Below are 55,132 nucleotides of genomic sequence, written 5' to 3'. Positions count from 1 at the left end.
AATGGCCTGCGCACCCCCTTCGGGCGCGGTGGCTTTGAAACCGCGGCCCTGTCGGAAGGGCTGGCCAAGGCGGCCTTGTTCGCGGTGCTGCGCGCAGAACTGACCAACGCCTACGCCCTGTCGCGCCCACCCGGCCACCACTGCCTGCCGGATTTCCCCAACGGTTTCTGCCTGCTGGCCAATATCGCCATCGCGGTAGAAGCTGCGCTGGCCGAGGGGTTGGCCGGGCGCGTCGCGATCCTCGACTGGGACGTGCATCACGGCAACGGGACCGAGGCGATCTTTTATGACCGCCCGGATGTCCTGACAATCTCGCTCCATCAGGAGCGTAATTATCCGATGGATACCGGGGATTTTTCGGATCGTGGTCAGGGCAAAGGCACCGGCGCAAACCTCAACATTCCGCTGCCGCCGGGGACGGGGCATGCAGGCTTTATCGAAGCGATGGAGCGCCTGGTGCTGCCAGCACTGACCAGGTTTCGCCCCGACGTTATTGTGGTGGCCTGCGGCTTTGATGCCTCGCTCATCGACCCGCTGGGGAGGATGCTGGCAACCTCGGACACCTTTGGTGCCCTGACCGCAATGACTATGCAGGCGGCGGATGAGCTGTGCAGCGGGCGATTGGTGCTGGTACATGAGGGCGGCTATTCCGAGGCCCACGTGCCGTTCTGCGGCCATCGGGTGATCCAGACGCTGAGCGGACTGGACATACACGCGCCGGATCCCTTCGCCGAAACCTTCACCGCACGCCAACCGGGGCCGGGATTTGACGCATATGTCTCTGGCTTGATTTCCGAAATGTCCGACGCGCTGGCCTGATCAGACCGGGGCGATGGCTGGAGCCAGTGGCCCGGCGAGAGATAACTGAAGGCTGGCCCCCAGACACGAGATAGCTGGGGGCCAGCCCCCAGACCCCCGGGATATTTTTGGGTCAATGATGGGCAGGAAGGGGCTTTTAGATTTCGCAGGGTGCCTCGGGGGTGTGGGCACGGGCTTTTGGATTTGTTGGCGCAGCTAGGGTTGACCCTGTGCGTTGCAGGCCCGACATGAACGGGACGTGATCACAAGGACGCCCCATGCCTGCACCAAACCCAGACGCGCTCGACTTTCTGCTGACCCGCCGCTCGCGGCCTGCGAAAACCCTTATCGGGCCGGCGCCAGACCGCGCCGCGTTGGAGCCGATCCTGACGGCCGCGCTGCGTTCGCCCGATCACGGCAAACTGGAACCCTGGCGATTGATCGTGCTGGAGCGCCCCGCGCTGCAGCGCCTGTCCGAAGCCGTCACCGACCTTGGCGCCGATCAGGAGCGCCCGGCCGAGGCTGTTGCCAAGATGGCCGCGCAGTTCGCCATGGCCGAGCTTGCCGTGGCGGTTGTCGCCGCGCCCGTCCCTTCCCCCAAAGTGCCCGAAGTTGAACAGTTGCATTCCGCCGGGGCTGTGTGCCTGTCATTGCTCAACGCCGCACTTGCGGCGGGCTGGGGCGCGAACTGGCTGACGGGTTGGGCCGCGCATGAGCGTGGTTTTGTCGAACCGCATCTTGGGCTGGCCGCGCAGGAAACCATAGCCGGGTTCATTCACATCGGCACCGAGACCAACGCGCCCCCGGAACGCCCGCGCCCTGATCCGGCGGCAAAGGTGTCCTGGGTGTCGCAATGATCCTCGACGATATTCGGCTGGCAATCGGCCAGCTTGGGGATCCGCGATTTCGCCGGGTTCTGGGTTTGGGGATTGGTCTGACCATCGCATTGCTGGTGGCGGTCTATGCGGTGTTTCTGGGCGGGCTGAACTGGCTGCTGCCTGACAGCATCTCGATCCCGTGGTTTGGCGAGGTAACCTGGATCGACGATCTGCTGACCGGCGGGTCAGTCCTGTTGCTGCTGGTGTTGAGTGTCTTTCTGATGATCCCGGTGGCCAGCGCCTTTACCGGATTGTTCCTCGACGATGTCACTGACGCGGTCGAGGCGCGCCATTATCCCAACCTGGCCCCTGCCCCGCGTATCGGTCTTGTCGACGGGCTGGTCGATGGGTTGAACTATCTGGGCGTGCTGATCTTTGCGAACCTTGCAGCACTGATCCTGTATCTGATCTTCCTGCCCGCTGCGCCGTTCATCTTTCTGGCGCTGAACGGGTATTTGCTTAGCCGGGAATATTTTCACCTGATCGCGGCACGCAGGCTGGGCCGTGACGCGGCGAAAGCGCTGCGACGGCGGCACGCGGGGCAAATCTGGCTGGCCGGGGTCATTATGGCGCTGCCGCTGACAATTCCACTGCTCAACCTGCTGGTACCAATCGTCGGCGCTGCGGCATTTACGCATCTGTTCCACCGGGTGGACGGCGCGCGGCCGGGGTAGTTTTTTCCCTCGCAGGTGATGGCGGCAACTGGCCGATTCTGTGGAAAAACAACGTGTTGCGGGCGCAGAAAGTAGCGATTTGAACATAGCGCGAGCGCCTTTCTGATCAGGCTTTGCGCGTTTGCTGCGGTGCAGGAAAGATCTTTGCCAGTTTGCGAAGGTTTTGGGCAGTGGCGGCGAGCAGGAATTCGTCATTTGCGCCGCATGGTCCACGTAATCGGAGCCGTCCCAGGCCGAGAATGCGCTTGAGGTGGGCAAAGAGCATTTCGACCTTCTTCCGGAGCTTCACCGAGATCTTGTATTGCGGCGTTTTGGCGATTGCGCGGGCGATGTCGCGAGCGTCCTCATGTTCCTCACGGGTGATCTTACGGGCGTCGGCATTCGGGCAGCACTTCGGCTTGGAAGGACAGGATTGGCAGGTGTGCTTCAGCGCTTGGTACTTGGCCACGCCCTTGCCGGTTGGGCCGCGATTGGGGTCGGAGTAGTTTCGGCGGAACTGCTTCAGAGCCTCGCCTTCCGGGCAGATGTATTGATTGTTCTCGGCATCCCATTCGAAGTCAGCTCGGGACCAGGTGCCATCGGTGCGCCCGGCTTTGTCGAAGACCGGGATGTGCGGTGCGATCTTTTCACCCACCAGCCATCCGAGCATGGGTCCCGATCCGTAGGCGGTGTCGGCGATCAGCCGTTCGGGATGAAGATCGAAGCGCTCTTTGGCCCGCTTCAGCATCGTCTTGGTTGACCCCACCTCGGCTTGACGGATCGACCGTGTCGCTTCCACGTCGACGATGACACCATGATCGGTATCGATGAGATAGTTGTCGGAGTAGGCAAAAAATGCGGGACCCTTACGCGCCGCCGTCCACTGGCTGGCTGGGTCGGAATAGGACGTGAACTTTGGCTCGACCGGTGTCGCTGCTCCGAATGCGGCCTCATCCAGAGTGTCGAGATACTCGCGGACCGCGCGGGGTGCAGCGTCTGCATCGATCCGCGCAATGTCCCATTCTTCCTTTGGCGCAGAGTACTGCTTGTTGGCATCCGCCTCGATCAAGCTGGCATCGACGGCCAGGCGCTGACCGCTGACGAGACCTTCGGCGATGCATCGCGCGACCGTGGTCTCGAAGAGATGGCGCAGCAGCTCACTCTCGCGGAACCGACCATGCCGGTTCTTTGAAAAGGTCGAGTGATCCGGCACCCGATCGGCCAGGTCGAGCCGACAAAACCACCTGTACGCGAGGTTCAAGTGTACCTCTTCACAGAGCCGCCGCTCGGACCGGATGCCGAAGCAGTAACCGACGATCAGCATCCGGATCAGCAGTTCAGGATCGATCGAAGGACGACCGGTGTGGCTGTAGAAATCGGCAAGATGGGCGCGGATGCTGCTCAGATCGACGAAACGATCAATCGATCGCAGCAGGTGATCTTGCGGGACATGGTCTTCCAGCGAGAACTCATAGAACAGCGCCGCCTGTGCTTCCTGCCTCGGTCCCATCATGGCTGATCCTCCCGCTTGTTGAGAGGATTGAATCAGCGCCATAGCCCTCGATCAAGCAGGAGTTTTTCAACAAAATTGGCCGGAAGCAGCCATTTGCCCTGCGCATTCCAGGCCCAGCTGATAGGCAGATTTCATCCCTTGGACGGCACACAGGCCAGCAGCGCCGCCTTCACATCCTCGGGCCAGGGGATCGAGCAGTGCTTGTCCAGATAGGACGCCGCCAGCACCTGCGTGCTGGACCATCTCTTCTGTCCCTTGCAACTGATATCATGGTGAAACGTGGCCGAGCTTCGCCCGACTTTCAGCACCGTCACCTCGAACTCCAGCTCCTCTCCGAAAAACGACGGGCTGGAAAAATCTGATGAGATATGCACCGTCGGCGTGCCCCAGCGTTCTTCCCAGATGATCTTGTGCCAGGGCCAGCCGAGGTGCAGCCAGAATTCCTCGTTCACGCCATTCAGGATGTTGAGGTACGCCGGGTAATAGGCGGTGCCCGAGATATCGCAATCGCCGAAATTCAGCATACGGGTGGTCTTGAAGGGAATGTCCAAGGGGCGGCTCCTGTTGGTTGGCGGCTGTCGCTGTACTGGTCGTTGATAACAGCGATATTTCGCGATGCACACAAGGGTCTGGCGTCGGCGGGGCGGATTTGCCGCCTGAGTTCGCCACCGCCTGTAATGAAACCCTGCGCTTCCGGGTGCCGCGGGCCATGCACAAACGCGCGCGCGGGCATTGATACATGTCAACTCCCGCGGAACGCACCGCCGCTAGCCTTGGGTCACATGATCAGGGGAAGGACACAGCATGTTCAAGAATGTCGTTGTTGGCATCGACGGATCCGAATCTTCAGAAAACGGCCTGCGCCTGGCCTTTGATCTGGCCCAGAAATACGGGTCCGAGATTCATCTGGTACATACGCCGCAACCTCATACCGTGGCCTTCGCCCTGGGCGCGGTTTCAGGGTATCACGCGGCAACCACGATGCCCTCGGCTGAAGAGGTGCAGAAGGCTGGTGACAGAATCCTTGATGAGGGCAAGGCGATTGCGCAGGAGCTTGGTCAGACGATCAAGCATACCTATATGAAACGCGGCGATCCCGCGGATGAGATCATCGCCTGCGCAAACAACTGCAATGCCGACCTGATCGTGACCGGGCGGCGCGGTCTGGGCAGCGTCGGTGCGCTGGTCCACGGCAGTACATCGCTGAAGGTCAGCCACAATGCAAAATGCGCCTGCCTGACGGTGGTCTAGAGCCAGGGAAATCGGGTGGCGTGCCTCACGGTGCTGACCTCTAATGTGCGTGAGTATCTTTCTCTGCATTCAGAAGACAGAATGCTCCGCGCAAAGGTTCGCGCCGCAACTAAGCGAATGGATCCCGAACCCTTTGAGCCGCCAACGCCCATCGTCAAGGTGGTGGAGGCCGCCGCCCTCGCCAATGGGAGGTGCTGTACGCGGAGTCCGGTCGGGATAACCGACAGTTGAAACGGGCAGGACCCCGATTAACCGGCCCGTACCAAAAGAGGTACCTGGTGACCAAACATCTTGTCAGGCACGAATAAGAAAAGGCTTACGCTGACCGGTGAACATCACTGATTTAGCCTCGACACCGCGATGCACAATGCGGGCGGAGTTTGCTCGCATGGGAGCGTTCAGTGAACGCAATGCGGGACGGAGCTGCCATTTGTAGGTCGTTCTGCAATTGCCGCTTTGATTATCCGCCGATTGTGTTGAAAAACTCCGTTTTAGGGCCTGAACGATGATTTTTCTTTCCATGCAGCCCGATCCTAAATTTTTGGCGCGGGGGTCGGCCCAAATCGCCTACATGCGCTCACGCGCAGCCATGCGCTGTCTCGTGGTCAAAGCTTTCCGACTATTTCGCTTCATAGGTTTTCGCAAGAAATCCGCGACGCTCTGATTTCGGAGTTTTTCAACACAATCCGCCGAAGGGCCCTTCATGCAGTTTGCCAGCATCACCTATTTTGTCCCAACTCGCGCGTGATCCGACAAAGATGTGATGTTTGACTTCCAAATCCTTGATATCGTTCGGAAGCATTCCCGCCGGAACGAACATGTGCTCGTTGTCATTCTTGCCAGGAAGCGCCGAACCGCAGGTTGAGCAGAAATTGGCTTCCCAATCGGCGTCTGGTTTTTTCCAAACCTTGATTTCTTCTTGGCCACTCAGCCATTTGAAATCTTTGTTTTTCAAGACGACAACAGCAATTCCACTGCTTCCCGAAAACCTCCGGCAGATGCTACAATGACACAAATAGATGTCCGAAGCGGGCGCTTTGATTTCAAACGCTACCGAACCACAATTGCACTTGCACACAAACATCTCTCAGCCCTCCCAGTACATAGCATTAGCCCGATTTGCAGTGCAGGCAAGGCGTGTGAGAGAGTAACCTTGAAGTTACATCTGGCTCTCCATATGTAACTCAAAGGTTACATATGGAGATCGCAAATGAATCTACTCACACTCACGCGTCTTGCTTCCAACATCCTGCTCATCAGTGCGGGAGCCCTGTTGTTGGTTTTGGCCCTGTCAGGCTGGGTCATTGGGCCTCTTCACTTATTTTACCTCGGTGCACTGGCGGTCGCCGGTGGCTTTGTTCAATTTGTCATGTCAGTGCTTCACCCAAAAACCATAAAGCCAGCCTGGGATGAACAAACTGTGGCGTCGCATCGTGGTGCGTACCAGTTTGGATATTGGGCGGCACTGATCTGTTTCTGGGTGTTTCTTGCCGCCGATGTTTCGGGGGCATTGCTTTGGACCGGAGTTATTTTGGTCTGCGCTCCGTCCATCTGGATGGCAATCGCAACCCTGAGTGGGCGGGCCGGATGAGTCCCCTCAAGGTCAACCTTAAAACGCATCGGCTGAAGGCTGGGCTGACCCAAGCAGAGCTTGCCGAAACTATCGAAGTCAGCAGAAAAACCATCAACACTGTGGAAAACGGTATCTTTGTCCCCTCAACAATTCTGTCTCTGAAGCTGGCAAGGCAGCTCGGAGTTCCAGTGGAAGATCTTTTTCAGCTGCCTGATTGACTCCCGTGGTTGTTGTGAGTGCTAGGGTCAGGACCCATTAATCCGGCACCGCTGTGTCCTTCCCCCCTAAAACTGGGCCACTACATTGGTCTTGAGAGGGGAATATGTAATGGCACGGAAACGGCATTCGGACGAAGATGTATTGAAGCTGCTGCGTGAGATTGAGCTGAAGCTGACGGGAGGAAGTGACGTTGCATCGGCGTGTCGTAGCGTCGGCATCAGCGATGCGACATATTACAACTGGCGGAAACGGTTTGGTGGTATGGGACGGTCGCAGTTGTCGGAGATGCGCAGCCTGGAAAAGGAGAATGGGCGTCTCAAGAAGATCGTCGCTGAGCTTGAATTGGACAAGCTGATCCTCAAAGAAAGCCTGAACTACTTAAAGCCCAGGGCCTGACGACTGGGGAGCTCCGTCAGGCCGTTATTCATACGCGCCAAAAGCTCGCGACCTCGGAGCGGAGGACCTGCCGGGTCGTCGGTCTGGCGCGAAGCTCTCTGCAATATCGACCCGCGCCAAAAGACGATGATGCTCTACGGCTCGCTTTGATCCGCCTGGCCAAGCAATATGGGCGCTACGGCTATCGTAAAGTTTCGGAACTCCTGCGCATCGAGGGCTGGCGGGTCAATCATAAGAAGGTTGAGCGTCTCTGGCAGGAAGAAGGACTGCAACTCCCGCAGCGGCACAGGAAGCGCAGACGGCTTTATCACAAGGACAGCTCGATCATTCGCCTCAGGCCGACGCATCCGAACCACATCTGGAGCATCGACTTCGTTCACGACAAGCTCAGCAATGGCCGGAGCTACAAGATGCTGACCGTTCTGGATGAGTACACCCGGCAGGCCCTGGCCGTGGAAGTTCGCAGCAGGATGGGCGCCGAAGATGTTCTGGAGGAGCTATATCCGCTGCTCCTCTGCCATGGCACGCCGGAGTATATCCGCTCCGACAACGGCCCAGAGTTCGTAGCCAAGGCGATGCAGGAGTGGTTGGTTCGCGTTGGTGTTCGACCAATTAGAATCTATCCGGGGTCCCCTTGGGAAAACGGATACAACGAGAGGTTCAACGGCACTCTCCGGCACGAGATCCTCAACGCTGAATGGTTCACAACAACGAAACAGGCACAGATCGTCATCAATCATTGGCTTAAGCAGTACAACCACACACGTCCGCACCAGGCTCTGAACATGCGACCACCAATGCCAGAAACTCTAATCAGAAATGGCCCAGAACTTGGGGGCTAGACAATATCAGTGGTTTGGGACGCGTAGGGAAGTGTGGTTCACTTTTCAAGCGGCCTGAACCGCTGAGATGAAGCGGATTTGACGTCCTTCGGATTTGACGGATTTCCAGCCTGACATCGTCTTAGGTCTTTAAAATAGAACCACTATTCCGTCAGACCTAATCCTTGTCAGGCAGAATATCTGTCAAACCAGCGGTGTCGGATTAATGGGTCCTGACCCTAGGCAAATCAGGCTTACCACAAGTCAAAGATCCTGTGACTCGTACTAACCGGACATTCATGCGGTCTTCAGCATTGGTCAAAACGGGTTCAAATCCTGCTATTTGAGGACGGGCTCAGCCATCGCAGCATCGGCCGCCCCACACTTGACTGCGGTCCACATTAAAAAAGCCCCGCATCGCTGCGAGGCTTCTTTACTCAGAATCGAATGGTATCTCAGGCGGCGGCCTGGGCCTTTTCGATGTCTTTCTTGATCTTCAGCGCGGTGGGCGACAGTTCCGCCTCTTTCGCCTTGGCCATGAAGCCGTCCAGCCCGCCACGGTGATCCACCGTGCGCAGGGCCGAGGCCGAAATGCGCAGCTTGAAGGTGCGGCCCAGCGTTTCGGACATCAGGCTGACGTCATTCAGGTTCGGCAGAAACCGGCGGCGGGTGCGGTTCTTGGCGTGGCTGACGTTGTTACCAACCATCGGGCCTTTTCCGGTCAATTCACAGCGGCGCGACATCGGGTCACTCCTTCGGGTTAGGGGGCCAGCGTTTGGGCAGGCCGTCAAAGCAATGGGGGCGCACAAACGCACCCCTCGAATTCAGAGGCCGGGTTTAGTGCGGGCAGTGAAAGGCGTCAAGACGGGAGTCAGGCGTTTTTTTTCGCCCGCCGCCAGATGGTTCAGAAGTGCGGCGGCTGCAGCCGAAGGTGCTGTGCGGCCCGCCTGAACCTGATCCCCCAGCGCGGCCATCTGGGTGGCCAGATCCGGGTCAGCCGTCAACCGCGCCAAAAGACCCGCGCGCAGATCCTCTTCAAACCACAACCGGGCCTGTTCGGCGCGCGTCCGGTCCCAGACGCCATGCCCGCGCCGCCAGTCGGCCAGCGCCTGCATCTGTTCCCACGCCGCAGAAACACCCGTGTTTTCAAGGGCCGAGGTTGTCAGCACGCAGGGAAACCCCTTTGGCCCATCGCCAGCCCGGCGCATCAGGCGCAGGGCGGCGGCATAATCGGCGCGGGTCCGCTCGGCCACCGGTTTCAGCGCGCCGTCGGCCTTGTTGACCAGCACGATGTCGGCAATCTCCATGATGCCGCGTTTGACGCCCTGCAATTCGTCCCCGCCGCCGGGGCCGATCAACAGGGTGAAAATATCGCTCATCCCAGCGACCATGGTTTCGGATTGCCCGACGCCGACAGTCTCGATCAGAACCACATCATATCCCGCCGCCTCGACCAGCAGAATCGCTTCGCGGGTGCGCCGTGCGACGCCTCCGAGGGTCGAACGACTGGGCGACGGCCGGATGAACGCCCCGGGTTGCCGCACCAGCCGGTCCATCCGCGTCTTGTCGCCAAGGATCGAGCCACCGGTGCGGGCCGAAGAGGGGTCGACCGCCAGCACGGCTACCCGCAGGCCACGGTCGATCAGATGCATCCCGAACGCCTCGATAAACGTCGATTTGCCGACACCGGGCGTTCCCGACAGGCCGATCCGCAATGCTTGCCGACCGCTGGCCTGCGCCGCTTCGATCAGGCGCAACGCATTGGCTCGGTGATCGGCGCGGTCACTTTCGACAACCGTGATCGCGCGGGCCAGCGCGCGGCGGTCGCCCGCGATGACCTGGTCTGCAAGGGTGTTGGCGTCAGCTTTCATCGCGCCGTTCTGCCCTGTGCGCGGACGGCTTGTCCAGATGGGGGTGCCTGGCCGATAAGCGCAGGCATGACCAACGCCCCGTTGCCCATCGACGATGCCCTGCCCGCCCTGCTGGACGCCTTGCGCGCCTCCGGTCGCGCCGTGCTGCAGGCCCCGCCGGGGGCGGGCAAGACGACGCGGGTGCCGCTGGCGATGCTGGAGGCCGGGTTGGGGCCGGGCCGGATCGTGATGCTGGAACCGCGCCGCCTGGCGGCCCGGTCTGCGGCGGCGCGGATGGCTGAGACGCTGGCAGAGCCGGTCGGACAAACGGTCGGCTATCGGATGCGGGGGGACACCAAGGTCTCTAAGGCGACCCGGATCGAGGTCGTGACCGAAGGCATCCTGACCCGGATGCTTCAGACTGATCCCTCGCTTGAAAGGATCGCTTGGCTGATCTTCGACGAATTCCACGAACGCAGCCTGAACGCCGATCTCGGCCTCGCGCTGGCGTGGGAGGCGCGACAAGCCCTGCGCCCCGATCTGGGCATTCTGGTGATGTCGGCCACGCTGGACGCGGAACCGGTGGCGGCAATGCTGGACTCGGCCCCGGTGGTGACGTCGCAAGGGCAGAGCTTTCCGGTTGAGACGATCTGGCAGGACGCGCCCGCGAAGAAAGGTGTCTGGCTGGAAGATCGCGTGGCCGATCAGGTGTTGGCCGCGCTGCCCGCGACCCAGGGCGACGTGCTGGTTTTCCTGCCCGGCGCGCGAGAGATTCACGGGGTTGAAGCACGGCTGCGGGGGCAGATCGGCGATGTCGCGGTGCATCCGCTTTTCGGCGCGATGCCGTTCAAGGCCCAGCGCGCGGCGATTGCCGCCGGGCCGGGCCGCAAGGTGGTGCTGGCGACCTCGATCGCCGAAACCAGCCTGACCATCGAAGGCGTGCGCGTGGTGGTGGACGCCGGGCTGGCGCGCCGCGCGCGCTATGATCCCGGATCGGGCATGACCCGCCTCGTGACCGAGCGCGCCAGCCGGGCCGAGGCGGATCAGCGCCGGGGCCGCGCCGGGCGGGTGGCGCCGGGCGTTTGCTTTCGGATGTGGACGAAGGGAGAGGCGGGCGCGATGCCCGAGTTTGCCCCGGCCGAGATCGAGACCGCCGATCTGGCAGGCCTCGCGCTGGACCTCGCCGCATGGGGAACCGACAGCACGGACCAGATGGCGTTTCTGACACCGCCGCCCTCCGGCGCATGGGAACAGGCGCGCGACCTGCTGACCTCGCTCCGGGCGCTGGATGGGGCCGGGCGGATCACCGACCACGGGCGAACGCTGGCCGCGCTGCCGCTGCACCCGCGTCTGGGTTACATGCTGACACTCGCCGGGGCCGGGGCTGCCGACCTCGCCGCGATCTTGTCAGAGCGGGACCCCCTGACACATGCGCCGGTCGACCTGTCGCTGCGTCTTGAGGCTGTGCGCGATACCCGCGCCTATGCCGCCCGCCACCCATGGCCCGCCAACCCCGGCGCGGTGGCGCAGATCAGGGACACAGCCAAGCGCCTGCGCAAAGCTGCACCACAAGCCAAGGCACCGCCGCTTTCTGTCCAGGCCGCATTGGCCTATCCCGACCGGATTGGTCTTCGTCGCCCGGGGGATGACCCGCGCTGGCTGTTGTCGGGCGGCAAAGGCGTGGCGATGGCGCCCGACGATCCGCTGGCGGGCGCGCGGCTGATCGTGGCCACTGACACGGACGGGCGCGCCAGGGACGCGCGCGTGCGGCAGGCCGTGACACTTCCCGAGGCTGATTTGCGCGATGCTTTCGCCGATCAGATCGCCTGGCACGACACCTGCCGCTGGTCCCGCCGCACCGGCCGGGTCGAGGCGGGGCAGGAAGAACGCTTTGGCGCGCTGGTGCTGAACGCGCGCCGTTGGGACGATGCGCCCGCCGAGGATGTGACCACCGCAATGCTGGACGGGGTGCGCGATCTGGGGCTGGGCCTGTCGGCCAAGGCAAAGCGGTTTCAGGCACGGGTGGAAGGCGCGCGGGCTGGCGGGGCGGCGCTGCCCGATTGCTCGGACGCCGCACTTCTGGAAACGTTGGAAGACTGGCTCGCCCCGTTCCTTGGCGGAGTGCGCAGTGCCGCCGACTGGCGGGCGTTTGACACGACCGAGGCATTGGCCGCGCGGCTGGATCACGCGCAAACGCAGGCGCTGAACCGCGCCGCACCGCGCCGGTACGAAACGCCACTTGGGCGCGGGGTCGAGGTCGATTATTCCGGCGACGCACCCGAGATTGCCGTGAAACTGCAAGAGATGTTCGGCACCACCACCCATCCCGTGGTGGCCGGGCAACCCCTGCTGATCACGCTGCTGTCACCCGCCGGGCGGCCCTTGCAGACCACGACCGACCTGCCGGGGTTCTGGCGCGGGGCTTATGGCGACGTTCGCAAAGACATGCGCGGACGCTATCCCAGGCATCCCTGGCCAGAAGAACCCTGGAAGGCCGCGCCAACCGCGCGGGCAAAGCCGAGGGGCTGAGGCACATCAGTTCGTCGCAGGCAACAGGTTCCACCGGCCCGGCGGCTTGACCCGACCGGAAAAGAGGTCGGCGTTCTGCGTCAGCTCCTCATAAAGATGGCTCATCAAGGCGCGGACCCGGGCGGTCGTCTGTAGATCAGGATGGGTCAGAACCCACAGGCTCATATCAAGTCCGGCGATGGCGTCCGAGGCGCGTTCCAGCCGTGGATCGGCATCGCCGACATAACAGGGCAAGAAGGTCAGGCCGATCCCCTCGATCAGGCAAAAGGTACATTGCGCCAACGGCCGCCCCTGCATGGCGCGCAGGCAGTCCGCGGTGCCGTATAACGCAAAGCGGAAGTCACAGACCCGGCGGCCAAAGCTTGCCTCGGGCGCGGCCTTGGTGGCGCGGATGGCAACCTCGGCCTCGCGCCGGTTCAGATCGACGGCGCCGTGCCCGGGCGACAGGTCAATCTGGATGTCGGGATGACGGCGGGTGAACCGGGCGATGATGCCGGGCGCGTGATCCTCGGCGAAAGCCTCGGGCGAGGTGACGCGGATCCGCCCGCTGAGGCGCGTGTCCCGTCCCAGAACCTCAACGCCAAGGGCGTTCACCTCCTCCTCGATCCGCTCGGCCGCCGCCACTGCGGCGCGCGCCGCGTCGGTGGCCGCATAGCCATGGCTGAAACGGTCGAAAAAGCGCACGCCGGTGCGCGCCTCGATGGCGTTGATGTTGCGGAAAACAGTGCTGTGGGTCTTGCCAAGACTGCGCGCCGCCCCTGACAAGCCGCGCCCACGGGCGATGGCCAGGATCACCGCAAGATCGCCCCACTCCAACCGCGCCATTCCCGCGACGGTTGCGGTGCCTGCCGGGCCGGTTTCGGGTTGCTCCATGACTCTGTCCGTTTTTGCAAGCTGAGCTGGCAATATCTGCGAATACCATTGCACGGATGCACATGACAAGCTGACTTCAGATCGGATGTTCCGGTTGCACCGAAGCAAAGGAGAAAGCCATGATTGCCCAGCTCGTACAATTCGAAAGCGCCCTGACCGAGGATGAAGTCACCGCCGTCAGCCAGGAACGCAAACCCGCCTACGAGGCCCAGCCGGGTCTGATCCAAAAATTCTACATGAAACTCGACGGCGAAAACCGCTATGGCGGCTTTATGATCTGGGAAAGCGCCGCGGCGCTCGCCGCGTTCCGTGGCAGTGAACTGGCGCGCACAATCGGCACCGCCTATCGCGTCGTCGGCACGCCCGATGTGACCATCTCAGAGGTCATGTTCCCGCTGCATGAAACCGCCGATTTCCGGGTCGCCGAAACCGTCGGCTAGGCCCATCACACGCCTGCCCGACGCCGCCCCGCGCAGATCGCCGGGGCGGCAAATGCCGTTGTTGCACTGGTGGACCATAGACGCCGCCAGAACAGGCGGGTAAGACCGCCCGAAACCCCGCCAGACGCAACGGAGAGTGCCCTTGTCCGCACATGGCCCCGCCAAACCGATGACCGCCCACCCATCTGGCCCGCTTGCCGGAACCGCAGATGTGCCGGGTGACAAGTCAATCTCTCACCGGTCGCTGATCCTGGGCGCGATGTGTGTCGGCGAAACCCGGATCACCGGGCTGCTTGAGGGCGACGATGTGCTGGACACCGGCAAAGCGATGCGCGCTTTCGGGGCCGAGGTCGAACAGACCGGCCCGGGTGCGTGGCGGGTGCAGGGTGTCGGCGTTGGCGGCTTTGCCGAACCGGATGGCGTGATCGACAGCGGCAATTCGGGCACCGGCGTGCGGCTGATCATGGGCGCGATGGCGACCCAGCCGATCACCGCCACATTCACCGGCGATGCCAGCCTGAATTCCCGCCCGATGGCGCGGATCACCGATCCGATTGCCCTGTTCGGTGCGCAGGCCGTGGGGCGCAGCGGCGGGCGGCTGCCAATGACGATTGTTGGCGCGACGGACCCGGTGCCGGTGACCTACGCGGTGCCGATGCCCTCGGCCCAGGTGAAATCCGCCGTCCTGCTGGCCGGCCTCAACGCGCCAGGCCAGACTGTGGTGATCGAGCGTGAGGCGACCCGCGACCACACCGAACGCATGCTTGCGGGATTCGGGGCCGAGATCAGCACCGAAGAATCCGAAGCGGGCCGCGTCATCACCCTGACCGGCCAGCCCGAACTGACCCCGCAGACCATTGCCGTGCCACGCGATCCCTCCTCCGCCGCGTTTCCGGTGGCTGTGGCGCTGATGGTGCCCGGCTCGGACGTGCTGATCCCCAACATCGGGCTGAACCCGACCCGCGCCGGGCTGTTCACCACCCTGCGCGAGATGGGGGCGGATCTGAGTTTTGAGAACGAGCGTACGGAAGGCGGCGAACCTGTCGCAGACCTGCGCGTCCGCTATGGCCCGCTAAACGGTATTCGCGTGCCGGAACACCGCGCACCCAGCATGATCGACGAATACCCGATCCTGTCGGCGATCGCCGCAACCGCGACCGGCATCACCGAAATGCCGGGCATCCGGGAGTTACGGGTCAAGGAAAGCGACCGGATCGACGCCATGGCGACCGGCCTCAGGGCCTGCGGCGTCACGGTGGATGAAACCGAAGATTCGATGACCGTCCAAGGCCTTGGCCCCGGCGGCGTTCCCGGCGGCGCAACCTGCCAAAGCCGTCTGGATCACCGCATCGCCATGTCGTTCTTGTGCCTTGGTTTCGCTGCTCAGAGCCCGATCACAGTGGATGACGCAGGCCCGGTCGCAACCTCTTTCCCGATATTCGAGGCGTTGATGACAGGGCTTGGGGCCAAGTTAACGCATTCTGATGCAAGCTGACTTGGCCAAGTCTGATTGTGCGGTGCGGGCCTGATGCCGCGCAAATCCCCAAAAGCCACGGTGCGACAGTTTCTTGCACATCTCGGCGCCGATCTGGATCGGCTGCGGGGATTTCCTGCATTGCGCCGGAAGTTCCGCACGACAAGCGGTTACGATCTGGACCTGGAAAACCCGAAGACCCTGAGTGAGAAGATCCAGTGGCGCAAACTCTACGACCGCAACCCGCTGTTCCCGATCCTGATGAACAAGACCGGCATGGCCGAATGGGCGGGTTCGCTCCTGCCAGCGGCAGACCATCGCTACCTGCCCAAATACCTGCAGGTTGTTGATGATGCCGACAAGCTGGATTTTTCCGCGCTGCCCGCCGATCTGGCACTGAAATGCAACCACGCTTCGGGCTGGAATGTAATCCTGCGTGAGGGCGAGGCATTCGATCCCGATAAGGTGCGCCGCCGGCTGAAAGGTGCGCCGCCGGCTGAATCGCTGGCTGGCGCGGGATTACGGAAAAGACTCCGGTCGCCACGAATCCGGCTATCACGCGATTTTGCCGCGTGTTGGTGCGCAGGTCCTGCTGCTGAACAAAGATGGCTCGCTCGCCGATGATGTTAGGTTTCACATTTTCCGCGACCAATTCGGTTGCGGTCACATCGGCACCGGCGACCGCCAGTTTGGGCGGCGGGTGACCTACTTTGATGAAAACTTCACACCGCTGGACGTGTCCACGAACCGCCCACGCCACGTCACGCCCAAGCCCAAACCACAGGGGTTTGAGGATATGCTGCGCATTGCGCATCTTTTGGCGCGGCATCTGGACTACATGCGCGTCGATTTTCTGAGTGCCGGGGACCGGTTTTTCCTCAATGAGATCACCCTCTACCACACAAGCGGCTTCAGCCCCATCAAGCCACGGTCGTTCGAGGAAAAGATGGGCGCGCTCTGGCACTTGCCGGACCGGAAGGGTCGAGGATGACAAACACTCAGGGAAGTTGCCAGTGCGGGGCCGTTTCATTTCAGGTCAGCGGTCCGTTGCGCCCGGTTGTTGCCTGCCATTGCAGCCAGTGCCGCAAGGCCAGCGGTCACCATGTTGCTGCGACCTCGGCCGCGCGCGCGGATGTGACGGTGACTGGGGCGGTCAGCTGGTATCAATCGTCAGACACGGCGCGGCGCGGCTTTTGCGGCACCTGTGGGTCGCAATTGTTCTGGGACGGACCGGGCGCGAACCTGTCGATCCTCGCAGGCTCGCTTGACGGGGCGACCGGGCTGAGCATGGCCGGGCACATCTTTTGTGCGGATAAGGGCGACTATTACGAGGTCGACGATGGGCTGCCCAGCGCACAGGGGCGCGACCCGGCGCTGACAACAGTGGTCAAGGCATGAGCGTGCGCCGGATTGCCTTCTGGGCCCTGGTGGTCATGACCCTGGCAATCTACTTTGCCATTGTTGCCTGGACCCTGCCGACGATTTCTCAATCCGCATCGGGATTGCGGCCCTTTGATCTGCGCCCAACCGGGTATTCAGCGGCTGAGGCGCGTGATTTTCTGGCAGCACTTTCTGATGCCGGGCGGGCGATCTACCTTGGCCCTCAGGCATGGTTGGACGGCGTCTATCCGGCATTGCTTGCGCTGGTCCTGATCTTGTCTTTCCAATCGCTGATTCCGGCGCGTTGGCGCGCCTTGCGCATTGTTCTGCAAGCCATTGCACTGGCAGGGGCCGGCTTCGACTATCTTGAAAACGCGCGGATCAAGGCGATGTTGGTGGTCGCGCCGGATCAACTCGGCGATGCACAGATCGCCGCCGCCAGTTTTGCCACGGTGATGAAATCCGCATTGGGGACGCTGGCATTCTGCGCAGTCTTCGCTTTACTTGCGCTTTCATTGTGGAAAAAATGGCGAGGCATTCGATGAGCATTCCCGGCGCATTCACCGTCGCCATCGACGGCCCGGCGGCGTCCGGCAAGGGCACGGTGTCGCGCCAGATCGCCGATCATTTCGGCTTTGCGCATCTGGATACCGGGCTGCTGTATCGGGCCGTGGCCCTGAGGGTTCTGTCCGGGGATGATCCGCTGCAAGCCGCCGAAGGGCTGCGGGAAGCGGACCTGCAGCGCGACGGTTTGCGCGGCTCTGAAGTGGCGCAGGCGGCCTCGCGCGTGGCGGCGGTGGCAGAGGTGCGCGCGGCACTGCTCGATTTCCAGCGTCGGTTCGCGCGCCGTGAAGGTGGCGCGATCCTGGACGGGCGCGACATCGGCTCGGTCGTCTGCCCGGACGCCGAAGTGAAGCTTTTCGTCACCGCCTCGGATCAGGTGCGCGCAGCGCGGCGGTTTGCCGAGATGCAGGCGCGCGGCGAAGATGTGACGTTGGACGGGGTATTGCAGGCCCTGAAGGAACGTGACGCCCGCGACAGCCAGCGCGCAACGGCGCCGCTGGTTGCGGCGCCGGATGCGGTGCTTCTGGACACAACAGACATGACGATAGATGAGGCTGTCGCCCGCGCGATTGCCATCGTCGAAGACCGACTGGCGCGCATCGACAGCTAAAGCGTTTCGACATTAACCTGAGACATATCCGGCGGCCTTAAAGTAGTTCCAGCATTCTACTGGGTCGTAGAGATCGCAGATTGCTCCGATTGCTTCGAAGACCTGGGTAAAGGACCTGGCCCCGATCCGTCGCAAATGGGCTTTCAGTTTAGAGAAGGCCTGCTCGATGGGATTCAGGTCGGGCGAGTACGGTGGCAGGTAAAGGAACCAGCAGCCGTGATTGCGTAAAGCCTGCGTCGCCTCCTTATTCCGGTGGGTTGCCAGGTTGTCGAGAATGACGACAGTGCCGGGGTTGATCTCGGGGACCAGCACTTCGCGGATGTAGGCCGCGAAGGCGGGGCCATCTATCGCTCCCTTGATGACCCAAGGTGCGATCAGCGCGCCTTGGGTCAGGCCCGCGATCAAGGTTTGGGTTCCCCAGCTTCCGAAGGGCGCATCCATCGTCAGGCGCTTACCGCGCTTGGCTCTGCCGCGTAGGCGCGTGAGGTTTGTCTTCACTGCGGTTTCGTCAATAAAGACAACGCGCTCAGGAAAGGTCGCAATGGCTGGCGAGCGGTATCTGAACCAGTCGGCCCGTTGCTGCCTTACCTTGGCGCGGCGGCGCTCGGTTGCGACCAGCGACTTTTTTTGTACGTGAAGCCGAGCCGGGACAGAAGGTTGGCGATGGAGGAGTGATGCACCCGCACACCCTCTGCATCGGCCAGCGCATTACGCAACTCAAAGAGCGTGATGTCAGGGTCTTGTGCGATCAACTCCTCAAAGAATTCCCGATGCGGAGCCAGCTTTCCCTTGCCGCGCGGCGGTCCCTGCCGGGCAGGTTCCGCATGACCCTTCATCCTCACCTGACGCGCCCACCGCGCGCCTGTGGCAGGCGACAGCTTCAACCGCAACGCCGCCGCGCGCCCGCTCAACCCTTCTTCAATGTATCTCTGAAACCGTATCCGAAGCGCAGATGGCAAAGGTGCTGACATGATCCATCCTCCCAAACAGGATGAATCACAGATCAGGTCTCAAGGGAATCCCTCGCGATTCAGGTTCAAGCCGAAACGCTTTAGCAGGGCGCGCGCCGGACCGGCGGGCTGGCGCTGCAACGGTGGTAGGGTATGATTTATGGTGAGGTGTTAGCCGTCAACTATCACGAATGTGCCAACCTCGACCCGACGCCTGACCGGTGGGGCCGGTCCGGCGTGCGCCCTGCGCCTGCGGCGCGCACCGGGCGCAGGGTTTACCAGAAGCAATTCAGATATACGGGATGGCGCCTTAAGTGCCCCTTGTGCACGGAATCAAGGCGCAGCCGCCGTCTCTCGGTGAGTTTGCTAGCAAACTCACCTGTCGACAGGTGACTGCATGCAGTCACCGAGTGACACTCGCCAGCCCGTCCGGGCGGGTTGGCGATGGGTGAGGTTCGCGCCTCCTTCAGATTTGACGGGATCACGCAACCATCCAAGTGCCCCGCACTACCGTTGGTTCGCCAACCCACGGGCTGTCGAGTGCACGACTACCGTCGCGCCTGCATTAATCCATAAATCTGGCAGAGTCCGGTTCGACCAGACCCGAATTCACTGCCTGGCGAACGACGCCCTAAGGTGATCTGCTGCGGCGCAGACCGGCGGGCTGACGTTGTCGCCCACCACTAGGCCCAGCCCATAGTCCGGAAGGGGCGGAAGGCCGCATTTCGGGCGCGCCTCGACAATCTGGCCGCCCAGCCCGCTGACCGGGATCGGCGCGACCGCCAGATCGGCCAGGATTGCGGCACGCTGGCCTGAGATATGCGCACTCTGAAAGGCGATGCGATAGGCGCGGTTCTGCGCCTCTAGCCCTTCCAGCCCGGCCTTGCGCCAGACACAGCATTCTTCCCAAACGCTGACCGGCAGGGGGTCTTGTTCAGCCGCGACCCCACCGGCAAGAGCGGCCCAGACCAGCTGTTCGCGCATCAGCACTTCGATCTCGTCAACCCGGTCGATCCCGGCATCACAGGTGATCATCGCCAGATCCAGCTGCCCTTTGCGCACCATGTCGACCATTCGTGCCGAGCCTTCGACGATCACATTGACAGTAACGCAGGGATGGGTGTCGGCGAACCGGCGCAGCATTGGCGGCAGCAGGCGTTCGGCGGCATCGTCGGGCGCGCCCATCCGAACCTCTCCCTGAAGGTCGGGGGTGACGAAGCGGGCCACGACCTCGCGGTTCAGGGCCAGCAGACGGCGACCGTGTTCGACCAGAAACTCTCCGTCACGGGTCGGGGTCACGGCGCGGCTGTCGCGGATAAAGACCGGGCGGCCCAGCAGATCCTCGATCTTCTTGACCTGCATCGAAATGGCCGAGGGGGTGCGCCCCAGAACATCCGCCGCGGCCGAGAAATTTCCCGCCTCGGTAATGGCAACCATGGTGCGTAACAGATCAAGATCCAGCAGGGGCAGGCGCGGTTCGGTCGGGGCGTTCATGATGATGATCCATATCTATCACGATTTCTGACAGATTATATCAATACTATTCGTTTGATTGACAGTCAATACGCACGCATGGTCCGGGCATCAAAGAGGAGGCACAAGATGACCTGCACAACCGCCACACAGTTTGCACCCCACCGGCGCGGATCCGTTCTGGACGGGCTGATCCGCCGGTTCGAAGAATGGAACAACCGCCGCGCGTTGTACAAAGTGCTGCAGCTGGACCCCCATCTGTTGCGCGACATCGGCCTGACCCACGGCGACGTGGAACGCGCCATCGGCGAACGGCTGAGCGAGGACGCCGGGCAGCGCCTGATGGCGACACGGAATCCGCATGTGACTTAGTGCGGCCATGCGCGCGTGGCCTGGTTCTCCCTTATCGGCCTTGGCCCATTCGGCAGGTCCGCGCGCAGTTTCCCAATTTCAGTGTTCCAGGCGGATTGTGTTGAAAAACTCCGAAATCAGAGCGTCGCGGATTTCTTGCGAAAACCTATGAAGCGAAATAGTCGGAAAGCTTTGACCACGAGACAGCGCATGGCTGCGCGTGAGCGCATGTAGGCGATTTGGGCCGACCCCCGCGCCAAAAATTTAGGATCGGGCTGCATGGAAAGAAAAATCATCGTTCAGGCCCTAAAACGGAGTTTTTCAACACAATCGGCGGTGAGGTATTTTTCAGGTTGCGCCGCGTCTTTCGGATCGCGCGTGTTCAGGAACGGTTTTCGCTTGCCGGTGACCATGACGTCCTTGCCGCCGATTTCTCTGAGCAGGGACTCATACGGGGCGAACCGGGCGCATTCGGCGCGCGGAAGATAGACTGAAAGATAGGCGTAGTCGCTGGTGTCAAACTGGTTGGACAAGATTAGCGCGCGCAGCCCCTCCAAACTTGCCGGCGGCGCAAGGTTGGCAGTTTTGGGCGTTTCGACAAACGACAGAAACTCCGGCCCGGTCAGCGCAATTCGGTGATGCTCAGGACCTCGACGCCCAGCCGCACAAGGATCGGCGGCAGGGTCTTGTCATTGACCGCACAGATGGATGCCGCCTGCCCCGTCAACACTCCAGAAGTCGTCAGGTCAATGTGCGCGCCGTCGATAAACAGCTTTGGGCGATCCTCGGTCGTGTCATGCCCGGCGCGGTCAAACGCACGCTGGGCGGCGTCAAACAGGGGCATCGATCAGCTGCCGTCGCGCCAGCGATTCACGATCGGATAGCGTCGGTCCAGCCAGAAACTGCGGTTGGTCAGGCGCGGGCCGGGGGCGGATTGGAAGCGTTTGTATTCACTGATGAAGATCAGATGCTCGACCCGTTTGACCACAGCGCGGTCATGGCCGGCGGCGACCACTTCGGCTACGGATTGTTCCAAGTCGACAAGGCGCTCCAGGATGTCGTCCAGCACCGGATAGGGCGGCAGACTGTCGCTGTCTTTCTGATCCTCGCGCAGTTCCGCGGTGGGCGGTTTGTCGATGACCTGCAGCGGGATCACCTGCCCCGCCGGGCCTTTCATCCAGTCACGGTGATTGGCATTGCGCCAGCGGCAGGTTTCAAACACCCGCATTTTATAAAGGTCTTTCACCGGGTTATACCCGCCCGACATATCGCCATAGATGGTGGCATAGCCCACGGCCACCTCGGACTTGTTGCCGGTTGTCAGCAGCATCTCGCCAAACTTGTTGGACAGCGCCATCAGCAGCAGGCCGCGCAGCCGGGACTGGATGTTTTCCTCGGTCACGTCAGGCTCGGTGCCTTCCATCAGCGGGGCCAGCGCCTCGGTCACGGCGGCGCGGGGGCCAGCGATGGACACGGTGTCAAGCTTGCAGCCCAGCGCGGTTGCAACTGCGGCGGCATCATCCAGAGAGCTTTGGGATGTATACTCTGACGGCATCATGACGCAGCGCACGTTCTGCGGCCCCAGCGCGTCGGCGGCGATTGCCGCGACCAGCGCGGAATCCACCCCGCCGGACAGGCCCAACAGACATTTTTTGAAACCGGTCTTGGCGAAATAGTGGCGCAGGCCGGTGACCATGACGCGGTAGTCCTGTTCCCAGGCATCCGGGAACACCGCCTTCGGGCCGTCCAGTGCGCGCCATCCGTCGTCGGTTTCCTCAAAGTCGACATGCTCGATGACCTCATCGAACACTGGCAGTTTCACCGCCAGCGCGCCGCCGGGGTTCAGCACGAATGTGCCGCCGTCGAACACCTGGTCGTCCTGCCCGCCGATCATGTTGAGGTAGACCAGCGGCAGGCCGGTTTCGACGACGCGGGCGACCATGTGGGATTGCCGCACCTCGAACTTGTCGCGGAAATAGGGGGAGCCGTTGGGGATGAACAGGATCTGCGCGCCGCTTTCGGCGTGGGCCTCGGCGACCTCCTGATGCCAGGCGTCCTCGCAAATTGGGATGCCAAGGCGGACCGCGCCGATGCGAACTGGCCCCTGCACCTCGCGCGCTTCGAACAGGCGTTTTTCGTCGAACACGGTTTCGTTCGGCAGCCAGCGCTTCAGGACGCGGTGAATGACCTTGCCGCCGCCCAGCAGCCAGTAGGCGTTGTAAAGCAGGCCATCAACAAGCGCTGGACCACCGACACCCAGTACCGGGCCATCGGCGCAGTCGTTGGCAAGCTGGTGTATCGCCGCCTCAGCCTCGTCAATGAACTGGCGGCGGGCGATCAGATCCTGGGTCTGATAACCGGTGATGTGCATTTCCGACATCGCGACCAAATCGGCCCCGGCGTCGCGTCCCGCTTCCCAGGCGCGGCGCGCCAGATCGGCGTTTCCGGCAAGGTCACCGACCGTCGGGTTGACCTGGGCGAGTGTCAGGCGGAATCGGTTGGTCATGGCTGGGGCCTCTCGTCTTTCTGGTCTTCGATTTAGCAGAACCGGCGGCAAGGGAAAGCCGCTGCCGCAGACGAACCGGGAAAACCGTTGCGGGTCATTGGGGGGGCGGATAGGCTCAGGCGACTGGGATTCCCTTGGGTGTGATGCGTAAGAGACGGGATTAAAACGGGGCGAGATGGGTAAATACATGAACGGTGTTTGCGCGGTGGCACTGGCCGCTTCGCTGGGGATGACCTTGCCGACGGCGGCATTTGCGCAATCTGATGGCGAGGTTGTGGTCAAGCAATTCGAAGGCGGCGGTGTCTATGAAGGCACGTTCCGCAACGGTCGCCAGCATGGGCAGGGCACCTATCGCACCCCGGATGGATATGAATATTCCGGCGCATGGGCCGATGGTGTCATTGCGGGTGAAGGCGCGGCGCGATTCGCCGATGGCTCGGTCTATGAGGGCACGTTTGTCGACGGCAAGCCCGAGGGCGAGGGGCGATTCACCTTCGCCGATGGCGGCACCTATGAAGGCAACTGGTCGAACGGCAAGATCAATGGCGACGGCACGGTGATCTACGCCACCGGCGTCCGCTATACCGGAAGTTTCAAGGACGGAGAGCCCCACGGAGAGGGGCGTCTGGAAGCGCCGTCAGGGTATATCTACCAGGGGTCGTGGGTCGACGGGCTGCGCGACGGTGCGGGCACGATCACCTACCCGGATGGTGCGACCTATGAAGGCGCGATGAAGGCGGGCAAGCGGGAAGGCGAAGGCACGCTGACCACAGCTGACGGTGTGACATTTACCGGCCTCTGGGCGGATGGCCAGATTGAAGGTGAGGGCCGTCTGGTTCAGGCCAATGGCGATGTGTTCGAAGGCGCATTCGTCGCCGGCAAGCGCCAGGGCAAGGGCCGCGTCGTCTATGCCAACTCGGACACTTACGAGGGCGACTTCAAGGACGACCTCAGGCACGGTCAGGGCGTTCTGACCGGCGCGGACGGATTCCGTTATGACGGCGATTGGATCGAGGGCCAGATCGAAGGCCAGGGGCGCATGACCTATCCTGATGGGTCCGTCTATGAAGGTCAGTTCCGTGCAGACCAGCCCGAGGGTGAGGGCCGGATCGTCTATCCCAACGGCGATGTCTATGCGGGCGGTTGGCTGGGCGGCGTTATCGACGGGCAAGGCAAACTGGAATACGCCAACGGACGCGTTTACGAGGGCGGGTTTCAGGACGGCAGCTTTCACGGGCAAGGCAAGCTGAGTGAACCGGACGGCTATGTCTATGATGGCGAATGGAACCTGGGCCAGCGCCACGGCACCGGCGCGACCACCTATGCCGATGGCACCACCTATGAGGGCGGCTTTGCCAATGGACGCCGCGAAGGCAGCGGCAAGATCGTCATACCTGGCGGATTTGCTTATGAGGGTGAGTGGCTTGCCGGAGAGATCGACGGGCAAGGCATCGCAACCTACGCAGACGGCACCGTCTATGAGGGTGGATTCAGCCAGGGCAAGCGACAGGGCCAGGGCGTGATCCGCTATGCCAGCGGGGAAGAAGCCTCGGGGCAGTGGGAAAACGGCGCGCTGACCGAAGCGTCAGTGGAAGCGGAAGAGGAACCTGCCGAGGAGACCTCGAACTAGGGTATCGGTTGTTTGATCGATATTGGGTTCAGCGGACGTTTGCGATCATTCGCCAAGACGGGCGTTCGCCTGACCGGGGGTAGGCGACGCAATGCTGGTGTGTGGCAATTTGTGGTCAAGCGTCAACGGTGACATTCGAAAGTGTGGCAACCCATCTAAATCGCCTGCCCGCGGGACGGTCAGGCGATCGCCCGGCGCCCTCCGGGCTTGATTTCGGGCGGAGGGGCGCAACGCGAGTGGTCGCCTCAGCCAAAAAAAATCCGCCATCCTGCCGGAACCATTCCATGGCGGTTCCCGCAGATGTGGCCCATTCACCGTTGCCGCAGCCGCGCCAGCAGATGCCGCGCGCCGCCTGGTACCACAAGCGGAGAGATCGCGAAGCCGGTGGCAAAGCCGGCAATCTCGGCCACCCAATCATTGCTGGTCCCGAACAGCACCGAAAACACCAGTTGGAACAGTACCAACACGCCGATCAGTGAAAATGCCCGCCATTGGTTATCGCCGGTGCGGCCGAGATTGACCCACAGGATGAAGGTAAATGCGCCGATCAGCCCGTAAACGGCCGGGAAGGCCCCGGCCAGAGGGACCGGATCGTTCAGCAAGATCGCATAGGCCAGCGCGCCGATAATCGCCGACGCGAAGAACACCACCAGCACGGCAAGCGCGCCCATCACCTCGCCCACGAATTTGCCGAGCGCCAACAGGAAGACGCCCGCGAACAGCGCGTGGGTAAAGCTGAAGTGGATGAACGGATAGGTCACGAAGCGGCGCAGATGTTCCAGCGGCCAGACGCCTTGTGCCAGCATCTGATCCCAGACCTGGCCGAAAAACGCGTAATCCGTCAGCGCCCCGCTGCGCCAGCCGATACCCTGCGCGCCACCGACGAAACCGGCGCTGGCGGCACTCAGCACCAGTTCGCCCGCCGCGATAATCAGAAACAGCAGCATCACCACAGCGGGAATCGGATTGACCGGGTTGGCATCTGGATCGCTGTGCATGTCGGGGCCCTTTCTTGACGCGCGCCTGCGCCATGGCTAAGCGAGCCGGGCAGTAAACGCCAGCCAATCGGAGCCTCCAATGTCCGCCAACTTCACCCCGCGCGTCTTTTCCGGCATTCAGCCCTCGGGCGGATTGACGCTGGGCAATTATCTGGGCGCGATGAAGCGCTTTGTTCAGATGCAGGACACCGGCAGCCATGAGACGGTGTATTGCATGGTCGACCTGCACGCGATCACCGTCTGGCAAGACCCCGCCACGCTGACCCGTGCGACGCGGGAGCTGTGTGCCGGTTTCATCGCCTCGGGCATCGACCCGGAAAAATCCATTCTGATCAATCAGAGCCAGGTGCCCGAACACGCGCAACTGGCCTGGGTGTTCAACTGCGTGGCGCGCATGGGCTGGCTGAACCGGATGACGCAGTTCAAGGACAAGGCGGGCAAGAACCGGGAAAACGCAAGTGTTGGCCTGTTCGCCTACCCTGCCCTGATGGCCGCAGACATCCTGATCTATCACGCCACCCATGTGCCGGTGGGCGAAGATCAGAAGCAGCATCTTGAGCTGACCCGCGACATCGCCGCCAAGTTCAACAACGACTTCGGCGTCGATTTCTTCCCGATCACCGAGCCGGTGATCAAAGGTGCCGCGACTCGGGTGATGAGCCTGCGCGACGGGTCAAAGAAGATGTCGAAAAGCGATCCTTCGGACATGAGCCGGATCAACATGACCGACAGCGAAGACGCAATTGCACAGAAGATCCGCAAGGCGCGGACCGACCCTGACGCCCTTCCGTCCGAGGCAAAGGGCCTTGAGGGGCGCGCCGAGGCTGCGAATCTGATCAACATCTACGCCGCCTTCGCGGATATGGAGGTGGACGCCGTCCTGGCCGAGGTTGGCGGCAAGCAGTTCAGCGAGTTCAAACCAATGCTGGCCGATCTGGCGGTTGCCAAACTGTCGCCGATCAGCGCCGAGATGGCCCGCCTGATGGAACAGCCCGATGAAATCGACGCGATTCTGGCCCGCAGCGCCGTGCGTGCGCGCGAAATCACCGCGCCGATCCTGAAACAGACGTATGAGATTGTGGGGATGGTCGGGGCTTGAAACGACTCTCGGCAAGCGTCAGCATGGGCTGATCTGCCGCCTTGTCGGAGGGGTGCTCATGCGCCGCAATTGTTTACTGCTTTTTTCGTTCCTTCTGTCCATGATTGCCGCGCCTGTTTCGGCGCAAATGATTGAATTCACTGGTGATATTGGTGCGTTTGATCCCCCGGCGTTCGAGGCTTCGGATCTTGAACAGGTCATCGGCTCGGATGAGACCGCGCCGCTGTCGGCGTTCAATGAAACCGATTATTTCCGCAAACTGGCGCTGCCGATCGGGCGGCTGGCGATCGAGCTTAACTCTGGCCGCTCGGCCTATTGCACGGCTGCTTTGGTGCGCCGCGATCTGATTTTGACCAACGCCCATTGTGTGGTCGATGGCGACGGTGCGCCGACAGCGCGGCGGGCCATGCTGCAGATGGGGTATCTGCGCGCCAGCAACCCCGCCGGGACCGAGACATTCGACGTCAACGTCACCACGCCTGCCGAAGTCGGCTCTCCCGGGGCGGTGGGCGCGCCTGATTATGCGCTGCTGCGGCTTGCACCGGGCCAGTCTGCGGATGGCTGGGGGACGATCACCTTGTCCCAGGCGCCGCCGGTGGCCAATGCTTCGCTGGTTATCGTGCATCATCCCGGCGGATTCCCGGCTGTTGTCAGCGCAGGCGGCAATTGCCGCGCAAACACCACGACCGAGGTTGACGTCTTCCACATTTGCGACACGGCAGGCGGATCAAGTGGCGCGCCTGTTTTCATGCTCGGGACAGACCGGGTCATTGCCCTGCACTACCGCAAGGTCGGTCTGTCGGAAAACGCGGCGGTTCGGATTGACACGGTGCTGCAACACTCGACGATATTGTCCGGCGAGCGGCGCAGAATCCATCAGGCAGCCTTGGGCGAATTCCGTGAACGACTGGAGGCGGCAATGCTGCTGCGCGATAGCGAACAATATGCCGAAGCCGAGGTCGCGTTTCTTGCGCTTCAGGACTTCACGATCAAGAAAATCGGGGATGCGAGCGAGGAACACGCGCAGTTGCTGAACCATTTCGGCAGCGTTTACTGGGGGCTTCAGGATCATCAGCGCCGTGTGGGGATTTTTGAGCAAGCCACGCGCATCTATCGGGATCTTGAAGGGCCGGACAGCCTGCGCGCCTATGAAAACGAAGCGAACATGGCCGGTGCATTTTTGTCGATTGATACGCAGAAATCACGTGAAATCGCCGAACGGATTATCGCAACGCTTGATGAGAACCGAAACACTGGTTTCGCACTGGTGCAGAGCCACCAGATTATTGGGGCATCGCACTGGCGTGACGGTGCGCCAGCGGACGCTGTTGGCCACTTTGAAACAGCGCAATCCCTGGCAGACAGGTTCCTGCCTGCGAACCACCATTTAGCGATCGACATCAACGTCGAACGCGGTTTTTTATATGGCGCTCTGGGCCGTTGTAGCGATGCGAAGGCGGCCTATGAAAACGGCCTTGCCGCGTTGGAAAGCAGCGGTCGGCGCGCCCGGGAAAACCACCGTTTGGCGCAATCGCGCCTGGCAGAGTTGCGGTGCTAAAGCGGACACAATGCCGGGGACTTTACCGTACCCCGGCATCAGATTGGACGCGGCGGTCCTGACCCCGGTCGGGGCACGGTTATGCCCCCGGTCCTTTTGGTTTTTTCATGCGCCGCTTGTTGATGTGAAAATCGGGCGCCGCTGCCCCAAGCGTATCGCCTTTGACATAGCGTTTTTCCCAGCCTTTTTTGATCGCAGCGGGGTCATTCGCCTTCAGGCCTGCATTGAAGTTCAGCCGACTGTCGCGCCAGGTTGCGAAACGCTTGGCAAGATCCGGGTCATCCTCAATGTCCAGAATGCGCGGCTCAATCTCTCCGACGACCGAATGGGCGATTGGCGTAATGAAACACAGGCGTTCCCCCTTCGGGATACGGATTTCGCCCGGATAGGCAAAGCGCCAGTTCATCGTGAAGGTGAACGGAAGCCAGTCGGTTTCGACGATGCCTTCCAGCGGTTGCAGGATCGAATAGGCCTGGTTCGGAGAGCCGCGCACCCACAACGCCCAACCCGGTGAGGTGCGGAACAGATAGCCCGGGCTGAACGTCAGGATGCCGTACCCGAAATGCGATGAGGTAAAGCTGGCAACCAGATCCGAGTTTTCGTCTTTCGTGGCGGTGATTTTCAGCGCATCCAGATCATTGCCGCCGGTCCAGCTGACCTTGAATTCCGCCGGCGACAGAAGTTCCCAACCTGTTGCGTTTGCAACCGGCATCGGGATGCAGCGATAGGCGAACCTCTGGTCCGTTGCGTCCATCCACTTGCGACGCGGTTCGGCGGGCACCATGGGCGACGGGTCGGGCCGAAGGCGAAACGCCTTCAGCTCGGGCACGTCGACTGGGGACTCTTCCGGTTCGGCCAAGGGAATCCTATGCGTTTCTTAACGACTGGATCAGAATCAATGCGCCCTGCCTACCGGCTTTGGCATGGAAACGACCCCGATCAGAGACGACCGGATTTCTTTAATTCTGAGGCGACTGGATAGGAGACGTAGGAGGAGATGGCGGCGATGGCGGAGGAGATTGCTGTGGCGACATCGGGGCCGGATCCGACGCACCGTCGATCACATGCAGGCCAACCGTCGGGGCCTGCTGCATGAAGTCATAGCCGACACTGCCAATGAAGTCGTCCTGGACGACACCGACATTCGCGCCGACGCCGAACTGGTTTGTGCTGAAGTAGTAATTGCCGGTCAGTCCGACCGCGCCTTCACCGGATTCGTCGTTCGACCAGACACCTACCGATGCAGCCGTTCCGCCGCCCGCGCCGAATGCGAATGTCAAACCCAGGCTCAGCACGCCATCGGCGGCGACTGGCGTGGCGCCGACCAGGGCGAAAACGGACGTGGATAAAAGAAATGGTTTCAACATATGGCTGCCTCTTGTCCCAGAAATCTGGTCGCAGGCTTAGTATCGCGATCCGCGAACTGTCCATAGTGGATCATCGTTTCGGCGAAATAACTCCGGTGGTGTGCTGCGGCTCTGGATGATGTGGACGCGCCACATTTCAAATCTCACCGCAAATGGCACGACCGTACCGCAAACAACGTTGCCATTTCAGGATTTCCGCGCCGCGGACGCGGTCTTCCTGTCCGGCAACATCCCTAAGGTCACGCCGGTGGCCGAATTCGATGGGCCTCATTGTCAGCTGGGGCCAGCGATGTGCCGGGATTGGGCACATAGCGCCTGAGGCGGGTGGACAGGTCCGCGCCGCTGGGTCATCATCCGGCGACGTTGGCAAAAGGATCATTTCATGCGCAAGTTTCTGGTCGTACTTGACGACAGCCGCGAATGCCTGAACGCGATGCGGTTCGCCGCGATGCGCGCCGCCAACACCGGCGGCGGGGTCGAGGTTCTGGCCGTGATTCCGCCCGAAGAATTCAACCACTGGATCGGCGTCGGAGAGATCATGCGCGAAGAAGCGCGTGAGCGGATTCACGCGCATTTCGAGGTCTTCGCCAAGTGGATGCGCGACCGCCTGGGGGTCGACCCCGAACTGGTGATCCGTGAAGGCGAACCAGTGCCCGAGATCCTGGCCCAGGTGCGCGATGACCCGGAAATCGGCGTCCTTGTCCTGGGTGCGGGCACCGAGAAAAACGGCCCCGGCCCGCTGGTTACACAGCTTTCGCGATCCTCAGGCTCGCTACCTGTACCGGTGACGATTGTTCCTGGCGAGCTGTCCAAGGAACGACTGGAGGCGGTGACCTGACGCGGGGTGTCGACCGGGACGACACAGCTGATCAGAAATGCGCCGGGCGACGATTGAACCCGCCGAAGTCGCTGCGATAGGTTCGCCACGATCCGACGGGGTTTTCCACGGAGCGTTCCGGGGGCTGCCCGTTGCGCGCTGACACATAAAAAGGCTTCTGCGATGAAGCGCATCCTGGCGTTTGGCGTATTCTTTCTGGCGGCTGTGGCCGCTGCGGACGCACGCGCCCAATCCAGCAACGACGACACGGTAGAGGCACCCGCGCCTGCCGCTGTGGACACCCCGAATGCGACGATTGCGTTTGACGCCTCAATCCTGTCGGAACCCGAACGGCGCACCTTGCAGGCGGCCCTGACGTTCAGCGGTGACTATCAGGGCGCGGTCAACGGGGACTGGGATGCGGCCTCACAATCGGCGCTGGTCGCCTATGCGGCGCGCACTCGCGATGGCGCTGTTCCCGGCCCGGAAAATTTGCACACCATCCTTGCCGCGCTCGAAGATGAGCGGCGCGCCAACAGTTGGGAAACCGTCCATTTTGATGGCGCGGGACATTCGCACCTGATGCCATTCGCCCTGATTGAACCGGTGGAAGAAGCCAGCGAGATCGACTTTGAAAGCGTCGACGGGGCGTTTGGGTTTTCGGTGCGGTTCGGGCCAATGGACCGCATGACCTCGATCCACGCGCGGTTAGCCTCGCGACATGTAGGTGAGGGGCCGGCCTTTCGGCGCAGCACACCGGACCAAGTGGTCACGGCGATTGATACGGCCACGGGGCGGCATGTCTTTGCGCGTTCCGACAAGGGGGACGCAGGTTGGGTGACCAGCATCATCTCGGCCGAGCCGGTGCACCGCGCCCGCCTGTCGCTGATGGCGGCAAGTTTCGCGCGCGGAGAGCCACCGATCATTCGCGTGGATCCGCAAGGCCGGCTGGCTGCACTGATCGCACCGGATGAACCCTCGGAAGCGGACATCGCGGCCGAGGCGGCAAAGGGTCCGACAACAGCGAACGCCGCCCGCGGCGCCACGCCCAGCGGCATCGGCACCGGGTTCTACGTGAATAGCACCGATATTCTGACTGCAGCGCATGTGGTGGCCGATTGCGGGCGGGTCTCGCCGGCCAGTGGTGCGCCTTTGCGGGTCACCGTGATGAACGAGGCGCTGGATCTGGCTTTGCTGGCCAGTGGCGCACCATCCCCGTCCTGGCTGGTTCTGGGCGGTTTGCCGGACGCAAGACTGGGTGAGCGGGTGTTCGCGCTGGGCTTTCCCTATGCCGGTATTCTGAGCAGCCGGTTGACCGTGACCGGGGGCAATGTCAGCGCGCTGGATGGTATTTTGCCCGATGAATCACGGCTGATGATCTCGGCCCCGATCCAGCCGGGCAATTCCGGCGGGCCGGTCCTGAACAAGCGCGGCGAGGTGTTGGGCGTGGTCGTGTCGCGGCTGGATGAGTTGACGGTACTGGGGGCGACCGGAACGCTGCCGCAGAACATGAACTTTGCAGTGCCGCCCGATGCCATGATGGGGTTTCTGGAGGATGCAGACGTTCTGTTCCCTGCCCGCCGCGCCGCCCCGTTTCTGGTTGAGGATGGTTTGCCCGAAGGCGTTGAAGACGCAATCGTGCCGATTGAATGTCACTGAAACTTTATTGGTGCGGGACGGGGTTGTGATCGCAGGCCGTGGCTGGGGGCCAGCCCCCAGACCCCCGGAGTATATTTGGCGAAAAGACAATTGGGTTTGGTTTTTCGGCTTGATTGACCAAAAAAGTGACAGTTTTAGAATCGTTCCAAAACTTGACTTCCCGCGTTCCCAAGCGCATCTATGATGCCTGCTTAGAAAGGCGGTGCGCCGATGTTTATCCAGACCGAATCCACTCCGAATCCCGCAACGTTGAAATTCCTGCCGGGCCGTACTGTGTTGGAGGCTGGGACGGCGGATTTTCCGACGCCGGAATCGGGCGCAAAATCCCCGTTGGCGGCGCGGATTTTTGCCGTTGGGGGCGTCACGGGCGTGTTTTTCGGCAATGATTTTGTGACCGTCACCAAGGATGAGGCGACGGAATGGGATCATGTGAAACCCGCGATCCTGGGCGCGATCATGGAGCATTTTCAGTCCAGCGCGCCGGTTGTCGAAGGTGACGACGGCGCTGGTGGGCATGCCAGCCATGATGGGCCGGACAGCGAGATCGTGAACCAGATCAAATCCCTGCTGGACACGCGGGTGCGCCCCGCGGTCGCGCAGGACGGTGGCGACATCACTTTCCACGGGTTTGACCGTGGCGTCGTCTATCTGCACATGCAGGGCGCCTGCGCTGGTTGCCCCTCGTCAACGCTGACGCTGAAGATGGGGATCGAGAATCTGCTGCGTCATTATATCCCCGAAGTTGTCGAAGTGCGCCCCGTCGCGGCCTGAGGCATGGCCAAAGCCGCGCTGACGCTGGGGTTTGATACCTCGCTGGCCCATTGCGGCGCGGCGTTGCTGGTGGATGGCGAATGTGTCGGTGCGCTTTACGAGGATATGGCCAAGGGTCAGGCCGAGCGGCTGATCCCGATGCTGGACGAGGTTCTGGCGCAGGGCGGCGCGTCCTGGCGTGATCTGACGCGGATTGGGGTTGGGATTGGGCCCGGCAATTTCACCGGCATTCGGATCTCGGTTTCAGCGGCGCGCGGGCTGGCCCTTGGGCTGGGTATTCCGGCGATTGGCGTGACGCTGCTGGACGCGCTTGCGTTCGGCACCGATGGTGCCCGCATCGCGATGATCGACGCGCGCCGCGATCACCTTTACCTGCAGGGGTTTGGGGGTGTCGGACCGAGTAAGCCGGGGCTGTTCGCGGCCGAGGATCTGGATCAGTTTCACTCAAGCGGAGTGACCTGTCTGGGCAATTGTTCGGCTGAGCGGATCGTGGCGCTGGGCGGGGTACAGCGCCCGGCGGCTTATGCGCCCGCCTCCGCGATTGCGCGTATTGCAGCGACGCGCGACGTGGTTCCGTGGGTGCGGCCCGCGCCGCTTTATTTGCGGGCGCCGGATGCGGCACCGTCGCGCCATGGCGCGCCGACATTGGCCGGATGACCGCCGCCGCGCTTGCCCTGACCCACAAGCGCGCGATGGCGACACGGCCATGGAGCACCGATGAATTCAGCGCCCTTCTGCAGGCGCCGGGTGTGTTTCTGATCGGCGATGCCACCTGCTTCGCGCTGGGTCGACTTGCGGCTGATGAGGCTGAGTTGCTGACGCTTGCGACAGACCCGGATTTCCGCCGCAGGGGTCTGGCCCGCAAGGCGCTGAACGCGTTTCACGCGACAGCCCGGGACCGGGGTGCAACGGCGGCTTTCCTTGAAGTTGCACATGACAACACGGCGGCAATCGCACTTTACCTTGGGTGCGGCTGGGTCGAAGTCGGGCGACGTGCGGGATATTACGAGAATGACGGCGCAGCCATTGACGCGATCGTTATGCGGCGCGATTTGACGCCTCGTCAGGATGCCCAGCCAGGCTGAGGGCTGTGGATAACCCTCAGAAAGCTATTGACCGCCCTGTCCCACGCTGGCCTTATCCGGGGATGCTGGCGTCTGGCTGCTGTCCGCAGACCCAATGCGCCCAAAAGAAACCAACTGGGAGACTTCCTATGACCCTTATGACCAAATTCCTTGGCGCCACGGCGACCCTGGCCATTTCGGCGACCGCCGCACTGGCCGAGCCGGGGTTGATCATCGACCTTGGCGGCAAATTCGACAAATCCTTCAACGAAAGCGCCTATAACGGTGCGCAGCGCTGGGTCGAAGACACCGGCGGCACCTATCTTGAGACCGAGTTGCAGAACGACGCCCAGCGCGAGCAGAACATGCGCCGCATGGCAGAACGTGGCGCAAACCCGGTTGTGGTTCTGGGCTTTGCCAATGCCTCGACCCTGGAAAAGGTGGCCCCGGATTACCCCGACACCAGCTTTGCGATTGTTGACGTGAACTGGCTGGACCTTGAAAACGTGCAGCAGATCAGCTTTGCCGAACACCAAGGCAGCTATCTTGTCGGCATGATGGCGGCGATGGCGTCCAAGTCGAACACCGTCAGCTTTGTCGGCGGCATGGACGTTCCGCTGATCAGCAAGTTCGCATGCGGGTATACCCAGGGCGTGAAGGCTGTGAATCCGGACATCACCGTTATCCAAAACATGACCGGCACCACCCCGGCAGCCTGGAATGACCCGGTTAAAGGTGGGGAATTGACCAAGGCGCAGATCAGCCAGGGGTCTGATGTTGTGTTTGCTGCCGCTGGCGGCACCGGCGTCGGCGTTCTGCAGGCAGCCGCCGACGAAGGCATCCTGTCAATCGGCGTGGACAGCAACCAGAACTATCTGCACCCCGGCTCGGTCCTGACGTCGATGGAAAAGCGCGTGGACAATGCAGTCTATAACGCGTTCCAGACCTTTAATGATGGGACGTTCGAGACGGGCGTGATCACACTGGACCTGGAAGCTGAAGGCGTTGGCTATGCAGTGGATGAGCATAACGCCGCGCTGATCACGGATGACATGAAGGCTGCGGTTGATGAAGCGCGCGCCAAAATCATCGCTGGCGAGATCATGGTCCATGATTACACCACCGATGGCAGCTGCCCGGTCATGTAAGCGGATATGACCGATACAACAACACAGGGGCGACCCGAACAGGCCGTCCCATCCAGCGGAAAAGCCCCGGCGATCGAGCTGAAGGGTATTTCGAAGGCGTTCGGGCCGGTACAGGCCAACAAGGACATCGCGATTCGCGTTATGCCGGGCACGATCCACGGCATTATCGGCGAAAACGGCGCCGGGAAATCCACGCTGATGTCGATCCTCTATGGGTTTTACAAGGCCGATAAGGGTGAGATTTTCATCAACGGCAACAAGACCGATATCCCCGACAGCCAGGCCGCGATCCGCGCCGGTATCGGGATGGTGTTCCAGCACTTCAAACTGGTCGAAAATTTCACAGTTCTGGAAAACGTCGTGCTGGGGGCCGAGGATGGCGCGTTGCTGCGCCCCTCGCTGGCCAAGGCACGCAAGCTTCTGACAGAGCTGGCAAAAGAATACGAACTGAACGTCGACCCTGATGCGCTGATCGAAGACCTCGGTGTGGGCATGCAACAGCGGGTCGAGATCCTGAAAGCGCTGTATCGGCAGGCTGATATCCTGATCCTGGATGAACCCACCGGCGTGCTGACCCCGGCCGAGGCGGATCACCTTTTCCGTATCCTCGACAACCTTAAGGCCGAGGGGAAAACCATCATCCTGATCACCCACAAGCTGCGCGAGATTATGGACGTCACCGACACCGTCAGCGTGATGCGCCGAGGAGAGATGACGGCGACGGTCAAAACCTCTGAAACAAGCCCGGAAGAACTGGCCGAACTGATGGTCGGTCGCAAGGTGCTGTTGCGGGTGGACAAAAAACCTGCGTCGCCGGGCAAGACGGTGCTGGAGGTCAAGAACCTCAACGTCACGGATGAGGCCGGGGTGAAACGGCTGAAGGATGTGTCGTTGTCCGTCCGGGCCGGGGAAATCCTGGGCATCGCAGGCGTGGCCGGGAACGGGCAATCGGAATTGCTGGACGTGCTGGGCGGGATCGATCACGGCACCGGAACGGTGGAACTGAACGGAGAGGCGATTGACCTGACGGGTAAGTACTCGGACGGGAAATCGCGGCGGGATCGCGGGATTGCGCATGTGCCCGAGGATCGCCAGCGGCGCGGATTGATCATGGATTTCGCAGCCTGGGAAAATGTGGCCTTCGGCTATCACGATGACGTCGCTTATCAGAAGAATGCCTGGCTGATGGACAACGCCGCGTTGCGCGCCGAGACCGAGGCCAAGATGGAGCGTTTCGACGTGCGCCCGCCGGACCCAAAGCTGGCGGCCAAGAACTTCTCGGGCGGGAACCAGCAGAAAATCGTCCTCGCGCGCGAGATTGAGCGGAACCCAGATCTGCTGTTGATCGGTCAGCCGACGCGCGGTGTGGACATCGGCGCCATCGAGTTCATTCACAAACAGATTGTCGCGCTGCGCGATCAGGGCAAGGCGATCCTGTTGGTCAGCGTTGAACTGGATGAAATCATGAGTCTGTCAGACCGGATCGCGGTGATGTTCGACGGGCAGATCATGGGCGAACGCCTGCCCGGCGAAACCGACGAAAAGAAGCTTGGCCTGTTGATGGCCGGCGTGACGGAGGGCGCGTAATGGATAAGATGCCACGCTGGGCCGACGTGTTCCTGACGCCGCTGATCAGTCTGATTCTGGCCTTCTTCGTGTCCGGGCTGGTGGTTTTGTATATCGGCGAAGATCCGTTCCGCGCCGTGTCGATCCTGATCGAAGGGTCGATCGGGTCGGCGTATGCGTGGGGCTATACGCTTTATTACGCCACTAATTTCATCTTTACGGGTCTGGCCGTGGCGATTGCGTTCCACGCCCGCATGTTCAACATCGGCGGCGAAGGTCAGGCCGCGATCGGCGGGCTGGGTGTGGCCTTGGTGTGCCTGATGATCCCCTGGCCGCATTGGGCGCTGGCCCTGCCCGTAGCCGTTGCCGCAGGCGCGATATTCGGCGCAGGCTGGGCCGCGGTTCCCGCGTACCTGCAGGCCAGACGTGGCAGTCACATCGTGATTACCACGATCATGTTCAACTTCATTGCCGCCGCCTTGCTGGCCTATGTGATTGTTGAGGTCCTGAAAGCGCCGGGTCAGATGTCGCCTGAATCCTCGGCCTTCAACGAAGGTTCCAACCTGCCCAGGATCGCCGATTTCTTGCGCACGCTGGGTCTGGCATGTGAAGGCCGCCCGCTGGAGCGCGTCTGCCGCGCGCCGCTGAACATTGCCTTCATTCTGGCCCTGCTTGCCTGTTTCGGGGTCTGGCTGCTGATCTGGCGCACGCGACTTGGCTATGAAATCCGCTCGTTCGGGCATTCTGAAGAAGCGGCGACTTATGCCGGGATTTCTTCGTTCAAGATCACCATGATCGCGATGCTGATTTCGGGCGGGTTGGCCGGGCTGATGGCGATCAATGCCGTCATGGGCGAGGCCGAGCGTCTGGTGATCGACGCCGTTCAGGGGGCCGGATTCATCGGCATCGCCGTGGCGCTGATGGGCCGGTCGCACCCGGTCGGCGTTTTCCTGGCGGCGCTGCTGTTTGGCGCGCTTGTGCAGGGCGGTGCCGAGTTGGAGTTCGAGATTCCGGCCATCACGCGCGACATGATCGTGGTCATTCAGGCGCTGGTGATCCTGTTCACCGGGGCGCTGGACAACATGGTGCGGATACCGCTGGAACGGATGTTCCTGGCCCGACGAAAGGCCGGTTGAGCGATGCTGGCTGAGTGGCTTCCCAATCTGCTGTTGTCCTGGGGCGTTCAGGCAACGGGCGTCGCGTCGCCCGGACCCGGTGTGGCGCTGAACCTCGGGCTTGCCACGTCGCAGGGGCGTCGCCCCGCCGTGCTGGCCTGTCTGGGCATCGGGTTGGCCGCCATACTGATGGCCGCGGCCACAGTCATGGGGTTGGCCCCGATCTGGGCAGAATTTGCCTGGATCGCCACCGGGCTGAAACTGTTGGGGGCTGCCTTTCTGGTCTGGCTTGCCTACGGGGCCTTCCGCAGATCGCTAAGCCCACCTCCGCCGCCGTCAGCCAAGCCGCCACATAGGACGGGGTCCAGCATCGCCTATGGTTTCCTAATGCAGTTGATCAATCCCAAGGCGATGGTCTTTTGGTTAGCGGTCGCAGCCCTCGGTGGTCTGGGTCAGGCGCCGTTGCCGGTGGTGCTGATCTTCCTGATTGGCGCTTTCGCCATCTCGTTCGGCGGGCACGGACTTTGGGCCGTCGCGCTGTCCTCGACACCGTTCCGCGCGATTTATGCCCACGCCCGCCGCTGGGTCGAGGGTGCGCTGGGGGCGTTCTTCGCCTTTGCTGCTTTCAAACTAGCCACGACGAGGATCTGAGACATGGATCTGCTTACCATCCTGCAAATTCTTGACTCGTCCCTGCGACTGGCCACGCCGCTGCTGTTCGCCTGTTTGGCCGGATTGTTTAGCGAGCGGTCGGGGATTTTCGATATCGGGCTGGAAGGCAAGATGCTAATCGCTGCGTTCTTTTCCGCCGCCTTCGCCTATACCACCGGCAGTGTCTGGCTGGGCATGCTGGCGGGCATTGCCGGTTCGATGGCGCTTGCGGCGGTGCATGGCGTTGCTTCGGTCACGTTCCGGGGCAATCAGCTGATCTCGGGCGTGGCGATCAACTTTCTGGCCGCCGGGTTCACCGTGCTGATTGCGCAGAACTGGTTCGGCCAGGGCGGCCGCACCCCGGCGGTTTCCGGCGCGGCGCGGTTTGAGGGGCTGAACTGGCCCGGTGCGCTGGAACGATCCGAGGATATCCGAAATGCCTCGCCCTTGATGCAGCTGTATTCCGAGCTGATTTCGGGCCACACGTTCCTGACCTATGTTGCACTGATCACAGTGCCGATCACCTGGTACATCCTGTTTCGAACCCGGTTCGGCCTGCGGCTGCGCGCGGTGGGCGAAAACCCCGGTGCGGTTGATACCGCCGGTGTCAGCGTGACGACCCTGCGATACATCGCCGTCGGAATCGCCGGATTGCTGTGCGGGCTGGCGGGGGCCTATCTGGCGACCGGGCTGGCCGCGGGCTTCGGCAAAGAGATGACGGCAGGGCGCGGGTTTATCGCGCTGGCGGCGCTGATCTTTGCCAAGTGGCGGCCCTGGTATGCGCTGTTCGCCTGCCTTCTGTTCGGGTTCCTGCAATCGCTGTCACTCAGGCCCGATGCGGTGAACAGTCTGCTGCGGTTTGACGTTCCCGGTCAGCTGCTTGACGCGCTGCCCTATATCCTGACCGTGGTCATTCTGGCCGGATTCGTCGGCAAGGCGATCCCGCCGTGCGCCGGTGGCGAACCCTATGTCAAAGAACGCTGATCGACGCATATGAGCCTGCAATCCCTGACCAAACTGATCCGTGACCGCGCGGGGATCGCACCGGTGTCCGCCGGGCTGATCCTGGGTTCGGGCCTTGGGCATCTGGCCGAGGCGGTGGACGGCGTTGCCATCCCCTACAAAGACCTGCCGGGGTTTCCCCATGCGGGCGTATCGGGCCACAATCCGCAGCTGGTGATCGGCGATCTGGAAGGCACCCGCGTTGCGATATTCGGCGGACGCTCGCATTACTATGAAAGCGGGCGCGGGGACGCGATGCGCCTGCCGCTGGAAGTGCTCAAAGCGCTTGGTGCCTCGACCCTGATTGCGACCAATGCCGCGGGTTCAATGCGCCCGGACATCCCGCCCGGCAAGTTGATGTTGCTGAGTGATCATATCAATTTCTCAGGGCTTAATCCGCTGATCGGCGAACAGTCGGACGACCGCTTTGTGCCGATTCTGTGGAAAAACAACGTGTTGCGGGCGCAGAAAGTAGCGATTTGAACATAGCGCGAGCGCCTTTCTGATCAGGCTTTGCGCGTTTGCTGCGGTGCAGGAAAGATCTTTGCCAGTTTGCGAAGGTTTTGGGCAGTGGCGGCGAGCAGGAATTCGTCATTTGCGCCGCATGGTCCACGTAATCGGAGCCGTCCCAGGCCGAGAATGCGCTTGAGGTGGGCAAAGAGCATTTCGACCTTCTTCCGGAGCTTCACCGAGATCTTGTATTGCGGCGTTTTGGCGATTGCGCGGGCGATGTCGCGAGCGTCCTCATGTTCCTCACGGGTGATCTTACGGGCGTCGGCATTCGGGCAGCACTTCGGCTTGGAAGGACAGGATTGGCAGGTGTGCTTCAGCGCTTGGTACTTGGCCACGCCCTTGCCGGTTGGGCCGCGATTGGGGTCGGAGTAGTTTCGGCGGAACTGCTTCAGAGCCTCGCCTTCCGGGCAGATGTATTGATTGTTCTCGGCATCCCATTCGAAGTCAGCTCGGGACCAGGTGCCATCGGTGCGCCCGGCTTTGTCGAAGACCGGGATGTGCGGTGCGATCTTTTCACCCACCAGCCATCCGAGCATGGGTCCCGATCCGTAGGCGGTGTCGGCGATCAGCCGTTCGGGATGAAGATCGAAGCGCTCTTTGGCCCGCTTCAGCATCGTCTTGGTTGACCCCACCTCGGCTTGACGGATCGACCGTGTCGCTTCCACGTCGACGATGACACCATGATCGGTATCGATGAGATAGTTGTCGGAGTAGGCAAAAAATGCGGGACCCTTACGCGCCGCCGTCCACTGGCTGGCTGGGTCGGAATAGGACGTGAACTTTGGCTCGACCGGTGTCGCTGCTCCGAATGCGGCCTCATCCAGAGTGTCGAGATACTCGCGGACCGCGCGGGGTGCAGCGTCTGCATCGATCCGCGCAATGTCCCATTCTTCCTTTGGCGCAGAGTACTGCTTGTTGGCATCCGCCTCGATCAAGCTGGCATCGACGGCCAGGCGCTGACCGCTGACGAGACCTTCGGCGATGCATCGCGCGACCGTGGTCTCGAAGAGATGGCGCAGCAGCTCACTCTCGCGGAACCGACCATGCCGGTTCTTTGAAAAGGTCGAGTGATCCGGCACCCGATCGGCCAGGTCGAGCCGACAAAACCACCTGTACGCGAGGTTCAAGTGTACCTCTTCACAGAGCCGCCGCTCGGACCGGATGCCGAAGCAGTAACCGACGATCAGCATCCGGATCAGCAGTTCAGGATCGATCGAAGGACGACCGGTGTGGCTGTAGAAATCGGCAAGATGGGCGCGGATGCTGCTCAGATCGACGAAACGATCAATCGATCGCAGCAGGTGATCTTGCGGGACATGGTCTTCCAGCGAGAACTCATAGAACAGCGCCGCCTGTGCTTCCTGCCTCGGTCCCATCATGGCTGATCCTCCCGCTTGTTGAGAGGATTGAATCAGCGCCATAGCCCTCGATCAAGCAGGAGTTTTTCAACAAAATTGGCCCATGGGCGATGCCTATGATCCGGGCCTTCGCGCCGCGCTTCTGGCCGCCGCCAAGGCCGAGGGGATTGGCCTGAACGAGGGCGTCTATGCCTGGTATTCGGGCCCATCCTTCGAAACCCCGGCCGAGATCCGGGCACAGAAGATCCTGGGGGCGGACGCTGTCGGCATGTCAACTGTCCCCGAGGTGATCCTGGGCCGGTTCCTGGGGCTGCGCTGCGCCGCTGTGTCGGCGATCACCAATATGGCGCAGGGGATGGGCGACGAATCGATCAGCCACGCCCATACTAAACTGATGGCCCCAGTGGGTGCTGCCAAGCTGGAACGTATCTTGCGCCGGGCGCTGTCCACCGGCCTGTGATAGCCCCCTGCGTCAGCTTGACGGTTTTCAAGTCGCCTTACCTTCGCTATGACGCAGCCATCCATTCGGAACGCTGATGAACATCTACCTGCCCATAGCCGAGGTTTCAGTGAACGCCTTCCTCCTTCTTGGGTTGGGCGGGATCGTCGGTGTGCTGTCGGGAATGTTCGGTGTCGGTGGCGGTTTCCTGATGACGCCGCTGCTGTTCTTTATCGGTATCCCTCCGGCGGTGGCCGTCGCGACCGAGGCGAACCAGATTGTCGCCTCGTCCTTTTCGGGGGTTCTGGCGCATCTGAAACGCAAGACCGTTGACCTGAAGATGGGCGCCGTGTTGCAGGTGGGCGGCCTGATCGGGGCGGCCCTGGGTGTTCAGATCTTCAACTATCTGAAGTCGCTGGGTCAGGTCGATCTGCTGGTGACGCTGTGCTACGTGGTGTTCCTTGGCATCATCGGTGCGCTGATGTTCGTCGAAAGCCTGCGCGCGATCCGGCGTTCCAAGAAGCCCGGCGCGCGGCCTGTGCGCAAGAAGCACAACTGGATTCACGCCCTGCCCTTCAAGATGAAGTTCCGCACCTCGGGGCTGTATCTGTCGGTCATTCCGCCGATTGTCGTGGGCATCGTTGTCGGCATACTGGCGGCGATCATGGGCGTTGGCGGCGGCTTTATCATGGTTCCGGCGATGATCTATATCCTTGGCATGCCGACGAAAGTTGTGGTTGGCACGTCGCTGTTTCAAATCATTCTGGTGACCGCATTCACCACCATGCTGCACGCGACGACCAACTTCACCGTCGACATGATGCTGGCCGTTCTGTTGCTGATCGGGGGCGTCATCGGGGCGCAGATCGGCACGCGGATCGGGGTGAAACTGAAGGCGGAACAATTGCGCATCGCGCTGGCCATTATGGTTCTGGCGGTCTGTGGCAAGCTGGCGATGGATCTGTTGCTGCAACCGTCCGAGCTCTATTCGCTGGGTGCGGCGGGGGGCCACGGATGATCCGCCTGGCGCTGATCCTTGTGATGCTGGCGTCCCCGGTTGCCGCGCAAGAGGTCATCGCCTCGCTGACGCAAAACCGAGTGTCGATCACCGCGAATTTCGACGGGTCCGAGATTACCATATTCGGTGCCGTAAAGCGGGATGCGCCGGAAGGTGACGAAGACCTGGGCATCGTCATCACCGTCGCCGGACCTGACAAACCGGTGGTGGTCCGGCGCAAGGAAAAGCAGGCTGGCATCTGGATCAACGCCGATGCGGTCGAGGTTGATGCAGCCCCCAGTTTCTATGCGGTTTCGACCTCGGGTCCGTTGCGCGATGTTCTGGCGGATGTCGAGTATCTGCGCCACAAAATCAGCATCCCGCGCGCGATCCGCTCTGTCGGTGCGCCGATGGGGATCGCGGATCCTGAAAGCTTTACCGAAGCGCTGATCCGAATTCGCACCGCGAATTCACTGTATCAGATGAACGAGGGCGCGGTTCTTCTGGAAAGTGCGACGTTGTTCCAGACCTCGGTGGCACTGCCTGCAAATCTGATCGAAGGTGTCTATCAGGCGCGGATATACCTGACCAACGCGGGGCGCGTCATCTCGCAGTTCGATACGACAATTGATGTGCGCAAGGTCGGGCTAGAGCGGTTTTTGTTCAATCTGGCGCATGACAACCCGGTGGCCTATGGGTTGCTGTCGCTGTTCATCGCCATTGCCGCGGGCTGGGGCGCGTCGGCGTTCTTCCGGTATCTTTCAAGCCGCGCCTAGGTCCGGGATGGTGTCTGGTCGACCCCGCCAAAGGGCGAACTGCGGCGCGGCAGTTACACTTTCGCCCGGCGCGGTCTACATAGCGGCCAAACGGAACGGAGCCTGCAATGCTGAATGACCCGCTGTTTATCGTCGTCGCCATTTCCACCCTTGTGGTGCTGGCGATCCTGCTGTTTGGCATCGGCACCTTCGCCAAGGGTGGCGAATTCAACCGCAAGCACGCCAACAAGATCATGCGTTACAGGATCTTGGCGCAGGCGATTGCGGTTGCCGTGATTTTGGCGTTCGTCTTCTTCCGCCGCATGGGGGGCTGAGCATGGTTGTCCTGAACAAGATCTACACACGCACCGGTGACGGCGGCGATACGGCGCTGGGCAACGGCGAACGGGTCGCGAAACATTCGGCGCGTGTCGGCGCCTATGGCACGGTTGATGAGTTGAATGCGACCGTTGGCCTTGCCGCTTTGCACGCTGACGGGACACTCGCCCCCCGGCTTGCCATGATCCAGAACGACCTGTTCGATCTGGGCGCAGACCTTTGCCGCCCTGAAATGGAGAAGGACGCCACCGCCGAATATCCGCCGCTGCGGATCGTCACGGCGCAAACCGACCGGCTGGAGGCCGAGATTGATGCCATGAACGACGCGCTGGAACCGCTGCGCAGCTTTATCCTGCCAGGCGGATCAGCACTGGCCGCGCATCTGCACCTGTGCCGCACCGTTGCGCGCCGGGCGGAACGACTGGCGGTGGAATTGGCAGGCACCGAACAGGTCAACCCGGCGGCAATCAAATACCTCAACCGTTTGTCCGACTGGTTCTTTGTTGCCGCACGGATCGCCAATGATGACGGCAAGGCCGACGTGCTGTGGATTCCGGGCGCAAACCGGTGAGGACCGAACCGGCGGGGCGTCCAGTGGACGCACCGGCGCACGGAAGCGCAGCGCCACGGGACTAGGGCCAGAACCCATGAGGAAAAGCGCGACGTTGCGCCACCCTTCGGTGTCGCTTTTTTCCTGTTTCCGCACCACACACTCGGCTAACAGACGCATGCCACCCGGGGCTTGCCGGGCGATAACCTGAGGAGAACTGCGCGATGAAGGTCCTGGTGCCTGTCAAGCGAGTGATCGACTATAACGTGAAAGTCCGTGTCAAAGCGGATGGTTCCGGGGTCGACCTTGCCAATGTGAAAATGTCGATGAACCCGTTTGACGAGATTGCCGTCGAACAGGCGATCCGCTTGAAAGAGGCCGGTCAGGCCGAAGAAATCATCGCCGTGTCGGTCGGGGTGAAGCAGAATCAGGAAACCCTGCGCACAGCACTGGCCATGGGTGCGGATCGCGCGATCCTGATCATCGCCAGCGATGACGTGCACAACGACATCGAGCCGCTGACCGTCGCCAAACTGCTGAAAGCGGTTGTTGACGAAGAAGCGCCGGGCCTGGTGCTTTGCGGCAAGCAGGCGATCGACAATGACATGAACGCCACCGGCCAGATGCTGGCCGCGCTGATGGGCTGGTCGCAAGGCACCTTCGCCAGCGGGCTGGAGATCGACGGCGACAGCGCCAATGTCACGCGCGAAGTTGATGGCGGCTTGCAGACCGTCAAGATCAAGATGCCTGCGGTTGTGACCGTGGACCTGCGCCTGAACGAACCGCGCTATGCCTCGCTTCCCAACATCATGAAGGCCAAGAAGAAGCCGCTGGATGAGAAGACGCCAGAAGATTACGGCGTCGATGCCAGCCCCCGGCTGGAGATCGTCAAGACGAGTGAGCCTGAGGCACGCAAAGCCGGCGTCATCGTCGGATCGGTCGATGAACTGGTCGAAAAACTGAACGTAGCGGGGGTACTCTGATGGCTGTTCTGCTTTTGGGAGAGGTCAACGACGGCGAATTGGCGATGGACGCCACCGCCAAGGCCGTGGCCGCCGCCGCCCCGCTGGGTGACATCACCGTGCTATGCGCCGGGGCCACTTGCGCCGCTGCGGCGGCAGAGGCTGCGACGATTGACGGCGTGTCCAAAGTGCTCTGCGCTGAGGACGCGCTTTATGGTCACCGGCTGGCGGAACCGTCAGCGGCGCTGATCGTGTCACTTGCCGGGGATTATTCGCACATCGTGGCCCCGGCGACGACGGATGCGAAGAATATCCTGCCGCGCGTTGCCGCGCTGCTCGACGTCATGGTCATCTCGGACATAACCGAGATCATTGACGCCGACACGTTCGAACGTCCGATCTATGCCGGGAATGCCTTGCAGACGGTGAAATCGGGTGATGCGACCAAAGTCGTCTCGATCCGCACCGCCAGTTTTGATGCCGCCGGGACCGGCGGGTCGGCCCAGGTCGAAAACACTGGCGCGGCGTCCGATCCGGGCCTGTCCGCTTGGGTCGAAGACAAGGTCGCCGCCAGCGACCGGCCCGAGCTGACCAGCGCCGGTGTGGTCGTGTCCGGTGGTCGTGGCGTCGGATCGAAGGACGACTTCGCGCTGATCGAGTCATTGGCCGACAAGCTGGGCGCCGCGGTTGGCGCATCCCGCGCAGCGGTCGATTCCGGTTATGCCCCGAACGACTGGCAGGTTGGCCAGACCGGCAAGGTCGTGGCCCCGGACCTGTACGTCGCCGTCGGTATCTCGGGCGCGATCCAGCACCTTGCGGGAATGAAGGACTCCAAAGTCATCGTCGCGATCAACAAGGACGAAGAAGCGCCGATCTTCCAGGTGGCGGACTACGGGCTTGTCGCGGATCTGTTCACGGCGGTTCCGGAGCTGGTTGAGAAGCTATAGCGCAAGGACTGATTGAAGCCGCGAAAGCCCGCCGGAATTGGCGGGCTTTCTTTGTGTTTCTGATGTCCGGTCTGAGGCCTATGTGTGGGTGACCAAAATTCCCGATTTGCAACGATGAATTGCGTGTGGACGCGTCGCCGTCTAGCTTGCAAGCTGGAGGACGTGAAGGAAGTGTTTGGACGAACAGTTATCGGCTTTGCCGCAGCAATGCTCGTCTCTCTTGCTGGAATTGCAAGTGCGGACGCGGAAGGCATTCTTGATGATCACTCTTTTTCAGGAATGATCGGACCAGTCGAAAATCCCGACCTCGAGGACAGCCTCTATTTCGACGATGGCCATTTTTGGTCCGACATCTGCACGCGCTGTGGGTTCGTCCCGGGTCCCTATGAAACGGAAGCGACCGCTGCTGGTGTTCGCTTCACCGGCACTCTTGAAAGCAGCAGCCGCGGTCGTTTCGACTACGATGGACTGGTGGGCAACGACGGGACGATCCGCGTATCAATATTTTGGGAGCGGCGCCGATGGTACTGGACGTCCAGACGCGAAATCGTCTTCGTTGGACAACGCAAAACAGGAGCTGAGACGGCTTCACTATCTGACATGCGCCAGGAGATGCAGTTGATGGATCCGGAGGGCAACCCGATGTGCGCGCGTTTTTGAAAGGGATTTGGGCAAAGCGAAAAGCAATCGTCTTTTACGGGTTGCTGCTTTTGGGTGGCTGGTTCTTGGGTGATCTTTTGAAGAACCTCACTGTGCCAGAGATGCGCCCGATGAATGAGCCGATGATTCATCGAATTGTGATGACAGCTTTCATAGCCTTTGTCGTTCTTGCAGCCATTCCATTTGTCCCCGGAGCGGAGATAGGCTTTGCACTACTCCTGTTGTTTGGTGGCCAGATCGCACCGCTGGTATACCTTGGCATGGTCGGGGCGTTGATCCTGTCCTTTGTCATCGCGAGACTTGTTCCTACACACATTCTGGCACGCCTTTTGGTTTGGCTTGGTCTGACAAAGGCTGCAAACTTTGTCACCGATCTTGGTGATATCCAGCCGGATCACCGCGTGCGAAAACTCTCAATGATAATGCCGTCTAATCTGGGTCGGCGACTGATCTCGCAAAGATATTTATTGCTGGCCGTGGCGCTCAATACACCGGGAAACTCGCTTCTGGGAGGCGGAGGAGGCCTTGCATGCATCGCCGGTGCTTCGCGGCTGATTCCATTCTGGCCTTACGTGGCAGTTGTCTTTTGTGCCGTGGCCCCCGTGCCATTGTTCTTCTTCTTAGCTTAAGCATTGAACGGCGGCTCTGTCCCGTCTGGCCGCAAATCGACCGAAGATTTCGTGACGAACAAAACCCGGGCTCTGGGGTGGCAAACTGATGCACCGGTCTGCCGACCAGCCACCCCACCCCTAAAAACCGTTTCCACCTGCCCGCGCGCGCAGCTAAACTCTGCGCGACCCCAGAAAAAGGCGCGAACAGATGACAATCGAACGGATCGGCGTGGTTGGGGCGGGGCAGATGGGCAACGGGATTGCCCATGTGTTGGCGCTTGCAGGCTATGACGTGCTGATGACCGACACCAGCGCGGACGCGCTGAATGCCCTGCACGGGATCATCGGGGCCAATATCGACCGTCAGGTTGCGCGCGAAAAGGTGACCGAGGATGAAAAATCCGACGCGCTGGCCCGTATCAAGACCACCGGAACGCTGACCGATCTTGGCGCAACCGATCTGATCATCGAGGCGGCGACCGAACGCGAAGCCGTCAAGGTTGCGATCTTTGAAGATCTGGTGCCGCATCTTGGCAAGGATACGATCCTGACCTCGAACACCTCGTCGATTTCGATTACCCGTCTGGCCAGCCGCACGGACCGGCCCGAACGCTTCATGGGGTTCCACTTCATGAACCCCGTCCCGGTGATGCAACTGGTGGAGCTGATCCGAGGCATCGCCACGGATGAGGCAACCTTCGCCGCCTGCCACGGCGTCGTCGAGCGTCTGGGAAAAACCGCCGCCTCGGCCGAGGATTTCCCAGCCTTCATCGTCAACCGCATCCTGATGCCGATGATAAACGAGGCGGTCTATACGCTGTACGAGGGCGTCGGGTCGGTCGCCTCGATTGACAGCTCGATGAAACTGGGCGCGAACCACCCGATGGGCCCGCTGGAACTGGCTGATTTCATCGGGCTGGACACCTGCCTTGCGATCATGAACGTGCTGCACGACGGTCTTGCCGATACCAAATACCGTCCCTGCCCGTTGCTGACAAAATATGTAGAGGCTGGCTGGCTGGGCCGCAAATCGAAGCGTGGGTTTTACGATTATCGCGGGGAAACACCGGTCCCGACGCGCTGAGGTGCGGGCGGCGGCTACATGCCCTCGCCGAAATAATCGGACACCAATGCCTGCAGCGCCTCGGCCAATTCGGATGCCTGTGTGCCGGTGATACGCACGTCTATCGATGTGCCGCGCGACGCGCCCAGCATCAACAGGCCCATGATGCTGTCGCCGGTGGCCTCCATCCCGTCCTTGCTGACCAGCGCCTCGGCCTCAAACTGTTCAACCGTTTCGACCAGTTTGGCCGAGGCACGCGCGTGGAGCCCTTTTTCATTGATGATCTTCAGCGTGATCTGGACAGGTTCCGCCACCGCGCTAGACCGATGATCCGGCAAAGCTGTCGATGTATTTGCGCCCCGCCGCCAGGGCGGATGCCACCGCTTCGGCCACAGGTTTATGGCGCGACTTGGCCAGTTTGATCAACATCGGCAAATTGGCCCCGTAAACGATCTGCCGGTTTGTCGGATTGCAAGCCCGTAGCGATAGGTTCGAGGGGGAACCACCTAACATATCCGTCACCACAACCACCCCGTCGCCGGTATCCACAGCATCGGCTGCCGAACAGATCTCGGACTGTTTGGCATCCCGGTCATCATCGGGTTCGATTGAGATCGCCTGAACGCCCGGCTGCGCCCCCACAACATGTTCGACCGCCGCCAGGTATTCCCGCGCCAGCCCGCCATGTGCGACGATCACAACTCCGATCAAACCGAACCCCGACTGTCAGCGCCGCCGCCGCGGCGCTCCAACTCTTCATGGCGAATAGACACCTGCCACCCGTCCGCTGCAAGCGTCTTGGCCAGCAATTGGGCAACAAACACCGATCTGTGTTGCCCGCCGGTGCATCCAAAGCCGACCGAAAAATGCGCCTTCCCCTCGTCCCGATAGGCCGGCAGGAGCGAGGTTACCAGCCCTGACATCTTGTCAAAGAAATCCGAAAACCTGGGATCGGCGGCGATGTGTTTGGCGACCGCCTCGGCCCGACCGTCCAGGGGGCGCAACTCTGCATCCCAGTAAGGGTTGGTCAAAAACCGAACATCCAGAGCCATATCCAGCCCGCGTGGCATGCCGCGTTTATAGCTGAACGATTGTACCGTCACGGACAACGCCGTACCGCTGCGGCTGTTGCCACCGAACCAGTTTCCAATTTCGGCGCGCAATGCATGCGGGCTGAGGTCGGATGTATCGACCAGAATATCTGCGGCCGTGCGCACCGGGCCCAGCAGGGCGCGTTCATCCGCGATGCCACTGGCCGGGTCGCTGTCAGGCGCAAGCGGATGGCGACGCCGCGTTTCGGAAAACCGGCGCAGAAGGACATCGTCACTGCTGTCAAGGAACAGCACATCGATCCGCAACCCGCCCTGTGCGCGAAGATCGGCAATCGTTTCCAGCATCAGCCGGGGCGAGAAATCGCGCGTTCTGGCGTCTATGCCAAGCGCCAGCGGGCGTTCGGGCGGCGGCCCATGCAGCAGGCGCGGCACCATCGCCAGCGGAAGATTGTCGATCGCCTCATACCCCAGATCTTCCAGCGCGTTGATCGCGGTCGCCCGTCCCGCGCCGGACGGGCCAGTCACGAATACCAGGCGCATTCCGGCATTGGATATGGCGGGGTTCTGGGTCACGTTCTGTCGGTTTCACAGCTCATCGGTTTCAGACCTCAGATAGTGCATCAGGGCCGGCGCGAAATGCGCACTCTCGACCTTGTGAAACAGGCGCAGCGGGTAGTCCAGCACCAGTTCATCGCGACGCGGCGGCAGCCGCTGGTCTTCGACCACGTCCATATCAACCATTGCGCGAAGCATAATTGACGCCTGCGCCTTAACGTTGATCAGGCCGATCCCGCGCGCCTCAATCAGGCCGAAAAGCCGCTTTGGCGCGCTGGCAAGTGGCGGGCCTTCGTCGGGCCGCGCAACGAGGACGCAGTCGTCGGCGACAAGGCGCGCGCCCATCGACATGAGCGTCAGCGCCAGCGCGGATTTCCCCGACCCTGATGTGCCGGTGATCAGCAATCCGGCGGTTCCAACGGCAACGGCACTTGCGTGGAGACTAATCTGCCCGACATATGTGTTTTGCAATTGATCGCGCGGGACGCCATCGCGCGACATCAAAGCGGCAAACCAACAACGAAGCGCGCGCCAAGCGGGTCAGCAAAGGCATCGGCGTCGGCGGCGCGGATATTCTCGGCCCAGATCACGCCGCCATGGGCTTCGACAATCTGCTTTGAAATCGCCAGACCCAGGCCCGAGTTGTTGCCGAACTGAGAGACCGGGCGTTCGGAATAAAACCGGTTGAAGATCTTGCCCAGCGCTTCTTCGGGGATGCCGGGGCCGGTGTCTTCGACCACGATCAGCACCCGGTTTTCGCGCCGCCGCGCCCAGATCCGGATCGCGTCGCCTTCTTCGCAAAAGCTGGTGGCGTTTGAAACCAGATTGACGAACACCTGCGCCAGGCGTGCCTCAAGCCCGTGAATCTGAATCGGCTCGGGCGGCAGATCCGATATGAAATCGACGCCTTTTTCCTTCGCCTCGAATGCCAGATGTTCCACCAGCGTCGAAATCATGTTGAGCAGGTCAAATGTTTCTTCGTCTTCGCGCACCAGCTCACTGTCCAGTCGCGAGGCATTGGAGATGTCGCTGACCAGCCGGTCCAGCCGTTTCACATCGTGGTCGATCACATCCATCAGGCGCACCTGATGTTCCGGTTTCTTGGCGACACGCAGCGTGCCCACCGCCGAACGCAGTGAGGCCAGCGGATTCTTGATTTCATGCGCCACGTCCGCGGCAAATTGTTCGTTGGCATCAATCCGGTCATAGAGCGCCGAGACCATCCCGCGCAGGGCGCGTGACAGGCGACCAATCTCATCCGGGCGCGCGCTGAGGTCGGGGATACGAATCCGGGTCTGACGTAGTTTGTTCGAATTACGCTCTTGCCCGACTTCTGCGGCGGCGGCCAGATCGCACAGCGGGTTGGCAATGGTTGACGCCAGAACCAAGCTCAGCCCGATCGAAACAAGGGCGGCGATCACAAACATCTGCAATACCTGCTCACGCTCGGCCCGTACCAGGCGGTCGATTTGCGCTGCAGCACTGACCACGGCCACCGCGCCGACGACCTGATTGCCCTGCATGATCGGTGCGGCGACGGCAAATTCGATCGGATTGGGCCGATTTCCATCGGAATACGCCCCGTTGGCCGATTTCAGCACCATCTCGACCAGGGGCTTCAACTCTGGCACGCTTGGCCCGACACCCTCTCCGCCCGGCCCGCCTGCTTCGCTGCCGACCAATTGGCGCAATGTGTCCCAGGACAAGCGCAGGAAATCCGTGATCAGTGTCGAGCCGACGTCGGGCTGCGGGAACATGTTCTGTACCGCATCCGGGTCTGCATGGTCGCCGACGGTCGCAACCAGTGCGCCATCGGCGTCGAACAAATGCACCCGGTTCGTCGAAGGCGGCACGAAGCTTTCAAAAACCGTCGCAAGCCCGGCAGACGCATCGCCCTCCGCGCCAGCCAGGTGGGCGGCGATCACATCACTCAGCAATTCGGCTTCGACCACCAGTCCGATGTCACGCTGATAGACGACGCCTTCGCGGAACGGTTTGAGATAGAGGATACCCGCGACCAGCACCACGATCGCAACCATATTGAATGAGATGATTTTGCGCGCCAGCGGCGAACGATTGATCGAGATCAGGCCGCGCCGGTCCCGCCGTTCCGCCAGATCGCCACGCACCGCAGCATCGGGCGCAACCCAGTCTTCGCCCAGTACGACTTCTGGATCGTCCTGTTCTGCGTTGCGGCGGGCCTTGCGGCCCGAACCGCCTATGCCCGATACCAGCGACATCTATTCCTCGTTGTATCTGTATCCGATGCCGTACAGCGTTTCGATCGCCGAGAAGTCATCGTCAACACTGCGCAGCTTCTTGCGCAGGCGTTTGATGTGGCTGTCGATTGTCCGGTCATCCACATAGACCTGATCATCATAGGCCACATCCATCAACTGGTCACGGCTTTTGACAAAGCCCGGACGTTGCGCCAGCGCCTGCAACAGCAGGAATTAGGTGACCGTCAACGACACGTCGCGCCCTTTCCAGCTGACCGCGTGGCGCAGCGGGTCCATCGACAGTTCGCCCCGCTGCAGGATCTGGCCGACCTCGGGCTCGGGCCCCTTGTCGCTTTCCAAAACCTCCTGGCGGCGCAACAGCGATCGGATGCGTTCCACCAGCAGACGCTGCGAAAACGGTTTCTTGACGTAGTCGTCCGCGCCCATCCTAAAGCGTTTCGACATTAACCTGAGACATATCCGGCGGCCTTAAAGTAGTTCCAGCATTCTACTGGGTCGTAGAGATCGCAGATTGCTCCGATTGCTTCGAAGACCTGGGTAAAGGACCTGGCCCCGATCCGTCGCAAATGGGCTTTCAGTTTAGAGAAGGCCTGCTCGATGGGATTCAGGTCGGGCGAGTACGGTGGCAGGTAAAGGAACCAGCAGCCGTGATTGCGTAAAGCCTGCGTCGCCTCCTTATTCCGGTGGGTTGCCAGGTTGTCGAGAATGACGACAGTGCCGGGGTTGATCTCGGGGACCAGCACTTCGCGGATGTAGGCCGCGAAGGCGGGGCCATCTATCGCTCCCTTGATGACCCAAGGTGCGATCAGCGCGCCTTGGGTCAGGCCCGCGATCAAGGTTTGGGTTCCCCAGCTTCCGAAGGGCGCATCCATCGTCAGGCGCTTACCGCGCTTGGCTCTGCCGCGTAGGCGCGTGAGGTTTGTCTTCACTGCGGTTTCGTCAATAAAGACAACGCGCTCAGGAAAGGTCGCAATGGCTGGCGAGCGGTATCTGAACCAGTCGGCCCGTTGCTGCCTTACCTTGGCGCGGCGGCGCTCGGTTGCGACCAGCGACTTTTTTTGTACGTGAAGCCGAGCCGGGACAGAAGGTTGGCGATGGAGGAGTGATGCACCCGCACACCCTCTGCATCGGCCAGCGCATTACGCAACTCAAAGAGCGTGATGTCAGGGTCTTGTGCGATCAACTCCTCAAAGAATTCCCGATGCGGAGCCAGCTTTCCCTTGCCGCGCGGCGGTCCCTGCCGGGCAGGTTCCGCATGACCCTTCATCCTCACCTGACGCGCCCACCGCGCGCCTGTGGCAGGCGACAGCTTCAACCGCAACGCCGCCGCGCGCCCGCTCAACCCTTCTTCAATGTATCTCTGAAACCGTATCCGAAGCGCAGATGGCAAAGGTGCTGACATGATCCATCCTCCCAAACAGGATGAATCACAGATCAGGTCTCAAGGGAATCCCTCGCGATTCAGGTTCAAGCCGAAACGCTTTAAGGCCCAGAACCTCGTCAATCTCATCATCTTTCGAGGTTAGGAAGATCACCGGCATGTTGGATTTCTGGCGCACCCGCTGCAGCAGATCCATGCCATCCATGCGGGGCATCTTGATGTCGAACACCGCCATATCCGGCAGTTTCTTGTTGAACGCGTCCAGCGCGGCCTGGCCATCGTTGTAGGTTTCAACCTCGAAACCTTCGGCCTCTAGTGTCATGGATACCGACGTCAGGATGTTCCTGTCGTCGTCCACAAGTGCAATGCGTGACATGGGACTTTCCCCTTAACTGCTCTCAATACCTGCTTTTTGCACATCATTGTGCCGCCAGCCTGCCTAATCAACCCAATTCGCGAATCACCCGCCATCCGGGCATGCATCAGGCGACGATTTTGGTTAGCAATGGCTGAATTGCCGCACTTTTGCACGAATCGAACATCAAAGCCCGGTTCCTGCGGCCCCTTCTGTCGGATCAACCCAGCCGCGCGACACGTCGTCGTGGTACTTTTCGTGCATGAACGCGGCGAATTTTGAAATCATGTTGCGCTGCGCCTGCAAACATTCTAGAGCTTCGCAAACGCAGAAACCTGGGTGAATTGCCATGCCGCGCGATGGTCTAGAAGACGACAACCTGATCCTTCCCGATCTTCTGGAGTTAACGCGGGCCGCGCTAAAACCCTTGTTGGATTGGCAGGCACAGGCCATCGAAGCGGTCCAGTCGCGCGTCTGCGCTGAGGGGCGCGTCGATGCCGCGGCGCTGGATGCGCACCAATGCGCCGCCCACGCCCTTGCCTGGATGGCGACCTATGTTCAGGCGCTGGAACAGATGCAGGGTTGGGCCGAACGGCTTGGGGCTGAGGACCGCTTTGCAGAAACCGAATCGTTGATCCATCAGATCGCCTTTGGGGAGTACCTCAGCCAGATCAAAGGGGGAATCCCGATCAGCCAGGGCGAGGTTGCGCGGCTGTCGGACATCGGCATCGACGTAGCGCTGGACGATCCGGCGATCCTGACCCTTTGCCAACGCGGCAACACTCAGGCCACCCGCGCCCGCCTTGCC

Annotated in this window: 64 protein-coding genes and 4 pseudogenes (2 of these 68 cut by a window edge); 43 read left to right on the top strand and 25 right to left on the bottom strand. The window is 61.5% G+C overall.

Translation table 11 applies throughout. From position 1 onward, the window contains the following. The 3 genes from GKR99_10425 to GKR99_10415 form a co-directional block, all read left to right on the top strand. Positions 1–819, top strand: partial view of a class II histone deacetylase gene (locus GKR99_10425; GenBank protein ID NKB27938.1) — the 3' portion only. 285 nt of this gene lie to the left of the window's left edge; 819 of the gene's 1,104 nt are visible here — the last part of the coding sequence; its start codon lies off the left edge, out of view; its stop codon occupies positions 817–819. Positions 820–1,076: 257 nt separating this feature from the next. Beyond that, entirely contained in the window at positions 1,077–1,655 is a 579-nt protein-coding gene (locus GKR99_10420) for a nitroreductase (protein ID NKB27937.1), read from the top strand. Continuing rightward, positions 1,652–2,350: a hypothetical protein gene (locus GKR99_10415; protein ID NKB27936.1), complete on the top strand. Its 699-nt coding sequence runs from the start codon at positions 1,652–1,654 to the stop codon at positions 2,348–2,350. Before GKR99_10420 ends, GKR99_10415 begins: the two co-directional genes overlap by 4 nt. A 106-nt stretch (positions 2,351–2,456) precedes the next feature. Here the strand turns inward: GKR99_10415 and GKR99_10410 are convergent, their stop codons facing one another. Beyond that, on the bottom strand, positions 2,457–3,842 hold the full coding sequence (locus GKR99_10410) for an IS1182 family transposase (GenBank protein ID NKB27935.1): 1,386 nt from the start codon (positions 3,840–3,842) through the stop codon (positions 2,457–2,459). Positions 3,843–3,973: 131 nt separating this feature from the next. Continuing rightward, the gene (locus tag GKR99_10405) at positions 3,974–4,366 is read right to left on the bottom strand and encodes an acyl-CoA thioesterase (GenBank protein ID NKB27934.1); all 393 of its coding nucleotides are present in this window, start codon (positions 4,364–4,366) and stop codon (positions 3,974–3,976) included. 280 nt (positions 4,367–4,646) lie between these two features. On the opposite strand from GKR99_10405, the gene GKR99_10400 reads away from it, so the two are divergent. After that, positions 4,647–5,093 (top strand): universal stress protein, encoded by a 447-nt coding sequence (locus GKR99_10400; GenBank protein NKB27933.1) that lies wholly within the window; start codon positions 4,647–4,649, stop codon positions 5,091–5,093. Between the two features lie 294 nt (positions 5,094–5,387). On the opposite strand, the gene GKR99_10395 is transcribed toward GKR99_10400, so the two are convergent. The 3 genes from GKR99_10395 to GKR99_10385 are packed head-to-tail and all read right to left on the bottom strand — an operon-like array spanning position 5,388 to position 6,177. Then, positions 5,388–5,615 (bottom strand): hypothetical protein, encoded by a 228-nt coding sequence (locus GKR99_10395; GenBank protein NKB27932.1) that lies wholly within the window; start codon positions 5,613–5,615, stop codon positions 5,388–5,390. Positions 5,616–5,660: 45 nt separating this feature from the next. Next, complete coding sequence (locus GKR99_10390; GenBank protein ID NKB27931.1) at positions 5,661–5,798, bottom strand: hypothetical protein; 138 nt, start codon at positions 5,796–5,798, stop codon at positions 5,661–5,663. Beyond that, the gene (locus GKR99_10385) at positions 5,770–6,177 is read right to left on the bottom strand and encodes a GFA family protein (protein ID NKB27930.1); all 408 of its coding nucleotides are present in this window, start codon (positions 6,175–6,177) and stop codon (positions 5,770–5,772) included. The genes GKR99_10390 and GKR99_10385 overlap by 29 nt, the downstream gene beginning before the upstream one ends. Before the next feature lie 126 nt (positions 6,178–6,303). On the opposite strand from GKR99_10385, the gene GKR99_10380 reads away from it, so the two are divergent. The 4 genes from GKR99_10380 (at position 6,304) to GKR99_10365 (ending at position 8,123) form a co-directional block, all read left to right on the top strand. After that, positions 6,304–6,684 carry a hypothetical protein gene (locus GKR99_10380; protein NKB27929.1) on the top strand — a complete coding sequence of 127 codons (381 nt, stop codon included), beginning with the start codon at positions 6,304–6,306 and terminating at the stop codon, positions 6,682–6,684. Next, positions 6,681–6,884, top strand: a complete 204-nt coding sequence (locus GKR99_10375; protein NKB27928.1) for a helix-turn-helix domain-containing protein — start codon at positions 6,681–6,683, stop codon at positions 6,882–6,884. The genes GKR99_10380 and GKR99_10375 overlap by 4 nt, the downstream gene beginning before the upstream one ends. Before the next feature lie 109 nt (positions 6,885–6,993). Beyond that, on the top strand, positions 6,994–7,281 hold the full coding sequence (locus GKR99_10370) for a transposase (GenBank protein ID NKB27927.1): 288 nt from the start codon (positions 6,994–6,996) through the stop codon (positions 7,279–7,281). After that, positions 7,227–8,123 carry an IS3 family transposase gene (locus GKR99_10365; GenBank protein ID NKB27926.1) on the top strand — a complete coding sequence of 299 codons (897 nt, stop codon included), beginning with the start codon at positions 7,227–7,229 and terminating at the stop codon, positions 8,121–8,123. The genes GKR99_10370 and GKR99_10365 overlap by 55 nt, the downstream gene beginning before the upstream one ends. Before the next feature lie 434 nt (positions 8,124–8,557). Here GKR99_10365 and rpmB read toward each other — a convergent pair whose 3' ends face one another. Together rpmB and meaB are read right to left on the bottom strand one after the other, a co-directional pair. Next, positions 8,558–8,845, bottom strand: a complete 288-nt coding sequence (rpmB, locus tag GKR99_10360; protein NKB27925.1) for a 50S ribosomal protein L28 — start codon at positions 8,843–8,845, stop codon at positions 8,558–8,560. Positions 8,846–8,926: 81 nt separating this feature from the next. Further along, positions 8,927–9,973, bottom strand: coding sequence for a methylmalonyl Co-A mutase-associated GTPase MeaB (gene meaB, locus GKR99_10355; protein ID NKB27924.1), 1,047 nt, complete (start codon positions 9,971–9,973; stop codon positions 8,927–8,929). 66 nt (positions 9,974–10,039) lie between these two features. Between meaB and hrpB the strand changes: the two genes are divergently transcribed. Next, positions 10,040–12,481, top strand: coding sequence for an ATP-dependent helicase HrpB (gene hrpB / locus GKR99_10350; GenBank protein NKB27923.1), 2,442 nt, complete (start codon positions 10,040–10,042; stop codon positions 12,479–12,481). Positions 12,482–12,487: 6 nt separating this feature from the next. Here the strand turns inward: hrpB and GKR99_10345 are convergent, their stop codons facing one another. Beyond that, positions 12,488–13,354: a LysR family transcriptional regulator gene (locus tag GKR99_10345; protein ID NKB27922.1), complete on the bottom strand. Its 867-nt coding sequence runs from the start codon at positions 13,352–13,354 to the stop codon at positions 12,488–12,490. 119 nt (positions 13,355–13,473) lie between these two features. On the opposite strand from GKR99_10345, the gene GKR99_10340 reads away from it, so the two are divergent. From GKR99_10340 to GKR99_10310, 7 genes are all read left to right on the top strand, one after another. Continuing rightward, a complete protein-coding gene (locus GKR99_10340; protein ID NKB27921.1) occupies positions 13,474–13,794 on the top strand; it encodes a hypothetical protein in 321 nt (106 codons plus the stop codon). A gap of 142 nt (positions 13,795–13,936) precedes the next feature. Continuing rightward, entirely contained in the window at positions 13,937–15,289 is a 1,353-nt protein-coding gene (gene aroA / locus GKR99_10335) for a 3-phosphoshikimate 1-carboxyvinyltransferase (GenBank protein NKB27920.1), read from the top strand. Between the two features lie 33 nt (positions 15,290–15,322). After that, positions 15,323–15,892, top strand: coding sequence for a hypothetical protein (locus tag GKR99_10330; protein ID NKB27919.1), 570 nt, complete (start codon positions 15,323–15,325; stop codon positions 15,890–15,892). Further along, the gene (locus tag GKR99_10325) at positions 15,753–16,259 is read left to right on the top strand and encodes a hypothetical protein (GenBank protein ID NKB27918.1); all 507 of its coding nucleotides are present in this window, start codon (positions 15,753–15,755) and stop codon (positions 16,257–16,259) included. The genes GKR99_10330 and GKR99_10325 overlap by 140 nt, the downstream gene beginning before the upstream one ends. Continuing rightward, entirely contained in the window at positions 16,256–16,666 is a 411-nt protein-coding gene (locus GKR99_10320; GenBank protein NKB27917.1) for a GFA family protein, read from the top strand. Before GKR99_10325 ends, GKR99_10320 begins: the two co-directional genes overlap by 4 nt. Then, on the top strand, positions 16,663–17,193 hold the full coding sequence (locus GKR99_10315; GenBank protein NKB27916.1) for a hypothetical protein: 531 nt from the start codon (positions 16,663–16,665) through the stop codon (positions 17,191–17,193). Before GKR99_10320 ends, GKR99_10315 begins: the two co-directional genes overlap by 4 nt. Next, positions 17,190–17,822 carry a (d)CMP kinase gene (locus GKR99_10310; protein NKB27915.1) on the top strand — a complete coding sequence of 211 codons (633 nt, stop codon included), beginning with the start codon at positions 17,190–17,192 and terminating at the stop codon, positions 17,820–17,822. The genes GKR99_10315 and GKR99_10310 overlap by 4 nt, the downstream gene beginning before the upstream one ends. Before the next feature lie 12 nt (positions 17,823–17,834). Here the strand turns inward: GKR99_10310 and GKR99_10305 are convergent. Together GKR99_10305 and GKR99_10300 are read right to left on the bottom strand one after the other, a co-directional pair. Then, positions 17,835–18,793, bottom strand: a protein-coding gene (locus GKR99_10305) for an IS630 family transposase (GenBank protein ID NKB27914.1) whose coding sequence is annotated in 2 segments (ribosomal slippage) — positions 17,835–18,449 and positions 18,452–18,793 — 957 coding nt in all. Because the reading frame shifts where the segments join, the coding sequence is not laid out codon by codon here. Positions 18,794–19,381: 588 nt separating this feature from the next. Next, the gene (locus GKR99_10300; GenBank protein NKB27913.1) at positions 19,382–20,266 is read right to left on the bottom strand and encodes a LysR family transcriptional regulator; all 885 of its coding nucleotides are present in this window, start codon (positions 20,264–20,266) and stop codon (positions 19,382–19,384) included. A 78-nt stretch (positions 20,267–20,344) separates the two neighbouring features. Here GKR99_10300 and GKR99_10295 point away from each other — a divergent pair, with 78 nt between their 5' ends. Together GKR99_10295 and GKR99_10290 are read left to right on the top strand one after the other, a co-directional pair. Then, positions 20,345–20,617, top strand: coding sequence for a DUF1127 domain-containing protein (locus GKR99_10295; GenBank protein ID NKB27912.1), 273 nt, complete (start codon positions 20,345–20,347; stop codon positions 20,615–20,617). Positions 20,618–20,632: 15 nt separating this feature from the next. Next, positions 20,633–20,830: a hypothetical protein gene (locus GKR99_10290; protein ID NKB27911.1), complete on the top strand. Its 198-nt coding sequence runs from the start codon at positions 20,633–20,635 to the stop codon at positions 20,828–20,830. Between the two features lie 65 nt (positions 20,831–20,895). Here the strand turns inward: GKR99_10290 and GKR99_10285 are convergent, their stop codons facing one another. From GKR99_10285 to GKR99_10275, 3 genes are all read right to left on the bottom strand, one after another. After that, complete coding sequence (locus GKR99_10285; GenBank protein NKB27910.1) at positions 20,896–21,129, bottom strand: hypothetical protein; 234 nt, start codon at positions 21,127–21,129, stop codon at positions 20,896–20,898. Positions 21,130–21,218: 89 nt separating this feature from the next. Then, a complete protein-coding gene (locus GKR99_10280) occupies positions 21,219–21,440 on the bottom strand; it encodes a hypothetical protein (protein ID NKB27909.1) in 222 nt (73 codons plus the stop codon). 3 nt (positions 21,441–21,443) lie between these two features. After that, a complete protein-coding gene (locus GKR99_10275; GenBank protein ID NKB27908.1) occupies positions 21,444–23,102 on the bottom strand; it encodes an NAD+ synthase in 1,659 nt (552 codons plus the stop codon). Between the two features lie 229 nt (positions 23,103–23,331). Here GKR99_10275 and GKR99_10270 point away from each other — a divergent pair, with 229 nt between their 5' ends. Further along, the gene (locus GKR99_10270) at positions 23,332–24,732 is read left to right on the top strand and encodes a 2-isopropylmalate synthase (GenBank protein NKB27907.1); all 1,401 of its coding nucleotides are present in this window, start codon (positions 23,332–23,334) and stop codon (positions 24,730–24,732) included. 311 nt (positions 24,733–25,043) lie between these two features. Here GKR99_10270 and GKR99_10265 read toward each other — a convergent pair whose 3' ends face one another. After that, on the bottom strand, positions 25,044–25,730 hold the full coding sequence (locus GKR99_10265; GenBank protein ID NKB27906.1) for a rhomboid family intramembrane serine protease: 687 nt from the start codon (positions 25,728–25,730) through the stop codon (positions 25,044–25,046). Positions 25,731–25,809: 79 nt separating this feature from the next. On the opposite strand from GKR99_10265, the gene trpS reads away from it, so the two are divergent. Both trpS and GKR99_10255 read left to right on the top strand, forming a co-directional pair. Further along, positions 25,810–26,829 carry a tryptophan--tRNA ligase gene (gene trpS / locus GKR99_10260; GenBank protein NKB27905.1) on the top strand — a complete coding sequence of 340 codons (1,020 nt, stop codon included), beginning with the start codon at positions 25,810–25,812 and terminating at the stop codon, positions 26,827–26,829. Next, the gene (locus GKR99_10255) at positions 26,801–28,387 is read left to right on the top strand and encodes a trypsin-like serine protease (protein NKB27904.1); all 1,587 of its coding nucleotides are present in this window, start codon (positions 26,801–26,803) and stop codon (positions 28,385–28,387) included. Before trpS ends, GKR99_10255 begins: the two co-directional genes overlap by 29 nt. 79 nt (positions 28,388–28,466) lie before the next feature. On the opposite strand, the gene GKR99_10250 is transcribed toward GKR99_10255, so the two are convergent. Then, on the bottom strand, positions 28,467–29,246 hold the full coding sequence (locus GKR99_10250; GenBank protein NKB27903.1) for a hypothetical protein: 780 nt from the start codon (positions 29,244–29,246) through the stop codon (positions 28,467–28,469). A 100-nt stretch (positions 29,247–29,346) separates the two neighbouring features. Then, positions 29,347–29,754, bottom strand: a complete 408-nt coding sequence (locus tag GKR99_10245) for a hypothetical protein (GenBank protein ID NKB27902.1) — start codon at positions 29,752–29,754, stop codon at positions 29,347–29,349. 382 nt (positions 29,755–30,136) lie between these two features. On the opposite strand from GKR99_10245, the gene GKR99_10240 reads away from it, so the two are divergent. The 11 genes and pseudogenes from GKR99_10240 to GKR99_10190 all read left to right on the top strand — a co-directional run bounded on the left by GKR99_10240 (position 30,137) and on the right by GKR99_10190 (position 39,985). Beyond that, positions 30,137–30,592: a universal stress protein gene (locus GKR99_10240; GenBank protein ID NKB27901.1), complete on the top strand. Its 456-nt coding sequence runs from the start codon at positions 30,137–30,139 to the stop codon at positions 30,590–30,592. Positions 30,593–30,754: 162 nt separating this feature from the next. Further along, positions 30,755–32,230 carry a hypothetical protein gene (locus GKR99_10235; GenBank protein NKB27900.1) on the top strand — a complete coding sequence of 492 codons (1,476 nt, stop codon included), beginning with the start codon at positions 30,755–30,757 and terminating at the stop codon, positions 32,228–32,230. Between the two features lie 210 nt (positions 32,231–32,440). After that, on the top strand, positions 32,441–33,001 hold the full coding sequence (locus GKR99_10230; GenBank protein ID NKB27899.1) for a NifU family protein: 561 nt from the start codon (positions 32,441–32,443) through the stop codon (positions 32,999–33,001). A gap of 3 nt (positions 33,002–33,004) precedes the next feature. Next, complete coding sequence (tsaB, locus tag GKR99_10225; GenBank protein ID NKB27898.1) at positions 33,005–33,658, top strand: tRNA (adenosine(37)-N6)-threonylcarbamoyltransferase complex dimerization subunit type 1 TsaB; 654 nt, start codon at positions 33,005–33,007, stop codon at positions 33,656–33,658. Beyond that, entirely contained in the window at positions 33,655–34,086 is a 432-nt protein-coding gene (locus GKR99_10220) for a GNAT family N-acetyltransferase (GenBank protein ID NKB27897.1), read from the top strand. The genes tsaB and GKR99_10220 overlap by 4 nt, the downstream gene beginning before the upstream one ends. A 128-nt stretch (positions 34,087–34,214) precedes the next feature. Beyond that, positions 34,215–35,213, top strand: coding sequence for a BMP family ABC transporter substrate-binding protein (locus GKR99_10215; protein ID NKB27896.1), 999 nt, complete (start codon positions 34,215–34,217; stop codon positions 35,211–35,213). A 6-nt stretch (positions 35,214–35,219) separates the two neighbouring features. Continuing rightward, positions 35,220–36,800 (top strand): ATP-binding cassette domain-containing protein, encoded by a 1,581-nt coding sequence (locus GKR99_10210; GenBank protein NKB27895.1) that lies wholly within the window; start codon positions 35,220–35,222, stop codon positions 36,798–36,800. After that, positions 36,800–37,915, top strand: coding sequence for an ABC transporter permease (locus GKR99_10205; protein NKB27894.1), 1,116 nt, complete (start codon positions 36,800–36,802; stop codon positions 37,913–37,915). Before GKR99_10210 ends, GKR99_10205 begins: the two co-directional genes overlap by 1 nt. Before the next feature lie 3 nt (positions 37,916–37,918). Next, entirely contained in the window at positions 37,919–38,545 is a 627-nt protein-coding gene (locus tag GKR99_10200; protein ID NKB27893.1) for a LysE family translocator, read from the top strand. A 3-nt stretch (positions 38,546–38,548) separates the two neighbouring features. Next, complete coding sequence (locus GKR99_10195) at positions 38,549–39,529, top strand: ABC transporter permease (GenBank protein NKB27892.1); 981 nt, start codon at positions 38,549–38,551, stop codon at positions 39,527–39,529. A 9-nt stretch (positions 39,530–39,538) separates the two neighbouring features. Next, positions 39,539–39,985: pseudogene (locus GKR99_10190) on the top strand (purine-nucleoside phosphorylase). Between the two features lie 68 nt (positions 39,986–40,053). On the opposite strand, the gene GKR99_10185 reads toward GKR99_10190, so the two are convergent. After that, a complete protein-coding gene (locus GKR99_10185; GenBank protein ID NKB27891.1) occupies positions 40,054–41,439 on the bottom strand; it encodes an IS1182 family transposase in 1,386 nt (461 codons plus the stop codon). A 79-nt stretch (positions 41,440–41,518) separates the two neighbouring features. On the opposite strand from GKR99_10185, the pseudogene GKR99_10180 reads away from it, so the two are divergent. From GKR99_10180 to GKR99_10135, 10 genes and pseudogenes are all read left to right on the top strand, one after another. Further along, positions 41,519–41,878, top strand: a pseudogene (locus GKR99_10180) (purine-nucleoside phosphorylase). A gap of 76 nt (positions 41,879–41,954) precedes the next feature. Further along, positions 41,955–42,875, top strand: coding sequence for a TSUP family transporter (locus GKR99_10175; GenBank protein ID NKB27890.1), 921 nt, complete (start codon positions 41,955–41,957; stop codon positions 42,873–42,875). Continuing rightward, positions 42,872–43,630 carry a hypothetical protein gene (locus tag GKR99_10170; GenBank protein ID NKB27889.1) on the top strand — a complete coding sequence of 253 codons (759 nt, stop codon included), beginning with the start codon at positions 42,872–42,874 and terminating at the stop codon, positions 43,628–43,630. Before GKR99_10175 ends, GKR99_10170 begins: the two co-directional genes overlap by 4 nt. A 107-nt stretch (positions 43,631–43,737) precedes the next feature. Beyond that, positions 43,738–43,944 carry a twin transmembrane helix small protein gene (locus GKR99_10165; protein NKB27888.1) on the top strand — a complete coding sequence of 69 codons (207 nt, stop codon included), beginning with the start codon at positions 43,738–43,740 and terminating at the stop codon, positions 43,942–43,944. A gap of 2 nt (positions 43,945–43,946) precedes the next feature. Beyond that, on the top strand, positions 43,947–44,519 hold the full coding sequence (locus tag GKR99_10160; GenBank protein NKB27887.1) for a cob(I)yrinic acid a,c-diamide adenosyltransferase: 573 nt from the start codon (positions 43,947–43,949) through the stop codon (positions 44,517–44,519). A 203-nt stretch (positions 44,520–44,722) separates the two neighbouring features. Beyond that, on the top strand, positions 44,723–45,481 hold the full coding sequence (locus tag GKR99_10155) for an electron transfer flavoprotein subunit beta/FixA family protein (GenBank protein NKB27886.1): 759 nt from the start codon (positions 44,723–44,725) through the stop codon (positions 45,479–45,481). Continuing rightward, entirely contained in the window at positions 45,481–46,407 is a 927-nt protein-coding gene (locus tag GKR99_10150; protein ID NKB27885.1) for an electron transfer flavoprotein subunit alpha/FixB family protein, read from the top strand. The genes GKR99_10155 and GKR99_10150 overlap by 1 nt, the downstream gene beginning before the upstream one ends. A gap of 162 nt (positions 46,408–46,569) precedes the next feature. Then, complete coding sequence (locus GKR99_10145; protein NKB27884.1) at positions 46,570–47,067, top strand: hypothetical protein; 498 nt, start codon at positions 46,570–46,572, stop codon at positions 47,065–47,067. Beyond that, positions 47,052–47,696, top strand: a complete 645-nt coding sequence (locus GKR99_10140) for a hypothetical protein (protein ID NKB27883.1) — start codon at positions 47,052–47,054, stop codon at positions 47,694–47,696. The genes GKR99_10145 and GKR99_10140 overlap by 16 nt, the downstream gene beginning before the upstream one ends. Before the next feature lie 190 nt (positions 47,697–47,886). Beyond that, positions 47,887–48,762, top strand: a complete 876-nt coding sequence (locus GKR99_10135) for a 3-hydroxybutyryl-CoA dehydrogenase (GenBank protein ID NKB27882.1) — start codon at positions 47,887–47,889, stop codon at positions 48,760–48,762. A gap of 14 nt (positions 48,763–48,776) precedes the next feature. Here the strand turns inward: GKR99_10135 and GKR99_10130 are convergent, their stop codons facing one another. The 8 genes and pseudogenes from GKR99_10130 to GKR99_10095 form a co-directional block, all read right to left on the bottom strand. Then, positions 48,777–49,055 carry an HPr family phosphocarrier protein gene (locus GKR99_10130; protein NKB27881.1) on the bottom strand — a complete coding sequence of 93 codons (279 nt, stop codon included), beginning with the start codon at positions 49,053–49,055 and terminating at the stop codon, positions 48,777–48,779. Positions 49,056–49,059: 4 nt separating this feature from the next. Next, entirely contained in the window at positions 49,060–49,452 is a 393-nt protein-coding gene (locus GKR99_10125; GenBank protein ID NKB27880.1) for a PTS fructose transporter subunit IIA, read from the bottom strand. Then, positions 49,449–50,333: an RNase adapter RapZ gene (rapZ, locus tag GKR99_10120; protein NKB27879.1), complete on the bottom strand. Its 885-nt coding sequence runs from the start codon at positions 50,331–50,333 to the stop codon at positions 49,449–49,451. The genes GKR99_10125 and rapZ overlap by 4 nt, the downstream gene beginning before the upstream one ends. A 45-nt stretch (positions 50,334–50,378) precedes the next feature. Then, positions 50,379–50,849, bottom strand: a complete 471-nt coding sequence (locus GKR99_10115; protein NKB27878.1) for a serine kinase — start codon at positions 50,847–50,849, stop codon at positions 50,379–50,381. Continuing rightward, a complete protein-coding gene (locus GKR99_10110; GenBank protein ID NKB27877.1) occupies positions 50,849–52,588 on the bottom strand; it encodes a HAMP domain-containing protein in 1,740 nt (579 codons plus the stop codon). Before GKR99_10110 ends, GKR99_10115 begins: the two co-directional genes overlap by 1 nt. After that, positions 52,589–53,017 (bottom strand): annotated as a pseudogene (locus GKR99_10105) (DNA-binding response regulator). Positions 53,018–53,031: 14 nt separating this feature from the next. Next, positions 53,032–53,990, bottom strand: a protein-coding gene (locus GKR99_10100) for an IS630 family transposase (GenBank protein ID NKB27876.1) whose coding sequence is annotated in 2 segments (ribosomal slippage) — positions 53,032–53,646 and positions 53,649–53,990 — 957 coding nt in all. Because the reading frame shifts where the segments join, the coding sequence is not laid out codon by codon here. 79 nt (positions 53,991–54,069) lie between these two features. Next, positions 54,070–54,345 (bottom strand): annotated as a pseudogene (locus tag GKR99_10095) (response regulator). Between the two features lie 328 nt (positions 54,346–54,673). Between GKR99_10095 and GKR99_10090 the strand changes: the two are divergent. Beyond that, a protein-coding gene (locus GKR99_10090; protein ID NKB27875.1) for an acyl-CoA dehydrogenase crosses the window boundary here: on the top strand, positions 54,674–55,132 show its start. Its footprint extends 1,203 nt past the window's final position; the window shows 459 of its 1,662 coding nt (coding positions 1–459); the start codon lies at positions 54,674–54,676; its stop codon lies beyond the right edge, outside the window.

The sequence above is a fragment of the Paracoccaceae bacterium genome, from assembly GCA_012103375.1.
Lineage (GTDB): Bacteria > Pseudomonadota > Alphaproteobacteria > Rhodobacterales > Rhodobacteraceae > WLWX01.
This window is presented reverse-complemented; position numbering and strand designations above follow the sequence as displayed.

Bases quoted from the DNA above. Each gene is read 5' to 3' on its own strand.
- GKR99_10420 (NKB27937.1), top strand. From the start codon at position 1,077: ATGCCTGCACCAAACCCAGACGCGCTCGACTTTCTGCTGACCCGCCGC.
- GKR99_10415 (NKB27936.1), top strand. From the start codon at position 1,652: ATGATCCTCGACGATATTCGGCTGGCAATCGGCCAGCTTGGGGATCCG.
- GKR99_10410 (NKB27935.1), bottom strand. From the start codon at position 3,842: ATGATGGGACCGAGGCAGGAAGCACAGGCGGCGCTGTTCTATGAGTTC.
- GKR99_10405 (NKB27934.1), bottom strand. From the start codon at position 4,366: ATGCTGAATTTCGGCGATTGCGATATCTCGGGCACCGCCTATTACCCG.
- GKR99_10400 (NKB27933.1), top strand. From the start codon at position 4,647: ATGTTCAAGAATGTCGTTGTTGGCATCGACGGATCCGAATCTTCAGAA.
- GKR99_10395 (NKB27932.1), bottom strand. From the start codon at position 5,615: ATGGAAAGAAAAATCATCGTTCAGGCCCTAAAACGGAGTTTTTCAACA.
- GKR99_10390 (NKB27931.1), bottom strand. From the start codon at position 5,798: ATGAAGGGCCCTTCGGCGGATTGTGTTGAAAAACTCCGAAATCAGAGC.
- GKR99_10385 (NKB27930.1), bottom strand. From the start codon at position 6,177: ATGTTTGTGTGCAAGTGCAATTGTGGTTCGGTAGCGTTTGAAATCAAA.
- GKR99_10380 (NKB27929.1), top strand. From the start codon at position 6,304: ATGAATCTACTCACACTCACGCGTCTTGCTTCCAACATCCTGCTCATC.
- GKR99_10375 (NKB27928.1), top strand. From the start codon at position 6,681: ATGAGTCCCCTCAAGGTCAACCTTAAAACGCATCGGCTGAAGGCTGGG.
- GKR99_10370 (NKB27927.1), top strand. From the start codon at position 6,994: ATGGCACGGAAACGGCATTCGGACGAAGATGTATTGAAGCTGCTGCGT.
- rpmB (NKB27925.1), bottom strand. From the start codon at position 8,845: ATGTCGCGCCGCTGTGAATTGACCGGAAAAGGCCCGATGGTTGGTAAC.
- meaB (NKB27924.1), bottom strand. From the start codon at position 9,973: ATGAAAGCTGACGCCAACACCCTTGCAGACCAGGTCATCGCGGGCGAC.
- hrpB (NKB27923.1), top strand. From the start codon at position 10,040: ATGACCAACGCCCCGTTGCCCATCGACGATGCCCTGCCCGCCCTGCTG.
- GKR99_10345 (NKB27922.1), bottom strand. From the start codon at position 13,354: ATGGAGCAACCCGAAACCGGCCCGGCAGGCACCGCAACCGTCGCGGGA.
- GKR99_10340 (NKB27921.1), top strand. From the start codon at position 13,474: ATGATTGCCCAGCTCGTACAATTCGAAAGCGCCCTGACCGAGGATGAA.
- GKR99_10330 (NKB27919.1), top strand. From the start codon at position 15,323: ATGCCGCGCAAATCCCCAAAAGCCACGGTGCGACAGTTTCTTGCACAT.
- GKR99_10320 (NKB27917.1), top strand. From the start codon at position 16,256: ATGACAAACACTCAGGGAAGTTGCCAGTGCGGGGCCGTTTCATTTCAG.
- GKR99_10315 (NKB27916.1), top strand. From the start codon at position 16,663: ATGAGCGTGCGCCGGATTGCCTTCTGGGCCCTGGTGGTCATGACCCTG.
- GKR99_10310 (NKB27915.1), top strand. From the start codon at position 17,190: ATGAGCATTCCCGGCGCATTCACCGTCGCCATCGACGGCCCGGCGGCG.
- GKR99_10300 (NKB27913.1), bottom strand. From the start codon at position 20,266: ATGAACGCCCCGACCGAACCGCGCCTGCCCCTGCTGGATCTTGATCTG.
- GKR99_10295 (NKB27912.1), top strand. From the start codon at position 20,345: ATGGTCCGGGCATCAAAGAGGAGGCACAAGATGACCTGCACAACCGCC.
- GKR99_10280 (NKB27909.1), bottom strand. From the start codon at position 21,440: ATGCCCCTGTTTGACGCCGCCCAGCGTGCGTTTGACCGCGCCGGGCAT.
- GKR99_10275 (NKB27908.1), bottom strand. From the start codon at position 23,102: ATGACCAACCGATTCCGCCTGACACTCGCCCAGGTCAACCCGACGGTC.
- GKR99_10270 (NKB27907.1), top strand. From the start codon at position 23,332: ATGACCTTGCCGACGGCGGCATTTGCGCAATCTGATGGCGAGGTTGTG.
- GKR99_10265 (NKB27906.1), bottom strand. From the start codon at position 25,730: ATGCACAGCGATCCAGATGCCAACCCGGTCAATCCGATTCCCGCTGTG.
- trpS (NKB27905.1), top strand. From the start codon at position 25,810: ATGTCCGCCAACTTCACCCCGCGCGTCTTTTCCGGCATTCAGCCCTCG.
- GKR99_10255 (NKB27904.1), top strand. From the start codon at position 26,801: ATGAGATTGTGGGGATGGTCGGGGCTTGAAACGACTCTCGGCAAGCGT.
- GKR99_10245 (NKB27902.1), bottom strand. From the start codon at position 29,754: ATGTTGAAACCATTTCTTTTATCCACGTCCGTTTTCGCCCTGGTCGGC.
- GKR99_10240 (NKB27901.1), top strand. From the start codon at position 30,137: ATGCGCAAGTTTCTGGTCGTACTTGACGACAGCCGCGAATGCCTGAAC.
- GKR99_10235 (NKB27900.1), top strand. From the start codon at position 30,755: ATGAAGCGCATCCTGGCGTTTGGCGTATTCTTTCTGGCGGCTGTGGCC.
- GKR99_10230 (NKB27899.1), top strand. From the start codon at position 32,441: ATGTTTATCCAGACCGAATCCACTCCGAATCCCGCAACGTTGAAATTC.
- tsaB (NKB27898.1), top strand. From the start codon at position 33,005: ATGGCCAAAGCCGCGCTGACGCTGGGGTTTGATACCTCGCTGGCCCAT.
- GKR99_10220 (NKB27897.1), top strand. From the start codon at position 33,655: ATGACCGCCGCCGCGCTTGCCCTGACCCACAAGCGCGCGATGGCGACA.
- GKR99_10215 (NKB27896.1), top strand. From the start codon at position 34,215: ATGACCCTTATGACCAAATTCCTTGGCGCCACGGCGACCCTGGCCATT.
- GKR99_10210 (NKB27895.1), top strand. From the start codon at position 35,220: ATGACCGATACAACAACACAGGGGCGACCCGAACAGGCCGTCCCATCC.
- GKR99_10205 (NKB27894.1), top strand. From the start codon at position 36,800: ATGGATAAGATGCCACGCTGGGCCGACGTGTTCCTGACGCCGCTGATC.
- GKR99_10200 (NKB27893.1), top strand. From the start codon at position 37,919: ATGCTGGCTGAGTGGCTTCCCAATCTGCTGTTGTCCTGGGGCGTTCAG.
- GKR99_10195 (NKB27892.1), top strand. From the start codon at position 38,549: ATGGATCTGCTTACCATCCTGCAAATTCTTGACTCGTCCCTGCGACTG.
- GKR99_10185 (NKB27891.1), bottom strand. From the start codon at position 41,439: ATGATGGGACCGAGGCAGGAAGCACAGGCGGCGCTGTTCTATGAGTTC.
- GKR99_10175 (NKB27890.1), top strand. From the start codon at position 41,955: ATGAACATCTACCTGCCCATAGCCGAGGTTTCAGTGAACGCCTTCCTC.
- GKR99_10170 (NKB27889.1), top strand. From the start codon at position 42,872: ATGATCCGCCTGGCGCTGATCCTTGTGATGCTGGCGTCCCCGGTTGCC.
- GKR99_10165 (NKB27888.1), top strand. From the start codon at position 43,738: ATGCTGAATGACCCGCTGTTTATCGTCGTCGCCATTTCCACCCTTGTG.
- GKR99_10160 (NKB27887.1), top strand. From the start codon at position 43,947: ATGGTTGTCCTGAACAAGATCTACACACGCACCGGTGACGGCGGCGAT.
- GKR99_10155 (NKB27886.1), top strand. From the start codon at position 44,723: ATGAAGGTCCTGGTGCCTGTCAAGCGAGTGATCGACTATAACGTGAAA.
- GKR99_10150 (NKB27885.1), top strand. From the start codon at position 45,481: ATGGCTGTTCTGCTTTTGGGAGAGGTCAACGACGGCGAATTGGCGATG.
- GKR99_10135 (NKB27882.1), top strand. From the start codon at position 47,887: ATGACAATCGAACGGATCGGCGTGGTTGGGGCGGGGCAGATGGGCAAC.
- rapZ (NKB27879.1), bottom strand. From the start codon at position 50,333: ATGCGCCTGGTATTCGTGACTGGCCCGTCCGGCGCGGGACGGGCGACC.
- GKR99_10115 (NKB27878.1), bottom strand. From the start codon at position 50,849: ATGTCGCGCGATGGCGTCCCGCGCGATCAATTGCAAAACACATATGTC.
- GKR99_10110 (NKB27877.1), bottom strand. From the start codon at position 52,588: ATGTCGCTGGTATCGGGCATAGGCGGTTCGGGCCGCAAGGCCCGCCGC.